Consider the following 57,671-nt stretch of genomic DNA (forward strand, 5'->3'; position numbering starts at 1 on the left):
CTGCGACCAATAAACCACCAAAAACTTGAATTGCACGGCGACCTGTCTTATCAGAAAGGAATGCACCGACGATTTCACCAATCAACATTGCAATGAATGGCAAGCTTGAATACATTCCAAACTCTTTAAGGTTGAAACCTTTGTCTTGGATTAAATAAGAAGGCACCCAACTGTTTAATCCCCACAAATACGTCATCAATGCAATATTGAAGATACAGACCAACCAAAATGAACGGTTCTGTAATAAAACTTTGGTGTTCTGAATATGACCTTTGAAATTGACGCGCTTGCTGGTGGATTGCAGTTCAATGGTTTTCTTAAGCTTTAAATCACGTAAACCAATAATGATCGCAAACAAAGCAACAAGTGTTAGAGCGGCCATCACAAAGAATGTGGTATGCCAATCATATTTTGCCAATACCGCAGCAGTGATCGGAAAACCAAGGAAAGCACCAATCGGTGTTCCCAACAAAAACATGGTCGAGGCACGTGCTTGCTGACGATCGGTATAAGTTTGTTTCACAATGGTATAAGCCAAAGCGAATAAAGGCCCTTCAGCTAAACCGAGCAAAATACGTAAGAACAACATCCCTGCATAACTGGTGGTAAAGCCCATGCACAACATAAGCACACCCCAAGAGGCGACACTCCAAAACAGCATTTTCTTTGGGTCAAAAATATCGCCAAGGAAACTGAGGAATACAGATGAAAAACCGTAAGCCAGCAAGAAACTGGTCATTAACCATCCGAGTTTGGCTTTGTTCTCTGCAATCTCCATTGCGCCTTGGAAGGTTGGATCCGCAAACAAAACCGCAATACTGATTTTGTCGAAAAATGCGAGAACAACACATACCATCAGAACGAAAGCTGGAACCCAATGCTTCCATCCACTTTTCACTTCATTACTCATACTTCATTCCTTCGATTGAGTCATGAACCGGATTTAATGTTTATGGTTTTAATTTCATGACATTAAATTCAGGGTCTGCTAATAATTTTGGGTCTAAAATGGTATTGGACTGCATCCAACGTTTAGCCAGTTTGACCAGTTTTGAATCATTGATTGCGATCATATTGATTAAGCAATTTTGATCGTCTAAATAAAGATAACTACATTGATCATCCGTACTTTTACGTACCACGATCTGCTTGGTTCTTTCAGGCTGATAAGTCCCTAAAATTTGAATATTGAAGTGATATTGATCGGACCAAAGCCAAGGAATATCAGCATATTCAGTATCCATACCTAACATCGACTTCGCTGCTGCGATCGCTTGATTCTGAGCATTTGCCCAAGACTGAATGCAATATCCAAGCATTGGATGAGTTGCAACATCGCCTGCGGCATAAATATCTTGATCGGAGGTTTGCCCAAAACAATTCACCACGATGCCATCTTTGACTTCCAAGCCTGCATTGACACCCAGTTCTTTGGCAATATCAGCACCAGCGCCAACCACCACACAATCAAATAATTCACTTACATTTGGATGATTCACCACTTCAACTTTCTGATGACCGGCTTCAATCAAATGCAAATTTTTACTATTCAAATGAATCTGAGTGCCTTGTTGTTCATGCATCTGTTTCAAGAAATCAGATACATCAGGACTGACACTACGAGCACAGAGACGATCACCATATTCAAAAATATGAACCTCTTTGCCTTGTTTCCGTGCCGTTGCTGCAATTTCAAGACCAATCCAACCACCGCCAACCACCGCTAGTTTTTGCGAATGTTGTAAGATTTCAGCTAAACGCTCACAATCTTGCACATTACGTAAAGTCACCACATTTGGGATGAACTGCCATGTATTGACTGGAATACGTGCACGACTCCCTGTTGCGATCAATAACTTGTCATAAGGTAAAATTTGACCACTTTCCAAGACCACATGTTTCTGCTGACGATCAACTTGGGTCGCCACAGCAGGCTTATGCCACTGAATGTTAAATTCTTGCATTTGCTCTGGAGAAAACAGATGCAGACTTTCATAACTGGCTTCTTTTGATAGCACCTGTTTAGAAAGTGGTGGACGCTCGTAAAACACTTGATCTTCATTGGATACCACATGAATCTCACCTGAGTATCCATTTTGACGTAGCGTGCTTACCGCCCAACCGGCTGCCTGCCCGGCACCCACGATTACGATTCTTTCCATAGCTTGATCTCCCTGCCCGATTAAGTCTTATGCAGGTTTGACTTGACGACGGGTATGATCATCAAGACCGCCTTCAATCGCCCATTCAGTGAATAGTTCTAAACAATGTTCTTCAACCCGTGGTTGCCATTCTTCAGTCAAATAATCATCATTGGTGTAATACTCAAACGCACCACCTAATGGCGAGTTGACATACCAAAAGTAAGCCGAAGAAATCGGATGACGTCCCGGACCGATAAAAGTCGACCATTCAGAACGATTCATATTTAACCCACCACCAATCACTTCATGAATATCACGTACCACAAAGGCAACGTGATTTAGACCTGCGGGTTTATTGGGTACTGAAAGTAAGAACAAATCATGATGATACCCCTTGCCTCGGCAGCGTAAAAATGCACCACGATTGCGATATGCATCAGATAAGTAAAAACCAAGCTTCTCAATATAGAACTTTTCGGTTTTTTCCAAATCTGGAGTAAAGAACACCACATGACCAATCGCAACAGGTTGACCTTTCTCATAAACAGGACTAGCAGCATTGATACGATTGACTGTTCCGTACTGATTGATCCCTTCGGTTCTTAACGCAGGTATTTCTTGGGTAAAACTTTTCTGAAAGCGAATGGTCATCCCATTAGGATCAATACATTGCACGGCTTCTGCTGTTGTCTGAAAACCATCAACCTCTTTCAATCGAACAGCTAAATCAGACAAATCTTCTTCAGGTTGATCAACGCCCCATGTCACTTCGCGTAAGGTTGATCCTGACTCGATTGCTGGAGGTAAACGTGTATCATCACAATCAAACAAATAAATCTTGCTGCCATTTTGGGTTTGATAAAGATCAGCACCTTCGATATCCGAACTACTTTGCGTTAAACCAAAGTCTGCCAAAAATTTATTCGAAGCAGCTCTGTCCTCAACGCCAAACTTTAAAATCTCAATCCCTGTAATCATGAGACAACTCCTTAATTAAAGACAAAACCGCCATTTACTGGAATATTCTGTCCCGTCACAAACGAGGACAAATCCGATAATAAATACAAGGCTGTTCCGTTTAAATCCTGCGGTAACTGCTGTCGTTGAATGGCACGACCATTGACGTATAAATCATGACGCTCTTGTGGCACATATTCGGTGGCTTCTACCAAAGTTAGTCCCGGTGAAAGCGTATTAATACAAATATTGAACTGCCCTAACTCTCTCGCCATTGAACGAGTCATTGCTAATAAAGCACCTTTACTTGCCACATAGGCCATCAGATTTGGTGCACCCCAGAGTGCTGTATCCGATGCCACATTAATGACTTTGCCAGCTTCAGAGTGTTTGAGATAAGGCACACAAGCCTTTGTCACCAACCAAGTGCCTTTGACATTGATACTCATCACCCTATCCCAAAGTTCAGCGTCATAATCCATCATGCTTTTGCCACCGACATTGGTTGCAAGTGCAGCACAATTCACCAAGCCATCTATTGCACCTAAATATTCAACGGTGTGCTGAACAGCTTGTTCAATCGAATCTTCATTCGCCAAGTCAATCGTGACAGCTTCTACGTTTAAACCCTGTGCCTGCAAAGTGGCTGCTTCTGTCTGCACAAGATCGGTTAGGATATCTGCCATGACGACTTGAGCGCCTGCTTCTGCAATTGCTTGCACAAAATCTCGCCCCAAGCCTCTTGCCGCACCAGTGACAAGGACTTTTTTACCTTGTAACAATGCGACATTAACCATGCGCTTCTTCCTGCATTTCAATACGGTTTGAGCTATTCAACGCGGCAATTTTCTTTAACTGCTTTTCTGCTTCTTTTTTCATTAAACGGCGTAAACGAGACAAACCGACATCATGTTGATAGAGGAATTCTTGTTGGCGTGCATTCGGTGCAAGGTTTTCTAAAATAATGCGATCTTGTTCCAATACATCCCAATGCAGTTTTTCTAAATGATTGCGATAAAGGAAGCGCCACACATTACGTTGCCAACCACTAACTTTACGGCAACGCCAGAAGAATACGCGAGTATTATTGGCATCAATCGGTGTTGCGTAACCCACAATCCAGAACTCACCACCCGGACCAAAATCTTTGCGATAAGGAATCGAGAGACGTAACCAGCTTGCACCCGTATTGGCATATTCAACCCAGTCGAAATTGACACCAACTTGACCTTCCTTTTCAAAAATAAAACCATGCTCAGTTGAACGGTGCTTCATTTCTGCGGTGCGATCTCCTTCAGCCATTGAGTGCGAAGTACAATGCAAATAACTGCCATGCATCGGATCCATCACATTATCAATCGCATATTGATGATTCACTTTCCAATCTGCTTGGCAAAGAAATGCACTCCAGTCTTCACTCGCAAGTTGTTCAGGAAAATCGAGTGCTTTCGGTTCTTCATTTGCATCAATACCGAACCAAAGAAAAATTGCACCATGTGCTTCAATTACTGGATAACTTTTAATACATTGAGTGCCTTTCATTGGACATTCATGAACAGCTGGTACATCTTCGACCACGCCATCATGGCGAACTTCTACACCGTGATACCAACAAGCCACACGATTTCCAAGATTCCAGCCCAAAGAAAGACGCGCACCACGATGTGGACAACGATCCTCTAAGGCATGGACTTGACCTTGGTCATCACGCCAAACCACAATATTTTCACCTAAACGAGTGATCCCCACTGGATTTGCTGCAACTTCCCAACTTGCAAGCACTGGATGCCATTGATCACGTAAACCTAAATCTAAATACTCTTCGACACTTGGCGTGGCTAATACTGCTGCGTTCATCACTATTCTTCCTTGAATCAATAACCTAAACGTTGCATTTCTTCTGAGAATGATTCAGAAGTCCAAAGTTCACCAGACTCACAACGAAAACCTTGTTGGTTTAAAGACTGAACCAAATCTGCAAGTTCGGTTACACCTGATGAAAATGCGCTGATTAAGTGCTGAACAAAGTCTTGCTCATAAACCGTTGGTTCTTTATAACGCGTTTGCCAAACCAAAAGTTCTGGCTGTCCCGGTATTTGAATATTGTTAATCCCTGCTTCTGTCGCTGGCGTGGCATGAATCCAGTTCGCGAGCTTCTCATTAAATGTTTTCATGAGATTCCATCCTTATAAATATGACTTATAGTTGAATTTGAACGTCCTGCCCTTCAACACGTACGGGATAAGTACACAAATTTCGGCATCCCGGACCACTTTTCAATTCACCTGTTTGAATATCAAAAATTGCTTCATGCAATGGGCATTCCACGGTTTGATCTTCAATAAAGCCTTCTGTTAATAAGGCGTAGGCGTGTGGGCATACATTTTCAATAGCGAAGTAATTTTCATCGATGAAAAATACCCCAATTTTTTTACCGTCGACTTCTATGGCTTTTGGCTCGTCTTCGGTGATGTCGTCTTGCTGACAAACTGAGATCCAACTCATCCTTGCATCCTCATTTGTTTTATATATAAAACATAATTTGATATAACAAACTTTTATTAAGAATACCCCTATGCTCATTTTTTTGTCAAACTATATATATTGTTATTATTCATATACTTGATATTTATTACACATTATTTTACGTTTTACTTGTGAAATTAGGTTTTATATATAAAACTATCTTCTGCATCAATTTTGCAGTTACAATAGAAACATTAAGAAAATGAAATTTGCTAATTAGCGTTTTTACAGGAAAATTAAGTCGATGAATTCAAGTGTTGAAACAGACTCTCAAGAATCTGATCTAATAAAAAATGATGACCGTTATTTAGTACCCGGCTTGGTACGTGGTCTGGCAATTTTGCAAGCTTTTAATCAGCAAACTCAAGAAATGACCATCACGGAAATTGCTGAAATTTTAGACGTAAACCGTTCTAGCGCTTTCCGTCTGATCTACACCTTAGAATCCTGTGGTTTCCTCAGAAAAGCATCACAAAAAACCTATGCTTTAGATTCAAAAGTGATGGAACTCGGTTTCAATAGCCTATCCAAACAATCTTTATTGGATCTAGCCACCCCTTTAATGAAAGAGCTGCGCGATCAAACCAAACTTGCGGTACATTTATCTATTTTGGAAGGTACACATATTGTCTTTATCAATAATGTGCAATCGAATGGAACATTTAGCAGCAATATTGGTTTAGGTACACGTTGGCCCGCTCATGCAACAGTCATCGGGCAAATGTTATTGGCAGACTTAGCAGAAACAGAGATTCGTGATCGCTATAAAAGTTTTAATCAATGGGAAACCTTTTCAGAACTGACGCCGAAAAATCTTAAAGAACTGCTTCAACGCCTCAGCTTTGTAAAAACACAACGATCGATGGTGAGTTGGGGGCATTACAATCACGATATGGCCGCCTGTGCTGTGCCCATTTTTAAACAATCCACAGGTAAAGTTACAGCCGTATTGTCTGTAAGTTGCCCGCTCGGTACGTATGAAGAGGATTATTTTAGAAATGAAATTGCAGATGCAGTCCTTGAAAGCGCAGATAAAATTTCTAAGTTTATTTATTAATACAATACAGAGTTATATCAGTTGTCATTTTTCTACAACATCAACAAAAATCTCTCAACCATCGATAAGATAGTTGAGAGATTCAATTGAAAACCTACTATAAAATCAACCGCCCAATGTTGCTCCACCATCAACAACTAAATCATGCATCGTAATATGGGATGATTGCTCACCAATGAAAAACATGACTGCATTGGCAATATCACTTACTTTCGCAATTTTCTTTAACGGTATCCCCACCTTAAACTGCGCAAGATTACCTAGAATTGTATTCTGTTCACCCTGAGCATTTTCCCATAATTGATATTGCATAGCCGTCGCTGTTGAACCTGGGGAAATAATATTAACGCGTACACCATACTGAGCGAGTTCAAGCGCCACTGTTTTGGTGAAATATGTGAGTGCAGATTTTGATGCACCGTATGCAGACATACTCATGCGGGGTACTTTTGTTGAATTAGATGAAATGATGACCACATTTCCCATCATTTTCTTTTTAAAATATGGACTTAAATGGCGAAAAAAATGAAATGGTGAAAATAGATTGACCTCAAATGTTTCTCTCCATTGTGCAAACGAAATTTCATCATGTTCACCCAAATGTAAAACCCCAGCGACATGGATAAAATAGTCTGGAGGACTCTCTAACAATAAGGTACGACAGAGTTTAGCGATTTGCTGTTCATCACGTATATCACAAACATATATCATTTCCTTAAAATGCTCAGGGACTTGATCTTTTGCTTTATCTATACCGACCACCTGTATATTTTCAGCATATAAACGCTGCATGACTTCTAGTCCAATTCCTTGGTTTACTCCAACAACCCATGCAATCTTTTTCTCAGTCATATTCACAATCAAATTCTCATTATAAATTTTTTACCTAGCATGTACTGATCAGCCCAGACACGCTATATCATGCCAAGACTGATCAGGACTCATCATCAAACAGCACTGTTTGAATTAAAAATATTTAACATCGTTTGCATTTTTGCTTCGGTTTCAAACCATTCTGCTTCAGCATCAGATCCCTTAACAATTCCTGCACCCGCATACACGCGCATTTTATTTTCACTGAGCAAACCACAACGAATAGTGACAACCCACTCTCCATTACCATCTGCATCCATCCACCCCACCAAGCCTGTGTAATAATGCCGATCATAACCTTCATGATCTAAGATAAATTGCTTAGCCACATCTGTGGGTGAACCGCATACAGCGGGTGTCGGATGTAACTCCAATGCAAGATTGAGTGCATTGGGTGCTTGTCTTTTGAGAACACCTTGAAACTCAGATGATAAATGCAACATGGTTGAGGTTTCTAAGATATCGGGAAATTCAGAAACTTTAAGCTCAACACAGTAACTCACTAGATTTTTAAGTATGTTTTCGACCACGATTCGATGCTCATTCTGATCTTTTTCCGAATGATGTAATTCTTGTTTACTACACAAATCTTTTTCTGAAATATTGGATTTAGGTCTAGATCCTGCCAAAGGGTTACTACTTACAATGCGATCCTGTTTCGATAAAAGTAATTCTGGGCTGGCACCTAAAATATAATGATTATGCTCTACGGGAATCACAAAATTATAGGCATTTGGATTTTGTTTTAATAACGCACTTAGCAAATTTTCAGGTTTTTGCTGATGATCAAATTCATACTCAACAGCTTGAGAAAGAACTACTTTTTCAACCTTTTTTGCCTCAAAAGCATTTAGAGCGAGCTGCACTGCTCCTTCAAACTTTTGACGTTGAATTAATAGTGATTTATTTATGACTTCAACTTGATCACGATCTCGCAACGGATGAAAATTCGATGTTTTTTGTGGTTTTTTTTGATAATCAGCGTAAAAATTTAGGCTACTTTTCTTTGTAATATCAAAAGGGATTGCACCGATCAGAATCGGATTACGACTACCCTGTCTTTTCATCTCATCAAAACACTTGGCAATTTCATCATTAAACAATGTGATATTTGCAGCAGGTGTATTGATTGTCTTAACAAAGTCATTCACCGTTAAATGATAATTTTTCGTAGAAAAACATGAAAATTTCTGCTGATCATTATGCTCTAAGTTTTGCTCTGCGGATGTTTTAGTTTGCATCATGTTTAAGTTGCCTCTCGCATTGATTTTTTCAAGCGGATTTAGTGTTGCTTCTTCTAAATATAGGAAATGTATAAGTGCTTAAACACATTAATACAAATGATTATCATTATCAATAATGTGTAGTGTTTTAAATGCAAGAAATTGTAATTATCTCGTTATCTGTATCGAAAAAATGAACTTTGGTTACACTGATATTCTTCAGTGAGGAAACGGGATGAATACGAAAATAAATAAAATCCCCCACAATCCCATTAAAATTAATTAATTTAAAATCAATGATTTGATTATACTTAATATAAAAAGCCTTGATCACACTCTCTTTTGCAGAAAATACCAGCAAATATAAATCAGGTTTTTGAAAGCCTATATTTGCAAGAGCTGCTTGCTCATCTTTACTCAGAAAAACATGGTAAATTTCATCATTCTGTTGAAAAAAACTTTGGCACCTTTTCGATTCTATGTCGATCCCAAACGTCTTATCAGCACAATTATGATTTTGAGCATATGCAATAGCACAACATAAACGCTGAGTACTGACATGACTAATGCTTCCAATAACAGCGTCAGGCCATATTGGTTCACCTTGGTGACCTTGATGAATAACACAATCCTGCAAATTCAGATCATGTAAGGCGCATTTCGCAGCCAGACGTCCCGTAAAAAACTCTAACTGTCGAATTAACCCTGCATTCTTTATATTAGGAGGAAAAAAGATATTAAAATGCTGATAGAGGTCATCAAGCTGAGCTAGCGTTGTTAATTGTTCAACTTGAATGTTATGTATTTCTAATCCGCAGCGCGTTATTTTTTCATGTTGAATATTGAAATGATCCAAGGATTGTATGGACTGTGTATTCCAATCTGTTGTCTCAGGAATGGCGTGCATATCAAGCGACATTTAACGTCAGTTTTTCTACTGTTTGTGAAATTTTTTTAAGCATTTTTATTCGTGTCTCGGGATTTAAAAAATAAAAATGATCTCCGTCCAACTCAACACTACCTAACCAATTGTCTGTGTGTTGCTGCCATGCATCCATCATTATTTTGTTTGGAATATCAGGATCATCTTTACCATAAAATGCTATGACAGGAACTTTCGTTTTACTCAGTCTTTCACCCAACAATTGACTACTTAGATAAAAATCATTTCGAATAATTCTGAGGAAAAAAGTCATTGCCTCAGGATTATTTAGGATTTCATCGGGGAAATTATTATATCGCTTTAATTCATTTATAATTTCTTTATCCGTCAACGCATGTTTATAACGCATATGTTGGATATAACTATGTTCTGGACGACTACTGATTGCAATCAATTTCAACTGATCAATCACTGGTTTTTCATCCAAATAATTGAGTACTTTCCAGATCAAACCACCTCCCACACTATGTCCAAATAAAATAAACGCGGTTTCGGGGTAAGCTTCTATTTCATTGGCAATTTGCATCGCCAATAGATCAGGTTCATCAAGCAACGGTTCATTTATTTTTAGCCCATGACCCGAATATTCAATAGGAATAATACGAATATTGTCAGATATCTGCTTCTTCCATGGATGATAAATACTCGCACTACTCCCTGCAGGCGGTAAACAGAACATATTATATTGATCTTTATTCATTTTAATGATCCTACAGCCCCTAAGCGTTGCAAAAGACTCAAGGGCTGAACAATAATTAAGTCAGGTCGGTTAAAGTTAGGGTTTCGGTTGGTTGCCAAATCGTTGCATCACGATGGGTAACGAAAATAACGGTAGAAGACAGACCACAGATTTCGGCAACAATTGCTTGCTCAGTCTTTTCATCTAAAGCAGAGGTCGCTTCATCTAGTATTAAAATTGGCGCATCTTTGAGTAATGCACGGGCAATCGCAACACGTTGACGCTCTCCTCCTGACAATGCTGCACCTTGTTGTCCGACTGATTGATTGATCCCTTCTGAACTACGATCAATAACCGTTCCCAATTCCACCCTCCTAGCGACAGTTTCTACTTCTTCTGGGCTGGCGTCAGGTTTTCCCAGCCTAATATTTTCCGCGAGGTTTCCCGTGAATAGAATCGGCTCTTGGGTGACATAAGCAATGTTTGCGACCAAATCCTCATCATTCATTTGATCTAAAGATATTCCACCAAAAGTAATTTTTCCTTTTTGAGGATCATCGAACCGCATCAACAATTCTAATAATGAACTTTTACCACTCCCACTTGGTCCTGTTACCCATACTCTACTCCCGAATGGAATATCAAAACTAATATGTTTAAGTGCAGGCGCATAACTGATGCTTTTTATCGAAATATCAAAACCAACAGGAGTTTGAGCTTGCAATGGCTTAGCTAACTCCAGTGGATGTGTGATCTGATTAAAGTTTCGCAAAGACGAAATCAAATCGTTGATATGCAAACCTGCCACGGCGAGTTCAGCTAAAGGGGCTGACGCACGTCCAATCAATATCAAGAGTGCCAGCACTAGCGCAGCATTATGACTACCTGTTAGTACGAGAAAGATTGCCATCCCAGCAATAGGTAAAACACTTGCAAAGGTTGCAACAAAATTTGCAAATGCTGCAGCACGATTAATACGAAATAATGTCTCTTCTTGTTCTTGCCAACGATGCTCAATTCGTTGAACCGCACCGACTGGACCTGCTGCTGTTCGCAATAACTCAATATGATCCACCAACTCTAAGGTTGCTTGCGAAGCAGCTAAATCAACACGATTACGTTTTTCGTCGGTACGCATCAGTGAACGTTGCGCAAGGAATTGTGCCAATAACGAGAGCAAAACCAAAACCAAAGCAACCAGTGCAGTTCGTAACCCCGCAAGTAATGCGATTCCAACCAATAAGAACAACGGCATAAATGGCGCATGTAAAAATGTTTGCAGTTGATGTGCAGGAACGCTCATAAATCCGGGTATTCCCTGACCTGCCATCGCCGCAACTTGAGTTCGCTGTTCATTGCTAAACCAAGAAAGTTTGGCGCGAGCTAAAGATCGACCCAATTCTTCAAATAAATCTCCAGCCAAACGAACACCAGTAAGAAAACCTGCACGAGTAACCATCACTGTCACCAAAATAGCGACAATTGCACTGATCACAACGCCTATAGGAGACCAGTGATACACCATAGCAAATGCAAGTACGGTATAAGCAATTGCTTCAATTGCTGCAACAAAAACCCATCCCATTCCAACAGCAATTAATTTATGTCTGGCAGCAGGAGGAAGCTTTGAAAAAATCTGTTCATGGTTTAATTTAGCTACAGTATTCATAGAGTTCTCCCTGCATCATTGATTGCATCAAGCACTAACCTACTGTCTACGCCAGCAGCCAAAGCTAAATCATGTGTGACAATGACAATCGTTTTATTTTGTTTTTTGGCGAGATCATTTAATTCAAGCATTAACCTCTCAGTATTGGCATCATCCAGTGCACTTGTTGGTTCATCTAATAAAATAACCGACGCTGATGATAAAAATGCACGAGCAATGCCGACGCGCTGTTTTTCACCACCTGAAAGTAAACTTGCATCTGCATCCAGATCTACTTTTAATTGAGCCTTGAACAACGCCTGTTCAAGCTGTTCATCAGTTGCATCAACTGCAGATAAGACCAAATTTTGTCTGACTGTTGTCGCTAATACATCGCCACCTTGAGGGATAAATAAAATCTTTTGATGTCGCAACGTTTCATGTAATTCAGATAAATCCGTTTCTGCAACTCGGACAACACCTTCTTCTAATACCGCTAAACCAGCAAGTGCTCTAAGAAGTGTTGTTTTTCCAACACCACTAGGTCCTGTAATGGCCGTGATTGATTGAGGTGGAAATGAATAACTCATTTGCTCAAACACTGATTGGCCATCAATAACGAAGCTTGCCTCTACAATTTCAAGAGGGGCATAGCCTTCAAGCTGTTGTATATGTCCCGATGGGAGCGTTGGTTCTTTTAAAAATAGAGCTAAACGAGTAGCCGCTGCTCGTCCAGCAGCCACATAATCCAGTCCATGCCCTAAGCGCAACGAAGGTGTCACGATCGCCAGACTAAAAAAAAGTGTTGCAGCCAATGTCATGCTGTCATATTGATAAGCCACAAGATAAGCAATTGCAAAAGTTGCAACGGCCTGTAATAAGGCGGTTGCGACAGCAGCAAGTGTTGCCACTTTGCTTACCCAAGAAACCATATTCTGAGTAAAATGTTGTGCAGACTGGGTATAGGCGGTTAAAGCACCAGACTGTTGACCATAGATTCGATTATCCCGTATACCACGCGCATAATTATCAGCAGCGGCGATAATATCGAGCATGACTTGCATCCGCGCAGCACCATCCCGTTTCGAGACATGGGGTACGACGATCAAATAATACAGGGAAGCTATAGTACCGGGTAACAACACCCAAAGTGCCATTGGACCAACCAATAACAACAGCAAAACAATTGAAGTCACAGGAATCACAACAAAAATCGCAATTTCTGAAGGTAAATGCGCCACCATATGATGTAAGGTGGCAATATCATCTGAAACTAAACGCTTTAATTTTTGATCACCTTGCTTGGCAAGTGTCGTCGCAGGTAAACGAGTAAGATGATGAACCACTTGACGGCGTAAACGAGCTGAAAATCCAGCTTCAGCATCATGTACTAGCCATGAAGAAAGTGCTGCGAATACAGCGCCAACACCCCAAAACGTAACAGAAAAGATGACCCAATAAGCAGACAAATTACCAATGAGTTGCACCATTCCCCATAATGCAGTTAGCATCGCTAAACCTGAAAGCACAGCAATTAAAGTTCCGATCAATAATTTAGGAAATGCAGGTTTCAGTGCGGGGGCTAAAGATGGCTCTGTCATCACCTGAGATAACTTTAAATCACACATATTCAGCTCGCTTTATACTGAATAAAATAACCGCATTCTGAATGAGCTTTTCGTTACCCCCATCCTTATGCTGTCCTGTTTTCATCATGAAAAATAAAGATATTAAAACGTCATTGAATAACTGTTTTTTTAGAATATTTAATTGCATAAGTTATTTCCTAGCGGTCATATCCGCACATTTTTAGATGATTGGCTGTAGCTCAAAATAAAGATTGATTCGATGAGACCGTATTCGTAGAAATGATTAAAAACCAACAGTACGTTTCGATGCACCTTGTAGATCAAAAATGACGTCGTCGATTAAGTGATCAATCTGTCGAGTGTCACGATGGTGTGCTGTGGTAATTAAATGAGCTACATTTCCAGAAGTGGCCAGATAATGCTTCTTCCATACGCGCTCTGAAGGACATGGAAAAACCACAGTGATTGAATTGGGATTTCGCCAAGCTTTGATGCCAACAGCTCGGAAGCGATCAACTGCATACTGTGCCATTTTCAAGCAATGTTGAACTCTTTGCCGTCTCTGTAAAAATGTTTGGCTTCGGATTGCAGCCCACATAAGTAAAACCGTGTGCCCATTACGCGAACCACTAATCGTTTGATCACGAGTGGAGATATAGTCAACATCTACTGCAATACGTCCTACATTTTGACGTTTTGCCACGACAATGCCGCAAGGGATAGGTGAACCAATCATTTTATGACCAGACACACAAATCGAGTCGACTCCATCAGCAAAAGAAAATGCCTGAGGATGATCAACAAAAGGTAAAATCATGCCACTGAGTGCAGCATCAGCATGAATATAATAATCTTGCCGCAAAAATCCAATTTGCTCTAATCGCGTTTGAATCATTTCAATATCATCGATAGCACCTGTCATGGTTGTTCCAATATTGGCAAAAATAATGGGGTGCTTTTCTTTTGAGTTTTGGATTTTGTTGATTAAATCATCATAATTTATTTCACCATTATCTAATGACTCGATCACACAAGATTTCATTTGCAATAATTTAGCAATTTTCAAAACTGAATAATGCGTATCTTTTGAATAGTACAATGTAGCGTCTGGGAATAATTCACGCGCCAGATAGCACCCAAACATATTACCCTCAGTCCCCCCATTGGTTACATATCCCCAGCTTTCTTCAAATGGAATTTGAAAAAACTCAGCAAAATAGCGCATAACATCCTTTTCAAAGTCAAAGGAATTTAGGGCATAGTTACTGTCATCTTTCCAATCACCACAATTATTAATAGAGAATTTGAAAAAACGAAATAATGAGGAATAATCGAAATCTGCAGACTCAGGATAGCCAATATTAAAATATTGATGCTTCAAACAATAATTCCAAAAGTTTTCGATTCGGTCTTGATCAGCAGGCGATAAAATCATTTTTTGCTCCGTTGCTATGACGATTACAAGTCGTCTAAGGAGTCGCTATCAAAGATGTAAATTTTGTATATAAAATTAGCGACTAGGATTTGCCTCGTACCACATAAATCCAATCATTTATCCCGCAATCCTTTGCCTTGCATCAACCAGTGACCACCAATTTGATAAAGTGGGTGTGCGTCCTAATTCTTCGAAACTAATATTGATTCCCTGCGCTTTGAGTTCCGAAGAAAACTGCATAATACGTAATGAGTCCAACCCATAAAGAATCAGATTTTCTTCTGGATCTAATTCATCTTCCTCAATGAGCTGCTGGACCTTTTGCTCTAACCAAGGTCGTGTAATGCCTGTTGCCACCTGCCCCACTACAGATTCGGTATCCATGACTTGACCACAACGTGAAGATACATATTGCAATGCCAAACGGTGTTCTTCTTCTGAAAAATCAGCGACTGCATCTCCGACTAAAAATGGCTGTATATCACTCATGAAAGCTTCAACAGCTGTGATCATGCAACCAATATGTGCATAAACACCACCAATAATGAGCTGATCACGATTCCAATTTTGCATTCGTTCAAGCAAGTCTGAGCGTTTAAAAGCACTGTAACGCCACTTGGTTAAGACAATATCTTGTTGATCTGGAGAAAGTTGATCAATAATTTTCTGCTGATCAATTGTAGAGGCTGGCAAACCAGGTCCCCACATTGCATTCAGTAATGCGCGATCTTCAGCTGGTTGCTCATAAGGCTGTGCGGTGTAAACAACTGGAATATTGTGCTGATGTGCCCAATTTTTTAATTGAACCAGATTATCAATCACTGTTTTAATCAACTCACTTTCAGCATCATAAAAATTCAAAAAGTAAAGTTGCATGTCATGAATTAATAAAACCGCTCTAGCAGGATCTAATTGCCAATCTGTTTTGTTATTTGGATAACTCTCTGGTTGAGGCATGAGATAGGTCGAAATTTTTGAAATAGCCATATGCTGCTCAATATTTATTTAAGATGTTATAGATGTATTTAAAATTGTGCGAAGTTGTTTTTTATCCACCTTACCTACAGCGGTAAGTGGCAAACTTTCAATGAAGTGGATCTGGTCTGGAAGCTTATATTGTGCAATACCCAGCTCCATGAGATGACGTCTAAGCATGACAGCTTTGAGCTCAGGAGCACGAGAAACGATGAATGCACAGCTCTTTTCACCAAATTTCTCATCGTTGATTGCGACCAGTGCTGCATGAACAACATCGGGATGTAAAAGCATCAGTTCTTCTACCTCTTCTGATGCAATCTTTTCACCACCGCGATTGATCTGGTCTTTAATCCGCCCTACTACACGCAAATTACCGTCAGGAGTACGTTGAACAAGATCACCTGAGTAGTAATATCCGTCTTGATCAAACACCTGCCTATTGTGCTCAGGACTTTGATAATAACCACAAAAAGTATAAGGTCCACGAGTTGCAAGCATGCCAACCTCTCCCTCTGGAACTTCCCTATACTGATCATCAACAATTTTGATTTCATCATCAGGACTGATTGGACGTCCTTGCGTGGTGAAAACTTGTTCATCTGTATCATCTAATCGGGTGTAATTAACCAAGCCCTCTGCCATTCCGAAGACTTGTTGTAATTGACAGCCCAAAACCTTAGGCACTTGACGTGCTAAAGATTCTGGAAAACTTGCACCACCAACCTGAAGCAAAGCCAAAGATTGGATTTGAGCCTGATACTGAGGTGCTTTTTCCAACCACATAATGACAGCACTAGGGACTAAAGATGCCATATTGACTTGATGTTGTTGGATCAGTGCAAAGCAATTTAACGGTTCAGGATTAGGTGCCATCACAACACATCCTCCTGCATGTAAAACACCCAATGCACCTGGTGAACTCAACATAAAATTATGAGGTGCAGGCAACGCACACAGTAACCGAGTAGCTGGGCTTAAACCACATATCTCAGCACTGGCTCTCACACTATAATCATAGTCATTATGTGTACGTGGAATCAGTTTCGGTGTTCCTGTGCTTCCACCTGATAGTTGAAAAAATACAACCTCATCCGCAGGCGTAGGCGCAATATCCACAACGCTTGTCGCTGCTGTTTCAATCCATTCAATCAAGCTACAATCAGTCGGCTGATGATTAAGCATGAGAACGATCTCAGGTGCTAGACAATGCTCATGCAGTGCATCAATAAAATGATTATTACGAAAAACTTCGTGCTGCCGTGAACCAATTAAAAGCTTGGGTTGAATTTGCCTAACAAATGCATTCAGCTCATATTGCCGATGACTATATAATGCATTTAGTGGTACAACACCAACCTTAAGCAATGCAAAAAAGACAATATAAAATTCAGCCACATTAGGAAGCTGTACCAAAGCGGTATCACCTTTACCCAAGCCAATTTCAGCCAATCGCGAAGCCAAATTGCTTGATAGCTGATCCAATTCAGCATAACTAAACTGTCGTTCACCACAAATCACCGCAGGTGAATGTGGATGCAACTTAGCACCTACCGTCAAAATTCGCGTTAAAGGTTGGTCGATCCAGTAACCTTTGTTTCGATAACGCTGCGCCCTCTCCTTGGACCAGTAAACAAATTCAATCATCTGATTTTTCATATCATTCTAAATATTCAAAAACTGGTTTAATGGTTATCAAGCTATTGATTTTGTATACATTTCAATATTTTTTAATTACTAAAATATAGTTTTAATCTATATCGCAGTAAAAGAAATACATTGAGACAAAACAAACGATCTGTTTTCTGCATGTAATTAAAAATGACTATCAAATGCAACTGGTAATCATTTTCATTTATTTGTATGATGCTAAAACAAGATTAATTTGTCAACCGAGTTATCGTTCAATGTGTGAATTAACTTCGATGCAAGCTGCCTGCTGGTTTGGGCGGTCTACTAGTACAGATTTAGGTGGGGTTTCAGCCCATCTTTATGCTGAATTTGATGGTCAAATCATCGATCTACAAAAATTAAATTTAGCCATTCAAAGGCTTTATCAAGAACACGACCTGCTACGGTTAAATTTAAGTGTCGATGGCATCCCAAACATTATGTCTGAGACTTCCCACCCGATATTAGAAGTCGAAGATTTTTCGATGCTAAGCGAAAATAAACTTGAGCAAGCGCTGTTGCAAAAACGTGAGCAATGGACACATCAAAAACTAGATTTAAGTAATGGTCAAACCGCAAGATTTTCTATCAGTGTATTGAAGAATGGGCATTTTCGTTTTCATATTGATACCGATATGATCGCAATTGATCCATCAAGTTTTCGTCGGCTGATGGAGGATCTATCGTTATTCTATGAAGATCCAGAAATATCATACGTTCCACCCCCGAACTTTTTTGAATGGCATCACCAAATACGCACAGATCCCGATCTTAAAAAATTAAACCAACGAGATCGGTTATGGTGGAAACAGCGCTTACCCAATATTACTCCTGCGCCATCACTACCTATCACTCATGAAAAATTAGAAACAGCAAAAAGTTATCGTTTAAGTACATGGTTACAGCCTGAAATCCGCAAAGCATTACAACAATTGGCACAAAAACAGCACATTACGATCTCTAATCTAATATTAGGGTTATTTGCATATGCGCTTGGCAATGCAACCCAAGATCAAGCGTTTAGATTAAACATTCCAACCTTCTGGCGTGAGCCTATTTTAAAAAATATCGAGCGGAGTATTGGTGATTTTGCTAATTTGGTAATCCTTGATGTTCACATGGAGCAAGCAGATAGTTTAGCAACACTGTGTAAGCAAATAGCAAATCAAATGCTCGATTTACTCGAACACTCGCATTATCCAGGTGTCAACATCCTACGTGATTTATCACGTTATCATGGACGTGCTGAACTTGCGCCAGTGGTATTTACAGCAGCACTCGATTTAGCAGATGGTGATTTACTTTCTGAACGTGTACATCGGGTTTTCGGTGAAATGAATTGGGTCATTTCACAGGGTCCACAAGTTGCGCTTGATGCTCAAGTTGTCAATCTCAATGGCGGTATTTTAGTCAACTGGGATATCCGTTTGGATCACTTGCCCAAAACATGGATTAGCAGTTTATTTGAATCTTTCAGTGATTTACTTAGAAAGCTTGCAACTGATCCTGAACAGCTTCATATCCCAATCACCGCATCAGAACAGCACCCAAAATCACATATAACATCGGTAAAACCACTAAATGCCTTACAACAAGCGTATTTATTAGGTCGTACACAAACACTTCCGTTAGGGGGTGTCGCTATGCAAGAGTTTCGTCAATATCATGGCAGCATGGATATTGTTTTATTAAGACAACGTTTAATCGAAATGGTACGGCGACATGAAAGCCTACGCACGTATATTGATAAAAATAAATTAACTCAATATCTAAGTGACCAAATTACAGTTAATCTAAAAGAAATAGATCTGCGGGCGTTATCGCTAGAACTCGCTTTTGATCAAATAGAATCTTATAAACATCAATATACACATGATCTCTTCGACTTAAACCAACCACCATGGAATATCACGGTCTTTTTATTAGAAAATAATCTATTAACGATTTTTGTTCGCTTTGATGCATTAATTTTAGATGGTCGATCTATTGCGACACTAATGTTAGAACTATTTGATGGTCAACAATATGATATTGAAACACAAACACTAGAACATGAAATAACTCATAACTCGTCTAAACAGCAATCTGATTTAAGATATTGGGAAGAAAAATTTTCCAAATTAACTGATATCCCACAACTTCCGTGGACGACCCCATTACAACAATTGATGACATCGCGTTACCAACGTAAAAAGCTAATCATTGCAAAAGATCAATTTAAAAAATTGTCCAAAATTGGAGCCAAACATTCACTGTTTAAAAACTCAGTCATTATGTCTGTCATTTTACAAGTGTTGTCTCATTGGAGTACTAATCGGGCATTATGTGTTGCTATTCCTACATTGCCTTTATATACGGGGCCATTTGTAAATAGCTCCACATTTATTGCTGTGGAATGGAAATATACAGCGCAATTTGTTCAACAAGCCAATCAATTACAAACAGAAATATTAGCGGGTTTACAGCATCTCTCATTTTCTGGTGTTGATCTCGCCCGACTCCTATTTGAAAAAACAGGTAAAGTCCCTGTATTACCTATCGTCATTACCAATGGTTTATCTTGGTCGGTACTGCCAGAATCACATGCTATTCAACTACAGGACGGGCTTACTCAAACACCCCAAGTTGCAATCGATATCCGTTTTAGCACAGCAAATGATGAGACTTTAGTCTTCGATATTGATTATGCCGAAGATGCGCTTTCAGCAGAGATGATTGATGACTTTTTACATATGCTTCAATCCGCTATCTACCAAATTATCGACTCAAACATTTTTACATTTGATTTGACTGAGTTAGTTACTGCGCTTCAAAGCAACAGGCAATACTTCAAGAACAATGTCGCTCAATATCAATATAGATCACTTCAGAATAGTACGGTAAAGACAACTAAACAGCGTCATCAACTATTGCAAATCTATTTAGAGGCATTGGGTCAATCTAATAATGACATAACCGATGATTCGATAAATTTCACTCATTTAGGACTTCGTCCACAGCATCTAAAGATCATTTCAAAGCGCATTCGTGAAACTTACGCGATTCAGCTTTCACCTACTCAACTTATTCATTGTCGAAACATTTCAGATGTAGAAAAACTTCTCGTATCCCATTCACCCGTATTTTGAACATTAAACTTAGTGGAATTATATAAAGTATACTCATGAAAAATATAGATATTGCTGGAATTGGTATTGGACCATTCAATTTAGGATTAGCGGCTCTACTTTCACACCACCCTGAGATAAAAAGTATATTTTTGGAGCGTAAGCCAGAGTTCCGTTGGCATGAAGGATTACTTTTACAAGGTACCACCTTACAGGTTCCTTTTTTTGCTGATCTGGTCACCATGGCTAACCCTTGCCATCCATTAGGTTATATTAATTACTTACATCAACATGATCGTTTACATCAGTTTTATTATTACGACAGTTTTTTAATTCCTCGACGTGAATATGATCATTATTGTCGTTGGGCTTCAAAACAATTACCGGCTTGTCGATTTGGAGAAAACGTCACTGATGTTGAATATGACTCAAAGCTCGATAAATTTATTATAGAAAGTGAATCAGCCTCAGGCGAAAAACAAAAATATATCAGTCAAGATTTAGCGATTGGTATTGGGACTAAGCCTCGAATTCCTCAATGGCTAGAAAAATGTAAACACCCTTTGGTAAAACATTCCGCAGAGTTTGCACAAATTCAGGAACAGCTTAAACAGTGCAAGCAAGTCACAATCATAGGTTCTGGCCAAAGTGCGGCAGAATGTGTACTTGCGCTATTTAATGCACTGACTCCAGAACAGGTCGAGGCAGGTGCATCTATTCGATGGGTGACACGCTCAGCAGGTTTTCATCCGATGGAGTATTCCAAACTTGGACAAGAGTGTTTTACACCAGCATATATGCAATATTTCCAAAGCCTACCTAGAGCAAAACGTCGTGACATAGCAGCCAGTCAAGGGCTTATCTATAAAGGGATTAGTTTCTCGACCATCGGGGAAATCTATGATGTTCTCTATGAACGCTCCGTCGGCGGGGGGAAATCTGGACTAAGCTTATATTCAAGCTGTGAAGTTGAATCAATCGAACAACTTGAATCAGGTTCTCTTCATCTAACCTGTCTACATACACAACTGAATCAACAGTGTAGTTTTGAAACTGATGCACTGGTTGCAGCGACAGGCTATGTCCATGATTGGCCTGAATGGTTTGAAAATATGAAAGGTTCTGTTTTAGCTGTTGATGAACAACAAGATTGTATTGTTCAAGAAGACTTTACAGCTTCACGCTGTGATCAAGGACAAGGGCGAATTTTCATTCAAAATGCTGAGATTTTTCAACAAGGTGTTGGCTCACCTGATCTAGGGATCGGTGCAACACGAAATTCAGTGATTATTAATCAGTTACTGGGACGTAATGCTTATCGAATTCCTAAACAGTCTTCTTTCCAGCACTATGGTTTACCAAAATAAAATATGAATATCATAAAAAACCCGCGATTGCGGGTTTTTTATTCGTTTGAAGATTACAACAAATTAAAAGTCATATGATACAGATAGCATATACGTTCTTGGTGCGCCTAAAGCCAAATTCGATAGTTTAGGCATTCCCCAATAGGCTTTATTGGTCAAGTTATTGATGTCTGCTCTAAAAGTAACAGGATGATTTGAGATTGAGGTTTTATATCGTGTACCGACATCTATCAACGTGCGACTAGGAATATGCAATGTATTATCTTGATTGATATACTGTTTTGAAACTGCCGTTGCGTTACCAGATAAAGTTAAAACACCTTGTGCAACTTCGCTATCCCATTCAACACCCAATTTCCCTTGTGTTTTAGGAACACCTAAGGCCATATTTCCTTCATTGCTTTGGATTGCTGTTTTAGTCACTTCAGGTTCGATATAAGATGCACCACCCATCAAACGTACATTTTCAATTGGCGAACCAAAGAAGCTCCACTCAACCCCTCGATTACGTTGCTCTCCCCCAGATGTGTATACATTAGTCACTAAATCAGTATAAGCACTTGGTTTTTTGATTTCAAACAGTGACAAAGTATGCGCAAAAGTACCTTGATCAAACTTCACACCAAGTTCTGTTTGCTTCGTTTTGTAAGGGGCAAATATCGTTGGATAGTTTGCCGCAGTAAGGGGAGCTGCATCACCTTTGGTTAAGCCCTCGATATAGTTTGCATAAACCGAAACTTTATCTGTCGCTTTAAATAGAATTGCGGCTCCTGGTGTCGTTGCATTCTTTTTATATTTAGTCAAAGTCGATGTCGGCACAAATAAATTACTGGTTTCCACCTCTTGATAACGTACACCTAAAGTTAACTGTAAGCGATCTTCAATAAAAGATAAGGTATCCGCCAGACCGTAACTATTTAATTGCAATTCAGAATTAGATATTAGAGGTGCATTAAAAGGAACCGCTTTCCCCCAAATTGGATCATAAAGATTGGTCGTCCATTCAGCACCTGCCACATTTCTTACCCCATAATCATCTTGATTATGTTTATAGTATGTCGCGTTGACTACCCATTGATGCCCTACTGGTCCTGTATTAAATTTCCCTTTCAACCCCACATCTGCCGACTTTTTATCGACATCAAATGCCAGTTGACCAATATTTGTTTGGAAGGTTCCAATGTTATCTAAAACAGTTGCTGACATCGCGCCATTATATTTATATTCTGTTTTACTTTGACCATAGGTGACATACCCCATCATGTTGTTGGTCAGATCATATTCACCACGTATCATCGCGCCCTTGTCTTTAATGTCAACAAACGACCAATCTGGATTGAGTAAAGTTTCTGGTTTAGGTGGTTTTGGAATAGCGATATCTTTTCCAAGGTTGATGCCTCGTGTTACGCCATCAACTCGATCTTTGGATGTATAAATATCTGTCGAAACACGCGCACGATCACCGCGCCAATCCATTCCTAATGAAAATAACTCAGTTTTCAAATCCTGTTTTTCTACTGGTCCAGAACCATCCCGATATACCGCATTTGCTCGCACACCGAATTCTTTGTCCGCGCCAAATCGTCGTCCAACATCTAAATGCCCACCAAACTGAGAGTCAGACATATATGTCGTAGTCAAACGGGTTAATGGCTCGTCCGTGGCGCGTTTGGTCGTGAGATCAACTGTCCCACCAATAGAACCTGTTGGTGGCATTCCATTTAGTAATGCAGATGGGCCTTTAAGTACATTTACTCTTTCAAACATTTCAGGTGAAGTTCGATAGTATGGGGTTATACCAAACAACCCATTCATAGACATATCACTCGGGCTCGACTCAAAGCCACGGATATAATAGTTTTCACTCCAGCCACCACTTGCTCCATTTGTGAACACAGATGGATCCGTTTTCGCAATCACACTTGTTATATCTTTTGCCTGTTTATCTGCGATATATGTATCCGTATATGCAATGGCATTAAATGGATTTTCCATAAAGGTTTTATCACCTAAAAAACCCAAAGAGCTGTTCGATGAAACCTGCCCACCTGCGTAGCTATCTTCTTGTTCGGCTTTTACAGTAATGATCGGTAACGATGCGACATTCGACTGAGCATTTTGTTGTTGGTCAATGCCCTTTGTCGAGACATTTGCCATATCAGCATGCGCATTTGATGCGCAGATCATAAAGACTGTGCCCAATGCATAGCCTAATCGTAGCGCCATTCTTGCAGAAGCAATACCATTTAATGCAAATGAATGTTTTTTAAATATTTTACGATGTTCATTTTCTAAATTACGGTTATATATAACATTATTCATTTGAAGACCTTTAATGTTGTGATTCATTGTTCTATGCACCATCTACTTGAAATACCAAGTAAAATAGTGAAAACTTATGCTTTTAAAATCTTATTCAGCTATTCTTGATGCAGCTTATTGGTAGCCTTTTTTCACGTCATCCATCACTATTTTGAGCGAAGTTGGGCTTGCAGCAGTGGTGTACCACGCATCCGCATCGACAAAAATGACGCGACCATTTTTCCAAGCCTTGGTTTGACGTAATAATGGATTCTCTACAGTTTCAGCATTAACTTTTGAACGACGTTCCATCACGGCAGTGCGATCGACGATGTAAAGAATGTCTGGATCTGCCTGTTTAATGAATTCGCTCGAAATCGGCTGTCCATGCAAACTTGTATCTTTAGCCTTACTTGCTGGTTTTACCCCGAATGCATTAAAAACAAAGCCATATCTGGACTGGATACCAAAGTTGCTAAATGCACCATTATTATGTAAAACGACCAGTGCCTTTTCAGGACGATTGGCGGTTACTGCCTGTACTTGCTTCACTTCTGCATCAAGTGCCAATGCTTTCTCACGAGCCAAATCTTCTTTATTGAATATTTGACCTAAAGTCATCAAATGATCTTTAACGAGATTGATATGATCGCTCTCACTATCATTAAAATTAATGTCGTAATGAATAGTTGGAGCGATCTTGGATAACTCCTGATAGTGATTAACATGCAGTGGTGTCATCAAAATCAAATCTGGTTTTAGTGCATATATGCGTTCCATATTCGGCTGTACAATTGCACCTAAATCTTGAATTTGCTTATCACTTTTATACTTTTCCAAAAAGTGCGGAACATAATCTTTTGGCATCCCTATGATCGGGATATTTAATTGATCCAGAAAATCAGCTTCATTCATATCAAGTACAGCAACGCGTTGCGGAAGATAATCAACGACGGTACTTCCAAGCATATGCTTCACCGTGATCGGTGCAGCTAACTTCTGTACATTTTGGGGAGTATCAGCAGCTTTTTGATCGCATCCTTGTAATGTTATAGCCGCTGTTATGATTAGGGCTAAACCCCAATACTTTCTTTTACAGTTCATCTTTATTCAAGCTCCAAATGAGTTGAAGTAATTACACATACAGCCACGCTCACTGTATGTAATTTCAAAATCAAGCTCATACAGATCCGTTAATTGTGCCTCTGTAATGACTTGTTCTGTTGGTCCACTAAAATGAAGTTTGCCGTTCTTTAATGCGACAATATGGTCTGAGTAATTGGTGGCAAAATTGATGTCGTGAATCACCAAAATCACCGTCCGGCCTTGTTCATCGCATAAACGTCGCAATGCACGCATAATTTGAACGGCATGTTTCATATCGAGATTATTTAGGGGTTCATCTAATAAAAGTACGTCTGTCTGCTGGGCAATCGTCATCGCTAAAAAAGCCATTTGCCGTTGGCCGCCACTAATTTCATCAATATAAGATTTGCGTAATGGCTCTAAAGAAAGGAATTCAATCGCATCATCAATGATTTGATGATCTTGCTCAGTTAAAGCGCCACGGCTATATGGGAATCGACCAAATGAAATCAATTCCTCGACAGTTAAACGCAGATTAAATCCTGGGGCTTGGCGTAAAGTTGCAATCTTTTTGGCGTATGCCGCAGTACTTATATTGGCAATATTTTGATTATTTAAAAAAATATCACCTTTATCAGACTCAACTAGACGCGCCATCATCATGAGCAAAGTCGATTTTCCCGCACCATTTGGACCAATCAGTGACGTCACTTGCTGTGTAGGAAACTCAACATTTACGTCAGAAAGTACAGGCTTTGCGCCATAGGATTTATGAATATTCTTGACCTGAATCATGTAACACCTCTGGCACGAACCGTCAGCGTAAGGAAATAGATGCCACATACGAGATTGACCAGAATACTGACAGTCGTTTTGTAATTGAAAACATGCTCAACCAAAATTTGAGCCGCAATAAAGATGGCTATCGTGACTGCACATCCGAGGGGTAAGGTTAATTTATGCTTATAATTGCCCGCCAATGCATAGGCGATATTTGCAACAAACACCCCCATAAATGCTGTAGGGCCAATCAGACTTGTAGATACTGCGACCAAAATCGCAATCATTGCCAAATAAAAGCTGACATAACGATGATGGTCAATTCCAAGTGATGTCGCTTGTTCACGACCTAAAACCAGAACATCCAGCACAGGCAGTGTTTTTCTGCCCAGCCATAAAACCACTGCTACGGCTAAACTAGAATAAAAGAGTGTTTCTGGTTGAGAGCGATTAAACGTGGCATAGCTAAACCCTTGGAAAACAGAAAACTCGCCAGGACTGATTTTAAGCTGAATAAATTGAGTAATCGTTCCAACAACCAACGTGAGGACTAATCCCAATAGCAGTAGCAAAAAGACATCGTTTCGACCAAATGGCAATAACCACTTATGAATCACCCACGAATAGAGCAGCATTAAAATAAGAGAAATAAAAAAGTTGCCATTTAATCCCAATAGGGTTAATCCGTGCGTCCCGAGAACAAACAGTAGTAAAACCTGCCACAATAAATAAATCGCTTCATAGCCCATAATTGAAGGGGTTAAAATACGATTACCAACTATTGTCTGGAAAACGATCGAGGAAACTGCAACACAAATACCGCCTAGAACAATTGTTGCAAGACGAACAAGTCGTTTAGGAATGACATAATCGAAATCCAATCCCGAATTTAGGAATACAAACACTAGAGCTAGACACAGCACTATCAGAAAAACGATCCATAGCTTCGCCATACGCATTATCGAAGCCCTCTCAAAATAAGGATCAGGAAGATAATGCCTCCTACACCTCCAGCCGTTAGCCCAATAGGAACTTCAAACGGGTAAATAATTGAGCGACCAATAATGTCACAGAGCAATAATAATGAAGCACCGCCTAAAGCGACGATTGGTAAGGTTTTAGCTAAATTTTCACCGTATTTCAGTGCAACTAAATTTGGAACAACGAGCCCAACAAAAGGAATTGCTCCGACAGTAATGACCGTTGTTGACACAGTAATTGCAACCAGTATTAAACCAATAGCAGCCATAACCGCATAACTCAATCCTAAACTCGAAGCCATCTCCTCACCCATTCCAATCACGGTAAAGCGATGTGCAAACAAGTAAGTCAATAAAACAATCGGGAAAATGATGTAAATGATTTCATAGTGACCTTGGACGATTCTTGAAAAATCTCCCATGAGCCACCCTTGCATACTTTGTAAAATATTGGCGCTATAAGCATAAAACTCAGCTAATGCACTCAGCACACTGCCATACATCAAACCGATCACAGGGACTAATACCGTATTCCTAAAACGGATACGGCGAAGAATTGCGATATAGATTAAGCTGGCGATAAAACTAAAAAACATCGCAAACAGCATCTTGCTAAATGTGCTCGTTACTGGAATTAGTGTTAATGACACCAAAATACCCAGTTTGGCCGCATCTAAACCGCCTGACGTCCCTGGCTCTACAAATTTATTGCGGACAATGTGCTGTAAAATGACACCACACACTGACAATCCAATGCCAGTTAGCACAATCGCAATCAAACGAGGTATACGGCTAGCTGTGAGCGTCAGCCAGCTATCTCCAGAAAAGGAAAGCAATGCAGACCATTCAATTTGCTCAGCACCGAGCAACAATGAAACGATACATAAAATGATAAATAGACAAAATAAACCCAGTTGCATTAGGGGCATGCCCCACTAATACGCGATAAAGCTGATAAAAATTGAAAATGGAGCTGTATACAAAAATGATGATTGAAAATATGTTCAATTTTTAATGTGTTTATTGACCTTTCATGATTGAATATTCTCATGAAAATTCCTTAATTTTGTCGTGACTAAATGGCAAGCTCTCCCAAGAACAATGAATTAAGATCAATATTCGTGGGTCTATAAAATCATTTTTAAGCGGTATTAACTGTCTCAAATAAAAATTATTTACTTACTAATCAATATTTTATAAAGATATTAGTAAATTATAGGTTATTGTTACAGTCATTATTAAAAATGATAATCTTGATGTAAATGAGAATCAATTATAGTATGTTTTAAGTAAAATGTAACCCCTGTTACTTCATGTAAAGCGTTGAGGTAGTGATAAATTCATTCAAAATCTGGGGATTTTACACGCATGCAAACACATAACATCATGAATTATATAATTTTTAATCTGATGCCTAAAATTTGCGAAATGAAAAATGATCAAAATAGCTTAATTTATAAAACAGGATTCACTTATGTTGGCACAACTTTCCGAAACTTCATCTCTCATGCCTGTTAGTGACTACGAAGAGCGCATCTGGATGTTACAATTACAACAACCAGAGCAAGTAGCTCGTCACTTTAATCTATGGAAGCTAAATCAAGAGTCTAATCTCCCACTCATTAGCAAAACAATTCGAGAAATTGTTGAAACTACACCTGATTTGAATGTTCGTTATAAATTTAGCGATGACGGTGATTTATATAAATATCAGTTTGATGATTGGTCAGCTTGCTTAGAACTTAAAAATAGTAAGCTTGAAGAAATATTTGACCAAGTAACACTATTGAAAGCACAAGTTTGGAATGCTGAAATCAATCCACCTTTTTCTACTTATATTTTTGATACTGAACAAGGTTTTTTTCTGCTTTTAATCCTTCACCCCATTCTCGACCAATGCTATCAAACAGCCAATTTCATCGAGGCAATAAAAGATAAATATCTACATTACTCAAGAAACAACGCTTCACTCATGCTAACTGAAATTGAAATACCAAATCATCTTGTTGAAAACAAGACAGAAACTCAGGTAGAAACTGATCAAAGCTACGTTTCTCAGGTCATTTTGGAGGAGTTTAGAAATACACTCGCCGAGCCTGAGCTGACCCTAGATGATGACTTTTTTGATTTTGGTGGTCACTCATTATTAGCAACACGGATTATTGGAAATTTACTCAACAAACATGGGATTGAAATTCGATTTAATGATTTCTTTAAATCCCCATCTGCTGCAGGTTTAGCGACCTACGCCGCCATCAAAACCGAGAGAATTAAAACCAATACATTAAAAAATATAGCAAAAGCCCCGCTTACTTTGGCTCAAGATTTTCTTTGGCAAGCATATTCAAGTTTCGATTTCAGTCCAATTTATAACCTACCATTTGCAGTAGAGTTTTTAGATGAAATAGATGAAGGCATCTTCTTTCAAGCAATTAAAGATATCGTGGAGAGACATGCAGGCTTGCGTACAACATTCCATACTCATGATGGACAGACCTATCAACAGACTGTTCCAATTTCAGAGTTGGATCAAAAAAAATGGTTTTGGACGAGTAATGAAAGCAAAAACATCACGCTTGCAGATGCAGCCTCATATAAATTTGATCTTCGCCATGAACTACCGATCAGAATACGCTTACTTCGGAATACACAAGGTCGCCAAACATTATCATTTTTAGTCCATCACATGGTCATTGATGAGTGGTCTTTAAACACGATTATGTCAGACCTCAGACATGCTTATCTTGCTCGATCAAATGACAAAACACCTATATGGAAAGCACCAGCTCAAACAATCCATGATTTTTCGTTGCTTCAACAGAAACAAGGGATCAATCAGAATCACATTGATTACTGGACAGATATGCTAAAGGGTGCAACCAAAGGGTTACAACTCACTATCCCAAGTCAAGCGTTTGATATTCCGAAAAAAACACCTCAGGTCAAATGGCTAGAACTCAAGTTTGAATCAGAAATGCATAACAAGCTTGCTAAATTTGCTAGACAGCACAACGCTTCTATTTTTACAGTTCTCTATACCACTATCGCTGATGCTTTGCATAAACAAGGACAACTCAAAGAAATCGTGATTGGTACATCTGCATCTGGGCGAACTGATCCTGAATTTTTTGATACCGTGGGCTACTTCACAACAATGGTTGCTCACCGTACTGTATTTAATCCAATAGACTCATTCCAATCATTACTTCAGAATATTAGTACCATGATTAATGATTCAATGGCATATGCGGATATCCCCATTAACCATATACAAAAAGCTTTAGGCATGCGTGCCGACGAAGGATTATTATTCGATGTGTTTATCCATATTCATTCAAATAATGCATTAAATGGTGCATTAGAAGCACCACATGGGCGGGATATTCCTTACCGTCAAATCTTGCCTGAACGCGAAGAATCTATGTTCGGCTTACATTTTGAAATCATGGAAAATGTCATTGATGGACAACATCAACTCAGTATGATTATCACCTATCAAGCGCACCGCTTTCCCACTCCACTTGTTGAAAGTATTTGCGAAAAAATGAATGCAACCTTAGCACAAATCTAAATTTCGTATAAACCGTATCATCGCAATTGTGTGCTTAAAAGAACGGATTATCCATCCAGCTTTTAAGCACATTGCAATCCTTTGCAATTCAAGTCTACTCAAACAAGCATCTATGCTATTGCAAAATGATCTAAGGATTTATTTTCTGCTGTACTCGATTCACAACATCTTGAACCGTTTTACATGAGATCAAAGTATAGAAATCAATTTGTGTATCAAGCTTTTGAGAGAGCTTCTGTGCAATAACCATCAGTTGTTTCGGCTTAATTCCAATATCCAATATCTCACTTCTATAGAAAATATCCATTTTTTCATCTTTATTTTCATCGATATATTCACGAAAAATCATCAAAACAGAATTTCCGACATCATCAAATTTAGATTGCGCTTTTGCAGAAGGCGAGTAAATTTGATCTTGAGCCGATGTCTGCAACGTTTTTCGATCAACCTTACCATTTCGGGTTAATGGGATATGATCGACGGCTAAATATTTAGATGGGATATGTGAGTCAGGCAAATAAGCTTTTAAAAAACGCTTTAATTCTAAACCATTTAACTCAGTACTATTATTACGATCTGCTAATGTGTAAATCGCCACCAACTCCTGTGTTTCAGTGGTTGGATGCGTACACCCCACCACAACACAATGATGAATATTCGGATTCTTCGATAAAGTATTTTCAACTTCAACAGCCGAAATTCTCACCCCTTTTATCTTTAAATAGCCATCTTGACGCCCAGCAAAAATAATATTTTGATCAGCTCTGAAATAGCCTTGATCACTCATACGAAATGCAATTTGTCTTTCATTCTCATTGACCTGAATTTCAACAAAATCTTGGTAATCAAGCTTTCCATCTCGTAAATATCCATTTGATAAATTTATCCCCACCATATACATCGTGCCCACCTCACCCATTTGGCAAGGCTGCATATTTTCATTTAGGATAAAATATTGATTGTTCTTTAATGCTTTTCCATAAGGAATAACCGTCTGATCCGTATCACCAATTTCATGCCATATACTCCAAATTGTGGTTTCTGTAGGGCCACCCAATGAAAATAAGCGCGCATTCGGCAATTGTTGTCTTAACTTGGATATTAATGAAGGTTTTATATAGTCACCTCCTTGTGCGATTAAACGGAGCGACTGTAGTTGCTCCGTGCGGGTCACACTGACCAACATATCCACAATCGCTGGAACACTACTCCAAATCGAGACTTTATATCGTTCCAATAGCTCGGCCCAAACCACAGCGTTTTTACTCTGTTCAAATGACGGAACAATCAACGTTGCACCAACAGCCATGGTAGCGAATACATCAAACACAGACATATCATGGTGAAAAGGTGTCATCGCTATAACAACATCATCAGAACTGAGCTTCCATTCTGCGATGGTATGGGAGAGTACATTTGCAGTTGCCAGATTGTTTAATACAACACATTTCGGCATACCAGTACTTCCAGACGTATATAAATAATACGCTGGTAAACGATTGATCTCATAACGCCATTCTGGATCACAGACGATGGTATTGAGTAACGCCTCATTGATATTTAAATTCGGTATACCTTCTACCAACGAGTCACTGACCGCAATCTCAGCACGACTATTTAAGAGTAAATAAAGAAGCCTTGATGGTGGTGAATCCATATCTATCGGTAACCAAATCATCCCCGTTAACGCACAAGCTAAAGCGGTATAAATATGTTCAGGGCTTTTTCTCAAACAGATTGCGACCACTGATCCTATTCTTAAATCCTGCTTTTTTAATGCAGAAGCAATCTTAATGACATTCTGCCCTACTTCAGCATAGCTGATCTGCTGACCATTGAATATCAATGCTGTTTTATTCGAGTTTCTACCTGATATATTTTCATAAATTTTTTTCAGGTAATTCTCTAAATCTATATTTTTACTATTAAATTTTAGTAAATCTTGATTTAAATCTTTTTGCATACAGTTCAATCCTCAACATATTTTCTATTTCATACTTTCAAATCGAACATTCAAAAATAAAGTGATAAAAATACTGGAAAATGATCATTTAAGGCATCATTGATTTTGATCCAGATAGCTCAAAATGGATTGTCAAAGTAACCATTAAAAATCTTCTCTCTTATATTTTTTTGTTCGAGGTTTGATAGCTTAGCAAAATAATACAAATGATAATCATTTTCAATTATTAATTGGTTAATCAGAGTCAATCCGACTCCGAATATTCTTTATAAAAATAAATTCTAAATATCATTAAGTTAAATTAAAAAGAAAACTCATTTAAAGACTTTGTACTATAGACATTTCAATTCCATACACACACTTGATAACAATTATCATTTACAATAATGGGGCACTTCGCTATCGTAGCGAATAAAGACTGTGATTATTCCACATCACAACACCTATCATGATCGTTTAACTTAGGCTATATCAATGACAAAAATAGCAGAGAAATCGAAACAAAAATCCAGTAATTTATTGAAAGAGAAAGACCATTTACAAGATATGGAACAGCTGGAGATGACCGTTGTGTCAATCCAAACCCCTTTTCCATCCATCGTCCGAATTCAGGGCACCATACATACAACCCAACCAGAACTTTGGAAATCTCCAAATTTGGCAGTTCGTTTACTGGTTGCTCAGCACGCAGACGGTCAACCCATCTCTCGTGTATATACGATCCGTTCTTTTGATCCGATAAATGCTCAAATTGAAATTGATTTTGTCAAACATGAAGATTTAAGCCCTGCGATGCAATGGCTTAATTCAGCCCAAGTCGGCACAAAAATTGGACTAATTGGACCAAGACCTCATTTTATTCCAAATTTTTCATCCCAAAAGCATGTTGTTATTTTTGCAGATGATACTGCTGTGCCCGCTGTTTATTCGATACTGAAACATTGGAAACATGGCATAAGTGCTGATATCTATATAGAAAGTTCTGAAAAAAATATTGCTTGTGAATTACCCAATCGCGATCAGATTCAGATCCACTTATTGCATAAAGATCATCGCTCTCTGGAAAAAGGCCTCCTGCTAAAAGCAGCATTTCAACTAGAAAACTATGAAAATCTAACGATCTGGGCGGCATGCGAACGCAATGAGGCACGAGCATTACGTCATTTTTTTGTCGACGAGAAACAGTTTGATAAAAATGACGTCCGTATTGCAGGTTATTGGAAAGATGGCGTATCTGGCTCAGAACTAGATCAGCTACGCGCTCAACATTATCAAGAACACATTCAAAGAGGAAAAACCTTAAACGAATATGATGATCTTGATATGTCACTTTGATTCAATACGTTATAACAATTTAGAGGCTAAAACTATTTAGCCTCTTGAAACGATAAAAGTACGATTAAATACACAACAAAAAAGGCTTAAATCATTAAGATCTAAGCCTATCTTTATATACATTGCATACTTGCAAAGTGGCAGAGGATCAAGGACTCGAACCTTGACGAACGGTTTTGGAGACCGTCATGCTACCATTACACCAATCCTCTAGAACATGTATGATTAAATCATATCAGACTTAACCATAAAAAAAGCAAGATACGCTTGCTCTTTAAATTTGGTGGGGGCGAAGAGACTCGAACTCTTACACCTTGCGGCGCTGGAACCTAAATCCAGTGCGTCTACCAATTTCGCCACGCCCCCGATGGATGTGTATATTAGTGATAAACCTTTCTGCTGACAAGCCCTTTTTATAAAAAAACCATGCATCTGAAAGCTAATGCTTTTTTAATATACAGATAAAAACAACAGAAATAAAAAAAGGACTTTCAATAAGTCCTTTTTTAAATTTGGCAGAGGATCAAGGACTCGAACCTTGACGAACGGTTTTGGAGACCGTCATGCTACCATTACACCAATCCTCTAGAACAGCTTGATTAGATCATAGCAGACCTAACCATAAAAAAAGCAAGACATGCTTGCTTTTTAAATTTGGTGGGGGCGAAGAGACTCGAACTCTTACACCTTGCGGCGCTGGAACCTAAATCCAGTGCGTCTACCAATTTCGCCACGCCCCCGATGGGTATGCATATTAGTGAGAAACACCAATCCTGACAAGTCTTTCTGATAAAAAAACCAGTCAAATGAACATATAATATTCAAATCAAGTATTTATACTTACAACAACCCCATCGATTTTAGACAACCCTGTGCATCAAGCACTGACTTAAAACGTTGTTCAACACGCTTTTGCATTAAACCATTTAAGAGGGGGAAAAAACATTCAAGCTCTTGCGGGAGCTGAATCTGTAGTAGTTGGCAATGCAGTACAGCCCAATCATAATAAGTATCAGCGTTTAATTTAGTGTTCGTTAACCATTCATACAAAATAATGCCCAAAGCATATAAATCACTTTGAATACTTTTCGCTTCACCATGAAAAAGCTCAGGCGCCATATAGTGCGGTGTTGCATTCATCACAGGTGTTGAATCTGATAATTTAAAACCCTGCTCATAATCAATTAGCTTGCAAGCGCTGTCATATAAACGGAAATGTACTGGCTTTAGATCACCATGAATCCAACCCATTTGATGTATGCAATCGAGTGTGTTTAGAGCATCCGATATTTTCCGTTGAATGCTCTCAATATTTTTGCTGAGCAAAACATTGGTGAAGAATTCTTCCGCATCTAACAATATCAAGCCTCTACCCTTCGCTTCAAGGTGAAGACATTGCGGAGTCTGTTCTAAGAGGATGATGTGATGCGGCAATAGAAAATGCTGAGTCTTTATTGTTTCAAGCTGATAAAAATCCAATTCACCTTGAAAAGCAGGTTCTATTACTGGATCGGTATCAGCGACATGAAATTTAAGCCAATACTTCTGATTTTCAACTTGAAACGTATATAAGCGCCGTCCAAAATCATAACTTCGCTTTTTCGTTTCTAACGACCAGTTGTTCCATTGAATAGTTGGATCAGAGATCCACGTAATAAAACTCATTCTGCTGCTTTTCTTCCTGCTTACGCAATAATGCTAAACAATGTTCAATGGTTTTACCAATCCGTGCATGTGTTTCAATCGAAGCGATTTTAGACCACGTTGCTCGCTCACCCTCTTGTTGTAAGCTTTGAAATAATTTTGGTCGTGGATTTTGTAGCATATAGCTATAGTGCCTTAAACCATATTTGGCAATGATATTTACATCACCATAATAACGCTGCCCTAAAATCCCATAACCATGATCGAGCGCACGTCGAATCGGAAAGAAACCGCCCATTGAATTGCGAATTAAATCCATGACATCCATTGCAATCGCTTTACCCTGATGACGCACCACCCGTTCAGGCCAACTCAAGACATCACGGCGGAATCGCTCATTATCACTTTGCATAAATGGCACGATATGCGGGTTCACCTGACTGGCAATGGTGTAATTAATATTATAAAGCCTTGCCATTTTTTCCTGAGGAAAATCACTGCGCATACTGCCATCCACCCATTTGGTGTTGGCTAGATACGGCGTATGCTGACCATCATAACGTTTACTGGTTAATTTCACTGGTGGAAACAACACAGGGACGGCACATGAAGCCAGCACTGCACTCCAAACTAAAACATTTGGCGCAGTTAAAGCATTTAATACTCGAGGATTTTGTGCAGTGTTATAGGGCGCAACCGCAATATTAATATGCAATCCTGAACGTTGATAGGCTTCCGCAAAAGTGACATCGCCCATGTTGCGTATCAAGAATTTTTTGAGATACATCACATCAGCAATGCCACCATGACCTTTGATCAACTCCATAAGACGTCTAAAGCGGAAGGCTTCATGGAAAAAGTGCTCTCCAGAAAGCAATGCGGGAATCTGATCAGTGGAAGAAACGCCGAGCATCCCTGTCATGATCGCACCTGCACTCGAACCTGAAATGACCTTGGGTAAAAGATCACGTTCCAACAATGCCTTGCATACCCCAGTATGAAACAAGCCCAATGTTGCACCACCTGACAGCATTAAAGCAGGTTGTCCATAAGCCTTTTGGCATTCTTCAAAAAACTTTATTTTTTCTTTCAACTGAAAAGTAATACATTCACTGGATGCCAAATAACCAAAGCATTCACTGACCTCTTCAACATAATTTTCTATAATTTTTTTAGTGCCGCAGTAGGTCTCAGCGAATAACATCGGATGACCAATATTGGCAAAATCATAGGATAAACCTTCTCTTAATACATAGATCAAATCAAGGGTTCGATGTTGTGTACGATATTTTTTTAATAAGTTATGCCGTTTAGATAAAATTTCAGCATCAAAATAAGGCGAATCATTGTCATATTTCCATGCTTCAGTACCAGCTTCTTGGTCTAGTTTTAGTGCAATGGACTTCCATTCCGCATACCCATTTGCATGGCGTAAGCGCTCTTGTAACACACCGACTCTATATGTCTGATATGTATTCTTTTTTTCTAGAAGTCTATTTGACATTCGTGTTTCCAGTTTTGATGATTTTTTTCTCATTCTGCACCTATACAATGCAAAATGCTGTCGCAACAATCAAGGATAAAATCGACTTATTACAATCTTTTCGATGAGATCTTCTTATTTCAACAACAGCAATGATAGTATTCCTATTCATTGATCACTGTGTTTGGTTTGTATTTATGGCTCTTCTTGATTTACCGGAATCTATTCTCCAATCGTTATCCAGTGTTTTGGCACAATTACAGCAAACGCTCCCTGCACCAAAACAACCGACTGATTTCTCAGCTATCGCTTTTCGATGGGAAAATCAACAACTACTCGCCATTCAACAACCCAAAAAAATGCATTTGGAAGACCTAAAAGGGATTGAACGTCAAAAAGACAAAATTATTCAAAATACCCTACAGTTCTTAAATGGCTTACCTGCCAACGATGTTTTACTCACTGGCTCACGCGGTACAGGAAAATCATCGATTGTACGCGCCCTACTCACTGAATATTCAGCTCAAGGTTTACGTCTCATCGAAATCGAACGAGATGATTTATCTGATTTACCCAAGATCCAAAAGCTAATTGAACATCGCCCTGAGAAATTTATCGTTTATTGTGACGATTTAGCCTTTAACGCTGAAGATGAAAATTATCGTAGTTTAAAAAGTGTATTAGACGGTTCACTACAGTCTGGTTCGAGCAATTTCATTATTTATGCCACCAGTAACCGCCGTCATTTATTACCTGAGTTTATGCACGAAAATACGCCTGTGCGTAAAGTTGATGTTCCGCAATATACTGAGCTACATCCACAAGAAGCCATTGAAGAAAAGATTTCCCTTTCTGATCGTTTTGGTCTGTGGCTGTCATTCTATCCGATGGATCAACAGCTTTATTTAGAAATTGTGGAACACTATATCGTTCAAGCAGGTTTGCAATATAACGATCTGGTTCGTGGCGAAAGTTTGAAATGGTGTCAGGCACGCGGTCAACGCTCTGGTCGAGCAGCCTATCAGTTCTCTAAGCACTGGATCGGTTCGCAAAATCTAGAGAAATTGTCAAACTGCGCATCAGGTTGATTATGTTTCCCCAAGCGGCAAGAACAAGCCTCTGAAACGATTTCAAAGGCTTATTTAAAATTGCTGTACTTTCGTTTCTAAAGAGATGAATGACTAAAAGCATCCACGATTTGGTTGATTGAACTTTTGATATCAGCGGCAATTTTTGCATCATATCCTTCCACCAAAAAGCGGCTAATCAAACCTTCAATCAAGGTGTAAATGATTTCAACCAATGCATCTGCATGAGGGTTTGATTCAAGACATTTTGCAATTAATGCTCGAATCCAAATCTTATGTTGTTTAGAAATCATAATGATCTCTTGATCACCCAAATGAGATTCTGCAACCGCTCTGACGAATAAGCATCCTTTAAAGTTGTCTTCTTGAAACCAAAGCAGATGCCAATCAATGAGTTGATTCAGTGCCTCTACTCCCGTGGCATTACCGATATAGGTGATTAGCCGCTGTCTAAACTTCGCGTCTCTAGACTCTAGTACAGATCTCACCAACTGATTTTTATTTTTAAAATAAGTGTACATCGTAGTCTTTGAACAGCCTGACTCATCTCGAATCAAGTCAACGCCAACACCGACAAAACTATTTTCATAAAATAATTTTTCGGCGGTATTCAAAATTTTACTTGCTGACTTTGACATAAAACTTTACCTAATTAAAAACAGTACAGATCTGTACTATTTTTAATTTTAGTCTTATTATTGACTGAATACAACGATCTTGTGAGATTAAAATGTTGTCGATATTTCATGGTAAAGAGCATCTCGCTCCTCCACCTCAATCCATTGATATTATTAGAAGTCTAATTGGCGGGACATTCAGTATTCTGATCTTAGTCCTCTTGAGCAAGTGGACCAATAATTTATTTATCATGGCACCTTTCGGCGCAAGCTGCGTGATTTTGTATGCCGTTGCCCAATCCCCTTTAGCCCAACCCCGCAATGTGATTCTGGGACACTTTGTTTCAGCTTTGATTGGCTTAGTCTTTCTTAAAATTTTAGGAACTTCAGCATTGAGTATTGCACTTTCCGTCGGTTGCGCTATTGCTGCAATGCAACTGTTACGTTGCGTTCACCCACCTGCTGGCGCAAATCCATTAGTCATCTTGCTCACCGCAAATACCATTCAATACCATTGGAGCTTCTTATTTTTTCCTGTGTTATTGGGATCGATCGCGCTGGTGCTTGTGGCTTGGTTAGTCAATAACATTAAGACCGATAAGAAATGGCCCACTTATGGACTCGCCTTGATTCACAGCAAAAAAACCAAATAAGCGATTTGATTAAAGAGACTATTTGCTCTCTTTAATCTTGGTCGCATCAGCATACAAAACTTAGGATCAATCAATAAATCCATCTTCTCTATTGCATATTTTCTAACCCCACCCTAGAATTAGGTAGATCAGTATACCTATTTAAAATCATTATGAGCACTAAATCTGCAAAACAAAGAATTTTAGCTACAGCTTCAACGCTGTTCTATCAAGACGGAATCAATAGCACAGGGATCAACAGCATCATTGATCAAGCCAATGTCGCAAAAATGTCGCTATATAACAATTTCAAAACCAAATCAGAATTGGTCAGCTGTTATATCGAAGCACGTCATCAAGAGTGGTTAGATTTATACGAGAAAAGAAAAGCAACCATCCTATCACCTATCGATGGCGTCTTGGCTGTTTTTGATGCCTATCAAGATCATGCCGAGTTTGCCTACGAAAATGGTTTCCGCGGTTGCGGTTTATTAAATGCAGCGGCAGAGTTTCCAGCCCATAGTCCAGAACGTTTAGTGGTAAAAAAACATAAAGATGAAGTTGAAAGCATCGTGGCAGATCATCTTAGTCAAATGATTGATGATCGTGAAAGAGTTAAGCAGCTCTCGCTATTACTCTCTTTTCTTTTAGAAGGTTCAATTGTCTTAGCGGGTCTGGAAAGTTCAAGTGCCAAAGTTTTTGCAGCCAGACAAATGGCTCAATCCTTATTAGAACAAGAGATTTAAAATTGAGTAACTCATCATTAAACCTGAGTTCGCATTACGGTTTTATCGCGGTTTTAGTCGCTTCAATTTTATGGGGTACGACGGGTACTGTGGCCTCTTATGCTCCCAATCTAAGTCCTTTAGCGATTGGCGCGATTGCAATGGGTGGCGGTGGACTTTTACAGGCATTACTCGCGCATAAAAATATCCTTGGTCATTTACCACAGATCCGTTCATATTTCCCTCTCCTGTTGGTTGGGATGATTTCTGTTGCCATATATCCGCTTGCCTTCTACTCATCTATGCGAATGGCAGGCATCACCATCGGTACTGTGGTTTCGATTGGCTCAGCGCCTTTGTTTACAGCGCTACTTGAAAAGTTTTTTGATAAAAAGGCACTCTCGCTAAAATGGTTTATTAGTTTTATTTTTGGTGTTGCTGGGGTATTGCTTTTATCAATCGGAGAATCGCACTCCCAAAGCTCATCGCAAAGCATTACAACCGACCAAAAAACTTTGGGAATCATTCTTGGACTTATCGCAGCACTTACCTACTCACTCTATTCATGGGCTGCCAAGAAAATGATAGATCGAGGTGTTGACTCTAGAGCATCAATGGGTCTGATTTTTGGATTCGGCGCTTTAATTTTATTGCCGACTTTATTTTTTACAGGCTCAAACTTATTTGATGAACCCGTAAATCTATATGTTGTTGGCTATATGATGCTGATTCCAATGTTTTTAGGTTATCTATTATTTGGTTATGCCTTACAAACGATTTCTGCCAGTACCGCAACAACCTTAACTTTATTTGAACCACTGGTGGCCGCACTTTTTGCTGTATTGCTAGTGGGTGAGCGACTCGCAACGATTGGTTGGATCGGTATGGTTTTTATTTTTGTATGTTTGGCTGTACTTTCTAAGAAGGATAAGTCGAATTAATTTTTTGCTTACTCGGAAAAGTACAAATTTGAGCATCGATGCAGAAAAAAGTTCCTCTGCATCGCTTTCGCTCTTCTATAGAACTTTAATATCAGTATTCTTTTGCTAATTTTTCCAATGTTGATAGCATTTTTTTCACCACACTTCTTTTATGCTGCAACATATTTTTGATATTAGCTGGATTAAAACCCGTCAATTTAGCAATACCTCGACTGGTCATATATTCACCTGTCTTTTCAAAGTGCTTTTGACTCAAGGCTGTTTTAGCATCAGAGAATCTAATCGCTAACTTATAATCACTAAATTCAGACCATGCACCCGTCTTATATTCATCCAAATCAAATTTGTTTTGATGAGGTGGTTTATCTCGAAGAATATTATTCAAGCGATTAATAACGATTTTTTCCTCACTCTTTTCTATCCGTTGATAAAGTTCAGTTTCCTCAAAAGTTCGCCCTAAAGAGATATCTTTTCTGAATTGCTCAATTATTTTTTTATCTTCAGATGTGTCATGTCCCTCACCCTGTTGGATGAGACATAGAATCTTAAATAAAGACTCTAATCTGCCACATGTAAAAACATAAGAAATTTTCAACTTTTGTACTCCGCTATGAGTCTTAGCTCATAAAAATAAATAATTTATCCGACACTTTAACACGATAGGATTGACTCCAACCCCTCACCATGCATATAAATGAATCATCTGATTTTTAAAAAAATAATAGACCACCTTCATCATTCTTTAGTCTCTCGGTATTTTTTCCCATAAGGAGAAACAAAAAATTTATGAAAGAAGTCTAATCTAGGTTTACTCGAAGCTTAGCTTCCAATAAAAGTGATCAGTTCTATTTTAGGTTGGTTTTAATTCAGTCATCGGCCATCTCGGTGTAGTCGTTACTGCGAGATCATCCTGCTGCCCAGCTTTTAAACGTTGATAGCCTGCAAACGCAATCATGGCACCGTTATCGGTACATAAGGCCGGCTCAGCATAATAAACTTGTGCCTTAATCTTTTTCAGCGACGCTTCTAATTGCTCACGTAAACGAAGATTTGCACTAACACCACCAGCAATGACTAAACGTTTTAAACCTGTTTGCTTTAAAGCCTTCACTGATTTTTTAACTAAGGTGTCGACAACCGCTTCTTGGAAAGATGCAGCAACATCCGCATCACGATTTTCTTCACCTAATTTTTTCAACTGAACAGAAACCGCCGTTTTTAGCCCACTGAATGAAAAATCCAAACCTTGGTGCAAGATTGGACGTGGAAATGCAAATGCTTGGGCGTCACCTTGCAGTGCAAGTTTTGCGATATTCGGCCCACCTGGATAGGGTAGTTTCATCATTTTCGCAACTTTATCAAAGGCTTCACCCGCCGCATCATCAATCGACTCACCGAGTAACTCATACTGACCAATACCATGTGCAGCCATCAGTTGCGTATGCCCACCTGAAACCAACAAAGCGACAAACGGAAATTCCGGTGGCGTATCTGAAAGTAATGGAGCAAGCATATGGCCTTCCATATGATGCACACCAATCGCAGGTTTATTGAAAGCAAATGCCAAAGTACGACCAAATAATGCACCTGTCATCAATGCACCCATCAAACCCGGACCGCGTGTATAAGCAACCGCATCAATTTCGTGTTTTTTCACGCCGCTTTGTTCAAGCAATTGATTAATTAAAGGAATCATTTTACGAACATGATCCCGTGACGCCAGTTCAGGTACGACACCACCATATTCTGCATGCAGTTTAATCTGACTATAGAGAACCTGCCCCCGTAAGCCGAGCTCGCTATCATAGAGTGCTAACCCAGTTTCATCACACGAAGTTTCTAAGCCCAAAACAATCATTAAACTGCCTTTACAACGATCAAAAATAGTATCAGCGCTATTATAGACTTGTGATCTGAGTTGTAAATGAGTAAAATACTGACCTTCACTTGCGATCTAGTGCAATAGTGCGTTAGATCTTATCCATCATCTTAGAGGATTTTACATGCCACAAGTTAAGTTGAAAGAAGGCGAACCAGTAGACGTAGCTATCCGCCGTTTCAAACGTTCATGCGAAAAAGCTGGTGTTTTAGCTGACGTTCGTAAACGCGAATTCTATGAGAAACCAACTCAAGAACGTAAGCGTAAAAAAGCTGCTGCAGTTAAGCGTTATCAAAAGAAATTGACTCGCGAATCTGTACGTACTACTCGCCTTTACTAATTAATTTGTGATTGACTGCTGAAAAACTATGATGACTTTGAAGAACCAAATTACTGACGTATTAAAAACTTTTATGCGTGCCAAAGATATGGCATCAGTAACGGTGATTCGTGGTCTACAGGCAGCAATTAAGCAAATCGAAGTCGATGAGCGCATTGAGCTTGACGACGCTCAGGTTCTTGCGGTCATTGAAAAGCAAATTAAACAACGTAAAGAATCGATCAAAGCCTTTTCTGGCGCTGGTCGTGATGATTTAGCTAGTAAAGAACAAGCCGAAATTGAGGTGTTATCTCAGTTTCTACCAGAAGCTATGACTGAGGAAGAACTTGATTCTCTCATTGAGCAAACGATTGCTGCTCAAGGAGCTACTAGCATGAAAGATATGGGTAAGGTGATGAATTCTCTACGTCCGATCATAGCCGGGCGTGCCGATCCTGCACAAGTTTCTTCTAAAATTAAAGCAAAATTAAGCTAATCAGCTCAGTTAGGCTTTATACCTCTCCTTTTATATATTTAATAATAAATTGGATTCATTTAAACAATGAACCCAAACACGCACCTGTTTATTTAAAATCACACTGAATATTGTATTTAGCGATCATTTGCATTTCTTTTGATGCAGTCACTTGATGAATCACATCTTGTTTCGTCATCGTGGCGTATTGCCCTGTTAGATGTGACCGATTCTTTTCGATCGCCCCATAAGAGTCCTGCACATATTGATTTACAATAGCGCAATATTTTGCCTGCTGCTCAGGCGTGAAATGTGAAAGTTGTGGATCTAGGCTACGCAAAAAACTCCGCATGTCTTGCGCATAGGTTGCTGTTATTTTCTCTACAGCACGTACATATTGCTCAACTGAAGCCGCTGAACTCACCCCTACGAAACTCATCGCAAAAATAAAACCAATAATTTTCTTCATCAATTTTTAACTTCTTTACCACTCAAGCCAGCCATCTTATCTTAATTCAATAAATTTTGGTTTATGCTCGATAAAAAATTCTTCTTTGGGTGCAGGAATATGCCCCTCTGTCACTGTACCTAAACGCAAGCGAATGATATTTGGCAAATCTGTACGATAAGAATAAATCGGGCTGGCACAATATTGACAAAATACTCGCGCTTTATTCGGAGTGTGAAAATATTCTTTGAGTTGGTCTTGGCCTGAGATCAATTCAAATTTTGTTTGATCAAGCGGACTATTCCAACCCGCGATTGCACCTTGCGCCTGCTGACAGTGCTGGCAATAACACAAGATACTATTTTCAATTTCACCATGATATTGATATTGCACAGCGCCACATAAACATTGCCCCTTAATCATAAAATCCCCCTCCTTTTCAATTGATTTCTATTTATGTTACGGCAATTATACTTACTCTTTTATTATTGATGACTTAAATCAATTGTTTAATTCCAGTATTTCACCTGCTAATCCATCGTAATCTTTAAATGCTTTATGCTTAAAACCCTGACGCGTTAGAATCTTGCGTGAGGCAAGATTTTAAAATCTTGTATGTTGAATTTTTCTAATTTAATTTCCATGTAATTACTCTCAAATTTTCAGCAAGCTAATTCCACCACATCAAATTAAGAATTAAATTTTCCTACGATAGTCATCTTGCATTTGCTTTAAACGAGATTCAATTTTCGCTGACATTGCCATATTCCCTTTTGCAAGTCGTTGCGCATGTAACATCGATTTAATCGCGTTTTCTTCATAGCCTGACCAATACTCAACCTCTGCACGATAGCATAAGACATTCACGGCTTGTAATGGTGAGCTTTTGTCTAAGTTTGCTGCTTGTTGCAATAGTTGCCATCCTCGAATATCACGTTGGTTCTTATGAATGAATCGTTGAACTAAGGTTTGTGCTTGTGCAACTTGTCCTTGTCGAATTAAGACTTCTGCAAATTTATAAGATAGTGCTCGATTCTCAGGCATCGTCCTTTGAATGGGCGCAATCGTATTCTCTGCCAGCTCAAGTTTATTTTGTCCCAAATAAATATCTGTTTGAATAAGCGGAACCAATATATGAGATTTTAATCTTGCTTTCACCAAATCAAGATTTGACTGTGCTTGAGCATAATCACCTTGCTCTAAATAAAACTTACTGAGCGCCAGTTGCGCCGCAACATCTTTCTGCGTAGCTAGAGATTGAATTTGTATTTCTGTGGCTTGATTTGAAACAACTTGGGTATACCATTTTAATATCGCGAAATCGAGGTCATAAATCTTTGACTTCACTTTAGGCAGTTGATTGGCACGTAATCTTGCCTCACTCATCCGTTCAGTGGTTAAAGGGTGAGTGAACCAGAAATCTGGCAAAAAGCTGACTCGACTGGTGGCTCGATGCATGGTTTCAAAATAATCCGCCATACTTTGCGGATTATATCCTGCAGCATACATAAATTGCATGCCGATACGATCTGCTTCACGCTCTTGATTACGACTATAGCTGAGTTGTTTATCAATTAAAGCGGCTTGCGTCCCTAGCATTACTGCTGAACCGACATCCCCATCTGCCTGCGAAGCAATTGCAGCACCGACGAGGATCCCAGCCAAAGCCAGTAAGCCTTGTCCTTTAAATGCTTCTTGTGATCGACTGTAATGTCGTTGTGTGACATGGGCGATTTCATGCGCCATCACCCCAGCGATTTCATCTAAATTTTTAGCGGACGTAATCAAACCTGTATTTATTGCAAATAAACCACCAGGTACAGCAAAGGCATTAATTTGGGGATCTTTGATCACCACCAAACCAATCGGCTGCCCCAGTTGGGTTTGACTTAGAATACCTGAGAAAACTTGTAAAAATTGATCTTCCAACCAAGCGTCTTGCACAGTAGGCATTTGTCGATGAACTTGTCGATAAACTTTTTCACCGATGAATTTTTCTTTTTGTTGATCAAGCAACCCTATTCCACCGCCAATATCAGGGACTTCAGTTGCTCCCATCACCTGTGTAGGTAAAAGGACTTGAGTATGACTCAGTTGGGTCGTGGCAAATAAGCCACATGCAAGCAGCAGCGGTCTCAAGGGGTTTCTCTATGATTCTAATGGAGAAATTTAATATAGCACTGAAAATGAGAGGAATTTGCAACAAAGTGTTATAGAAGACAGCTTTTACTGTCTTCTTTTATATTTTTAGAGGCTATTTCTTCGCGCTGTAGCGTTGGTCTACGCTAAATTTTTCTGGAAACTTTGCATGAATCTCTGCATAAAAAGCCATGATTTCAGTCATATCTTTTTCATAGTCGCCTGATGGATAAATGATTTTGCCAACACCAGTTTTTTTCTTGGCATAGTCCATATACGCCAATGCAATTGGCACACCTGCCGCAACCGCGATATGGTAAAAACCTGTTTTCCATTGTTCTTGTTTGGCGCGCGTTCCTTCTGGGGTCACCAACATCACCAGTTTCGGATGCGTTTTAAACAAGTCACTCATCAATTGAACCATACTTGGTCGTTCCTGACCTTCTTGTTTCGCGCCACGATCGATACCAATACCGCCCATCGCACGTACAAAAGGCCCAAAAGGAAGTTTCATATAGCTGTCTTTAATGGTGAGGCGAACATTTACCCCCAACGCTTTCAAAGCCAAACGGGCATATAAAGCATCCCAGTTACTGGTATGTGGTGCAGCAATCATCACACATTGGTCAATATCCAAATCCCAATGATTATCAATTTCCCACCCCATCAAGCCCAAACTTTGCTCAGCTAATTTCTCGAACACAAACACCCCAAGTCCAAATTACAAAGGGCGCAAGTGTAGCAATATTAATCAGCATTAAAACATAGATTAGAGCAATTATTCAGCAATCAACATGTAAGAATTTATTCAAATTTTGGATTGACCAAATAACGTGGCGTTCGATCTTCTAAAGCATCTATCAAGTTTTGATAAGCGAGATTGGCCATTTTATTCCGTGTTTCAATCGTTGCTGAACCAATATGAGGTGCAGTCACCACGTTTGGCAGCTCAAATAAGGGAGATGCCTGTAATGGCTCTTTGGCATAAACATCTAAGCCCGCAGCAAAGATTTTATTGTGTTGTAATGCCTCAAGCAGTGCATTCTCATCAATCACAGAGCCACGTGCGATATTGATAAATACAGCATGTTTCTGCATCAACTCAAACTGAGTCTCTCCAATCAGCGCCTGTGACTGGCTATTTAAATCAACGGCAACCACAATGAAATCAGATTGTTGTAAAAGCTGATCCAAGTCAAGATATTGTGCATTGAATGCTTGAGCGACTTCTATTTTTTCACGGCGATTATGGTACAAGATGTTCATATTGAAGCCATAAAAGCCTCGACGAGCAATTGCTGCGCCAATATGACCTAGACCAATAATCCCCAAAGTCTTACCAAATACATCTACACCAAATTGTTCAGTTGAAACCGTTCGTTTCCACTGCCCTTGTTTGGTCCAAGCATCCAATTGTGGAATTTTTCGTGCTGCACTTAGTAATAAACTAAAAGCCAAATCCGCTGTGGTCTCTGTCAATACATGCGGCGTGTTTGCGAGCCAAATTTTTCTTTGATTCAGATAATCGATATCGTAATTATCATAGCCCACTGAAACAGTAGAAATAATTTTAAGTTTTTGTGCAGGTGCTAAGTTACTTTGATTGAGTAAACGCCCAGCACCAATCATGGCATCTGCATCCACAACTTCAGCTCGGATTTGCGCATTGATATCACCCAACTTTGGGTTGAGTACCACTACCTGATAATCTTGCTGTAACCGTGCTAAAACGTCTTGATTAATTTGACTAAATACAACAACTTTCTTCATTATGAAACATCCACTCTTTTATTGCATCAATTGCCACAATCGTCTTTTTAATAAGGGTTGAGCAATCATTTCTTCCAAACTGCCTAAATGCAATATATTAGAATGCTGAATAAAATCTAGATGACCTAAACATAAAATCTTTTTATTGGTGGCGGTCGCATCCAAGAAACCTTGAATATATGAAGATAATCCACGATTTTCCTGAAAAGCTGCCAATGGAAATGGCCATTTCAACTCAGCATATTGTCCCAATCTGGCTTTCTGAATATTCTGCCACAGCTGTCTTTGAGCATCGCTCAGTTGACTGCTTTCTAGCAAAATTGCACAGCTTTCTAAAACGTACATTTGCAGCTCAAACGCTTGAACTTGTGTCGTTATAACGACCTGCTCTTTTTCAACAACAATGTCTTTGACAACAGGCTTTACGACAACTTCAGTTGCTTGAGGAACGTCTGTTTCAATTATCGGCGGCGTTGCTACTGGTGCGACTTGGATGTTTTCAGAAATTGGCGCTGTATCAAATGTAAGCACAGGAGATTGCGGGGTTTCTTCGACAACTTGATCTCGCCATAGATTCGGTGCAGTATTTTTTTGACATACAACCTCTCTAGGAATCCAAACATCTATTCCTAAAGTTGCTAATATGTTTCTCTGCTGCCCAATCATTTTACCTACTCGTTCTGCTAACGCACAGCCATTTTCAATACTGTTATTTGCCTATAGTCTAGCATAAATCACAGCCCTCTAAATGGCTTCCTTTTGCTCAATCACACCAATACCAACACGATCGCTTGATCAAAATACCTTTCTCCTTCACTTAGACAAATATTAAATAAGAATAGATGATTTTTCATTCGTCGACTTTAGACAATATTTCATCATTTTGTCGCTTTTACTTTTTATTAATGTTGATTATCAACTGCCCAAATAAAAAGGGAATGCGATTTATGCTTATTGTTTTCACCCTCACTCTCGTCCTGCTTATTTTTATCTGCGTCTTATATTTACAACATCCTCTTTTTGGCAAAAGCCCCTCTGGTGAACGACTGCAACGTATCAAAAACTCTCCTAACTACCAACAAGGTCAATTTCGCAATCTCACTGAAAAATTAGGCATGGCCTATTGCTCTCATACTTTTCTTGAACTTTATAGGACATTTATCAAAACCATCCCTCATCGTAGACCCAAAGATATTATTCCCTCGATTAAAACCAATCTCCAAACACTAGACCCTCAGCAAGATGTCATGATCTGGTTCGGACATTCTTCCGTATTTATGCAACTACACGGCAAAAAATTTTTAATTGATCCTGTCATGAGTGGCAAGGTTTCTCCTTTGCCGTGGGGAACACGCGCTTATCGAGGAACCGATATATACACCGTCGAAGAATTACCTGAGATTGATTATTTACTGATTTCACATGATCACTATGATCATTTGGATTATAAGACCATTCTTAAATTAAAGAATAAAGTAAAATATGTGATCACTGGCTTAGGTGTTGGCGAACACTTTGAATATTGGGGCTATCCCAAAAGCATGCTGATTGAAAAAGATTGGGGAGATCGCGTTGAGTTTGACGATGGCATTACCATTATCACCGAAACCACACATCATGATTCAAGACGTGCTTTCGATGGCGGAAAAAATTTGTGGATTTCCTTCATTATTCAGTCACCGAGCAAAAAGATCTTTTATACAGGCGACGGCGGTTATAACAAGCACTTTGTCGAAATCGGTCAAAAATACGGGCCTTTTGATTGGGCATTGATGGAAAATGGACAATATGATGCCGCTTGGCATGCAGTACATTGCCATCCAAACGAAGTGGCACAAGCGACTGAAGAACTAAAAGCGCGCAATATGATTCCCGTGCATCATTCCAAATTTAGTTTAGCTAAACACCCTTGGTATGAACCGATCACAAGAATTGCTGAGTATTCAAAATCGAGGAAGTATCGTCTTGCAACCCCAATGATTGGTGAATTAGTGGAACTGGATAATGATCGGCAAAGCTTTAAGCAATGGTGGGAAAATATTCGATAAGCTGTACTAGCTCAACAATCAGAGCACATCGTACATATTCCACGCGAATGCCTTTGGTAATGCTGATTTAAAAAATCTACCCAACTCTCAAAACCTCATCCCACTTGGTCAGATAACTGGGTGATTTATGATTTTGAGTCATCCCCCAAGTTCGTCCTTGTGGAGTGATCAATCGCCCGAACGTCATCACATCTCGCCCAAATCGCTTATTAATCTCATCAAAAGCAACCGAAAGATTCTGACGCGCGATCAGTTCATCCGTATCATGGAATAAATCAACCGCATGGCTGTGTCGCGGAATGATGTCTAACAAAATGACCTCTGCTTTTTTATAACGATGCCCTGCTAGATAGATTCGATCTAAACCTTGCTGTACCGCTTTTATAATTTCTAAACGATCGTCACTATAATCAGCCAAATACACCATGGTAAATGGACGATAATATTGTTGTTTGTTAAATCGATTGGTTCGGATACTGATGCCAACCGCCTTGCATAATAAGTTTTGTTTGCGAAGCCGCTCTACTGCCCGCAAGCTAAACTCAGTTAAAGCACCACTTAGGCTATTTTTATCTTCAATTGGCTGACCAAATGAACGACTGCTTAACACTTGCCGACGATCTGAAATCACATCTTCAATTTCCAAACATGCCATTCCTTGTAGTTCTTTGACTGTATTTTCCATCACTACAGAAAATTGCTTCCCAATCATTTTAGGATCTGCTTGAACTAAATCCATCACTGAACAAATATTCATTTTTTCTAAGCGCTGTCGAATCTTTCGTCCGACACCCCACACCTCTCCTACGGGTGTATAAAGAAGTAAGTCTTCAATAATACAAGGATCTTCATCAACGATATTACAAACACTATCGAAACAGGCATGCGTTTTAGCTAAGTTATTCGCAAGTTTTGCTTGTGTTTTGGAGTATCCGATACCAATACAGCATGGCAACCCCAACCAGTTTTTGACTGTCGCTAAAATCTGACGTGCATATTCACTCAAATCATAACTTTGTTGATGGGCAGTCAACTCTAAAAAGCATTCATCAATCGAATAAACTTCTTGCTCACAAGGATCAACAAAACTACCCAGTATATTCATGAAACGACGTGACATTTCTGCATACAAGGCATAATTGCTTGAAAGTACTTCGACCTGATGCTGGCGAATAATCTCTTCAATTTGAAACAATGGAACAGCCATTTTTATGCCAAGTTTTTTTGCTTCATAAGAACGAGAAACCACACAGCCATCATTGTTTGAAAGTACCACCACAGGACGTTTTTCTAACTTTGGATTAAATACACGCTCACAACTGACATAAGCATTATTTACATCGATCAAAGCAAAAATACGTTGTGATACATTCATTTACAACTACCTCATCGGCTTCAAGTTATATGTCACCACACCCCAAATCACCAATTCTTGCCCCTCATGAATATAGATATTCTGAAAATCAGGGTTTTCAGCCTTTAGCCAGACTTTTGGTGGGTTAAAATGATGATCAATCATCAAGCGTTTCACGGTAAAATCATTGTCAATCAATGCAATCACAATATCACCCGACTTCGCTGGGATACTCCGATCAACGACCAAGGGATCATCAATGTCAATTCCGACATCTAACATCGAAAGTGAATTGGCTTTCACAATAAAAGTGGAGTTTTCATTTCGAATTAAAAACTGATTTAAATCCAGTGCTTGCTCTACATGATCTTGTGCAGGCGATGGAAATCCCGCAGCAACACGTTCCGTTGCCAGTGGAATGTGGTAAATTCGATCATTGTTCGCTTGAACATTCTGAATTTTCATTGAAGAGGTCAAATCTGTATGCGTGCCGGTTTTGACATTATTCAGTAACCAATTTTTGATGAAATCCACTTGGGATTCAGGAACACGAATCACTTTGGTCGGTTCACTGAATTGCGCCTTTCGCCCAGCATTTGCTCTCGCACCGCCATGCTCAAATTCATTTTTTTTGGACATCATTCCCCCCAACCCAAGTGATTAACAACAGTAATTCAATTTAACTTGAAAAAGTTACAAATTCAAGTTGACGTGCAATTAATTTTGCATAACAATAAATTTCATAGATCAACCACTCACTTGTTGAACTTAGACAAGGATGTAAAACAAAGTGAGATTCTTATTTTAAATGAATGACTTATAATGCATTTCATCTTCACACAGCATTTAAGTTATTGATCTAATTTACGAATAAGTTTGGTCTATCAGCCGTTAGGTTTTATTCAAATATTTTTGATGTGGAGACATGAAAAATGGACAGTCGACGTGATGCAATTCTTGGCTATGCTGATGAACAACATGCTTACTTTATTCGTCTTATTGAAAACAACACTGTACTAGGCAATAGTTATGGATTGTTTTGTGAAAGCCCGAATAGTGAAGCAGCAGAAAGTATTATGACTACCCTCTTCTTAAAGAAATCTTTTTGGTTAAATGGTTCTGAATTTAATGATATTGTTAAAGGGCTCAACCCAATTACTTGATAGATATAAACATAAAATATATTTTCATTATAAAGAGCTTGCTAAGCTAAAATCAGCAAGTTCTTTTCTTGATTTTTAAACACTTATAACTTAATACACAATATAATCTAAATTAATATATACCAACACGATAAAATATTTCAATAAAACAGAACTCACTTATCTAATTTAAATAAGTGAGTTGTTTTCATAAAAACTTAAGCAACTGATTTTTAGATAAATCTCTTATCATTAACAACAGAAATTATTTTATAGGTTTTTCCATCGAATTCATCCTCAAAAATAAAATCTATATTTGGAAAAATATTCCGCCCCTCAACTTCAATATGTTCCACTCTCTTAAAGAACGGAATTTCGTGATCCTCTATGTTATTCAGCTGTGCAACAACTATAGATTCATTTTCTTCTTGATCTTTAATCATCACAGTGATCTTGTTCATGATAATTCTCCCGAATAGTACTGTCTACTATGTAAAAAATTTATATCGTTGTCGACTAAATGGTTGTAACAAGAGTTATAACTTTTATATTTTTTTTACTTCACTCGCTAAGCAATTGAAAGATCAGAGCTATTTATGGTTTTTTTAAATATTTCTTAACCATTACGTTACAAAGAACCTAAAAATATTTCAAAACAATTCAAGAAAATACTATTTAATAAAGTCACGATAGAAAATAATATCTACCCTCAACTGAAAAAAATTCGTCACAATTATAACCATTCAAAAAAAATTAATATTACCATCATTTTAATTAATCATAATTTAAAAATCCGCATCAGAAAAAATCAACCAAACAATCTTGACGCTATAAATCTGGATTAAAAGACTTACATATACTAAACCCTCTCTACGGAATAAATACAAATAAAACCAATCTAAATATAACTTTTACTCAAAATAACACGTTTTAAAAAGATTATAGAATATATGCATAGTAAGGAAACCCTAAGATGAACAAGACAATCCATGATTATCCGACTTCAGCACCCGCTCAAGAACAACAGCATCAACCTGGTAAACAAACACTGATGCACCCTATCCCAGAGGTTATCAAAACAACACATCGAGGAAGTGATAAGCTTAAAGACAAGGTCGCTTTAATTAGTGGTGGAGATAGTGGCATAGGTCGCTCTATTGCCGTTTTATTTGCAAGAGAAGGTGCAGACATTGCTATTGTTTACTTAGAGGAACAAGAGGATGCAGAGGAGACAAAGCAGTTTGTAGAAAAAGAAGGTCAACAATGTTTGTTAATTAAAGCGGATATCACTGATCCAAATGTTGCCATTGATAGTGTCGACAAAGTGATCAATGAGTTCGGTAAAATAAATATTTTAATCAATAATGCAGCGGTACAATTTCAACAAAGCGATATCGTGAATATCAGCGATGAACAACTAGAAACAACTTTTAGAACCAATATTTTTTCCATGTTTTATTTTACCAAAGCGGCACTTCCTCATTTAAATGAAGGAGATAGCATCATTAACACCACAAGTATTACCAGTTATCAAGGTCATGATGAATTAATTGATTACGCAAGCACCAAAGGCGCGATTACAACCTTTACTCGGAGCTTATCCAATAACTTAATGAAACAGAAAAAAGGAATTCGCGTAAATGGGGTTGCACCTGGTCCAATTTGGACACCATTGATCCCGAGTAGTTTTGACTCAGAAACTGTGGCAGAGTTTGGTAAAAATACGCCAATGGGAAGAATGGGACAACCCAGTGAAGTCGCCCCTGCTTTTCTATTTCTAGCTTCAGATGATGCCAGCTATATTACGGGACAAGTGATCCACGTCAATGGTGGTGAAATCGTCAATGGTTAAGTAAACAATCAACCTCGGCTCAGAGGTTTTTATAAAAATAAGAGACCGATAATGAAACAACACCTTGATACATCGCTTCTCCAGCAACATGCTTTGCTCTTTTTATTAAAATTTTTAAAAGAGCAAAATTATCGATTTACAGTAATTACGCCACTAACCCATGAACGTATTATAAAAAGAAAGGAAAGTTTGTCATCAAGGTCTACAACGCTTAGAGATATTTTCGGATGGAATCTGACTTTCGCTCCTGAAGATTTAGACCCTCAACTCTTTGTCCTCTTGGAAAAAGCAGATCTTATCCACATTGAGAACAATCAGTGTTTCAGTAAAATCCGTGTTGCATCATTGGAGGATGAATTATTTATTCATTCTGCTTTTCCAACCGTAGAAAATGATGCCGTATTTTTTGGCCCCGATACCTATCGATTTTATTATCACCTTAAGCAATATTTACTCACCCAATCTCCATCCTGCCAACGAGCTGTGGAGTTATGCTGTGGGACATCCGCTGTCGCGATTTCAATTGCCAAACGCTTTCCCTCAATTTCTGAGGTATTTACTGCTGACATTAACCCTAAGGCCTTGTTTTATAGTCAGGTAAACCAACAATTTAATGGCTTAGAAAATATTTATCCTACTCATAGCAATTTATTTTCTGATTTAGAAGGGAATTTTGATCTTATATTTGCCAATCCCCCTTATCTAATGGATATCCAAGAACGGCAGTATCGGCATGGTGGAAACAATTTAGATGGCACAGAATTGTCCTTCAACATTCTAAGAGAGGCTGTAAAAAGACTTGCCCCGAATGGTAGCATTTTTCTATATACAGGAATCTCAATCGGCCAATACGGCAATAAATTTTTGGAAGCCATTCAAAGTTGGATCATCAATTATCCAACTTTGAAATGTAGCTATGAAGAAATTGATCCTGATGTATTTGGCGAAGAGTTAGAACAACCGAACTACCAACACATCGAAAGGATTGCAGTCGTTTTAGTCAAAATAACTGCAATCTAGTGTTTATCATCATACCCAATCAACTAAACTGGAATCGCCGCTATCAGCGCTTCTCTTGACCAAATTCGGTGATGTCGCAGAAGATGTTTTAGTTTTTCTGCGACATGACGAAAATCGTCCTGTATAAGCGTTCCTTCATCAGGGCTTAACTCAAGTTGATCCAACAATGCTGATTTATCTCCTAAAAAGACCATAGGCTTTAAATGCTTATAAGCTTCAAGTAAATAATGTTTGGTCACACCATCTGCGGAAACCATATTCGAATTATCACCATCTACGATAATGACAGCATCATATGCAATCGAAGGTTCGGCTTTCTGCATCCCATCAGATGTGATTTCTTCATCTCGCATACCTTTTACTGGAGCGAGCACTGGGGTTAGTAAATGAGCAATCACCTTCTCTTTCATCGCCCAATTCTGAATCGTACGCACACTTTCAGCATTGACGTTATCATGAATTAATACCGCTATTTTTCTGCCTTTAATATCTTCGGGGATAAAAGCTTGCATAGAAAGTCGTTCAGACTTTTCGATCATGGCATGTTTGAAACTCTCGACCAAATCAGGCACTTTTATTCCTAAATTTTTGCCGACTTGTTGGGCTAAATCTATATCAATATTGGCCAAAATAGATTGCACTTCTCTTTCTCTAATGTATTGACGTTTAACCTTGCTTAATTCAAAGGTATAAGCGTCCACCACGTGTTTCTGTTCATGTGGCGCTAAACTTTGATAATACAAACGTGCTTGAGAAAAATGGTCGGAAAAAGATTCACTACGCTGACGAATTTTATGACCATCAACACGTTCCTGATAACTCTCGAAACCACCATTCTGAGTAGCGACAGGAACTTCTATCGGCCAATTATTGTCAATTGAGTTAGGTTGATAAGATGCCTGCCCTTTATGAATTTCAGATTGATGCATTGCATCTCGTTGATGATTGTGAAAAGGACATACAGGCTTATTAATCGGAATTTGATGGAAGTTCGGTCCACCTAAACGACTCAGCTGCGTATCAGTATAAGAAAACAAACGAGCTTGTAAAAGTGGATCATTGCTAAAATCTATACCAGGTACAATATGACCTGGACAGAATGCAATCTGTTCTGTTTCAGCAAAAAAATTGTCAACATTTCGATTAAGTACGAATTTTCCGAGCGGTGTTATCGGCACTAACTCTTCTGGGATAAGTTTAGTAGGGTCAAGCAAATCAAAGTCAAAGCTCATTTCATCTTCTTCTTCGATGATCTGCACGCCTAATTCCCATTCAGGATAAATGCCCTGCTCAATAGCTTCATATAAGTCCCTACGATGAAAATCAGGATCTTTGCCTGCTAATTTTTGTGCTTCATCCCAAACAAGTGCATGCACGCCTTGTTTTGGAGTCCAATGGAATTTAACAAATCTTGCTTTTTCATGTGCATCGATCAATCGGAAAGTATGCACACCAAAACCTTGGATCGAACGTAAATTACGTGGAATAGCCCGATCTGACATCGCCCACATCACCGCATGAGCAGATTCGGGTACCAATGATACAAAATCCCAAAAAGTATCATGTGCACTTCCTCCTGTTGGAACTTCTGTATGCGGTTCTGGTTTGACTGCATGAACAAAATCAGGAAATTTAATGCCATCTTGAATGAAAAAAACAGGCGCATTATTACCAACTAAATCAAAATTACCCTCTTGGGTATAAAATTTGATGGCAAAACCTCGGATATCACGAACGGTATCCGCAGAACCACGCGGGCCTTGTACGGTCGAACACCGTACAAAAATAGGTGTTTGAATCGTCGGATCAGTTAAAAATCCTGCTTTTGTAAAACGTTCATTCCCTTCATATGCCTGAAAATAGCCATGTGCGCCGACACCTCGAG

General features: G+C 39.0%; 52 protein-coding genes, 4 tRNA genes and 1 pseudogene (2 of these 57 cut by a window edge). 15 read left to right on the forward strand and 42 right to left on the reverse strand.

Annotated features, from left to right (window positions below; all coding sequences use genetic code 11):
• The 7 genes in view from MMO38_RS09760 to MMO38_RS09790 are tightly spaced (at most 40 nt apart) and all read right to left on the reverse strand, a layout consistent with a single transcriptional unit that may run on beyond the window.
• Positions 1-910 carry the 5' portion of an MFS transporter gene (locus tag MMO38_RS09760; protein WP_005196202.1) on the reverse strand. Its footprint begins 314 nt before the window's first position, so the window shows 910 of its 1,224 coding nt (coding positions 1-910); its start codon is at positions 908-910; its stop codon lies beyond the left edge, outside the window.
• 40 nt (positions 911-950) lie between these two features.
• Positions 951-2,162, reverse strand: coding sequence for an FAD-dependent oxidoreductase (locus tag MMO38_RS09765; RefSeq protein WP_241323401.1), 1,212 nt, complete (start codon positions 2,160-2,162; stop codon positions 951-953).
• A 27-nt stretch (positions 2,163-2,189) separates the two neighbouring features.
• Entirely contained in the window at positions 2,190-3,122 is a 933-nt protein-coding gene (locus tag MMO38_RS09770) for a VOC family protein (RefSeq protein WP_241323402.1), read from the reverse strand.
• A gap of 11 nt (positions 3,123-3,133) precedes the next feature.
• Positions 3,134-3,898, reverse strand: a complete 765-nt coding sequence (locus tag MMO38_RS09775) for an SDR family oxidoreductase (RefSeq protein ID WP_241323403.1) — start codon at positions 3,896-3,898, stop codon at positions 3,134-3,136.
• Entirely contained in the window at positions 3,891-4,958 is a 1,068-nt protein-coding gene (locus MMO38_RS09780; protein WP_241323404.1) for an aromatic ring-hydroxylating dioxygenase subunit alpha, read from the reverse strand. Before MMO38_RS09780 ends, MMO38_RS09775 begins: the two co-directional genes overlap by 8 nt.
• A 17-nt stretch (positions 4,959-4,975) precedes the next feature.
• Positions 4,976-5,275, reverse strand: coding sequence for a recombinase-like helix-turn-helix domain-containing protein (locus MMO38_RS09785; RefSeq protein WP_005196191.1), 300 nt, complete (start codon positions 5,273-5,275; stop codon positions 4,976-4,978).
• A 25-nt stretch (positions 5,276-5,300) separates the two neighbouring features.
• A complete protein-coding gene (locus MMO38_RS09790) occupies positions 5,301-5,606 on the reverse strand; it encodes a non-heme iron oxygenase ferredoxin subunit (protein ID WP_004671931.1) in 306 nt (101 codons plus the stop codon).
• A 265-nt stretch (positions 5,607-5,871) separates the two neighbouring features.
• Between MMO38_RS09790 and MMO38_RS09795 the strand changes: the two genes are divergently transcribed.
• Positions 5,872-6,684 carry an IclR family transcriptional regulator gene (locus tag MMO38_RS09795; protein WP_241323405.1) on the forward strand — a complete coding sequence of 271 codons (813 nt, stop codon included), beginning with the start codon at positions 5,872-5,874 and terminating at the stop codon, positions 6,682-6,684.
• A 105-nt stretch (positions 6,685-6,789) separates the two neighbouring features.
• On the opposite strand, the gene dhbA is transcribed toward MMO38_RS09795, so the two are convergent.
• The 9 genes from dhbA to basE all read right to left on the reverse strand — a co-directional run bounded on the left by dhbA (position 6,790) and on the right by basE (position 17,708).
• Complete coding sequence (gene dhbA, locus MMO38_RS09800; RefSeq protein ID WP_241323406.1) at positions 6,790-7,536, reverse strand: 2,3-dihydro-2,3-dihydroxybenzoate dehydrogenase; 747 nt, start codon at positions 7,534-7,536, stop codon at positions 6,790-6,792.
• 95 nt (positions 7,537-7,631) lie between these two features.
• Positions 7,632-8,801 (reverse strand): isochorismate synthase, encoded by a 1,170-nt coding sequence (locus MMO38_RS09805; protein WP_241323407.1) that lies wholly within the window; start codon positions 8,799-8,801, stop codon positions 7,632-7,634.
• Between the two features lie 127 nt (positions 8,802-8,928).
• Complete coding sequence (locus MMO38_RS09810; RefSeq protein ID WP_277602843.1) at positions 8,929-9,699, reverse strand: 4'-phosphopantetheinyl transferase superfamily protein; 771 nt, start codon at positions 9,697-9,699, stop codon at positions 8,929-8,931.
• Complete coding sequence (locus MMO38_RS09815; protein WP_241323408.1) at positions 9,689-10,423, reverse strand: alpha/beta fold hydrolase; 735 nt, start codon at positions 10,421-10,423, stop codon at positions 9,689-9,691. The genes MMO38_RS09810 and MMO38_RS09815 overlap by 11 nt, the downstream gene beginning before the upstream one ends.
• 55 nt (positions 10,424-10,478) lie before the next feature.
• Positions 10,479-12,071, reverse strand: coding sequence for an ABC transporter ATP-binding protein (locus MMO38_RS09820; RefSeq protein WP_241323409.1), 1,593 nt, complete (start codon positions 12,069-12,071; stop codon positions 10,479-10,481).
• Positions 12,068-13,678, reverse strand: a complete 1,611-nt coding sequence (locus MMO38_RS09825) for an ABC transporter ATP-binding protein (RefSeq protein ID WP_241323410.1) — start codon at positions 13,676-13,678, stop codon at positions 12,068-12,070. Before MMO38_RS09825 ends, MMO38_RS09820 begins: the two co-directional genes overlap by 4 nt.
• A 244-nt stretch (positions 13,679-13,922) precedes the next feature.
• The gene (locus MMO38_RS09830) at positions 13,923-15,074 is read right to left on the reverse strand and encodes a histidine decarboxylase (protein WP_241323411.1); all 1,152 of its coding nucleotides are present in this window, start codon (positions 15,072-15,074) and stop codon (positions 13,923-13,925) included.
• Between the two features lie 117 nt (positions 15,075-15,191).
• On the reverse strand, positions 15,192-16,061 hold the full coding sequence (locus tag MMO38_RS09835) for an isochorismatase (protein WP_241323412.1): 870 nt from the start codon (positions 16,059-16,061) through the stop codon (positions 15,192-15,194).
• Between the two features lie 18 nt (positions 16,062-16,079).
• Entirely contained in the window at positions 16,080-17,708 is a 1,629-nt protein-coding gene (basE, locus tag MMO38_RS09840; protein WP_241323413.1) for a (2,3-dihydroxybenzoyl)adenylate synthase BasE, read from the reverse strand.
• A gap of 173 nt (positions 17,709-17,881) precedes the next feature.
• Here basE and MMO38_RS09845 point away from each other — a divergent pair, with 173 nt between their 5' ends.
• Both MMO38_RS09845 and basC read left to right on the forward strand, forming a co-directional pair.
• The gene (locus tag MMO38_RS09845) at positions 17,882-20,848 is read left to right on the forward strand and encodes a condensation domain-containing protein (RefSeq protein ID WP_241323414.1); all 2,967 of its coding nucleotides are present in this window, start codon (positions 17,882-17,884) and stop codon (positions 20,846-20,848) included.
• A 35-nt stretch (positions 20,849-20,883) separates the two neighbouring features.
• Complete coding sequence (gene basC / locus MMO38_RS09850; RefSeq protein WP_241323415.1) at positions 20,884-22,194, forward strand: putative histamine N-monooxygenase; 1,311 nt, start codon at positions 20,884-20,886, stop codon at positions 22,192-22,194.
• Positions 22,195-22,257: 63 nt separating this feature from the next.
• On the opposite strand, the gene MMO38_RS09855 is transcribed toward basC, so the two are convergent.
• The 5 genes from MMO38_RS09855 to MMO38_RS09875 all read right to left on the reverse strand — a co-directional run bounded on the left by MMO38_RS09855 (position 22,258) and on the right by MMO38_RS09875 (position 28,261).
• A complete protein-coding gene (locus tag MMO38_RS09855; protein WP_241323416.1) occupies positions 22,258-24,543 on the reverse strand; it encodes a TonB-dependent siderophore receptor in 2,286 nt (761 codons plus the stop codon).
• Positions 24,544-24,630: 87 nt separating this feature from the next.
• On the reverse strand, positions 24,631-25,599 hold the full coding sequence (locus tag MMO38_RS09860) for a siderophore ABC transporter substrate-binding protein (protein ID WP_241323417.1): 969 nt from the start codon (positions 25,597-25,599) through the stop codon (positions 24,631-24,633).
• A gap of 6 nt (positions 25,600-25,605) precedes the next feature.
• Positions 25,606-26,376, reverse strand: a complete 771-nt coding sequence (locus MMO38_RS09865; protein WP_241323418.1) for an ATP-binding cassette domain-containing protein — start codon at positions 26,374-26,376, stop codon at positions 25,606-25,608.
• Positions 26,373-27,320 (reverse strand): iron chelate uptake ABC transporter family permease subunit, encoded by a 948-nt coding sequence (locus tag MMO38_RS09870; RefSeq protein ID WP_241323419.1) that lies wholly within the window; start codon positions 27,318-27,320, stop codon positions 26,373-26,375. Before MMO38_RS09870 ends, MMO38_RS09865 begins: the two co-directional genes overlap by 4 nt.
• Positions 27,320-28,261, reverse strand: coding sequence for an iron chelate uptake ABC transporter family permease subunit (locus MMO38_RS09875; RefSeq protein ID WP_241323420.1), 942 nt, complete (start codon positions 28,259-28,261; stop codon positions 27,320-27,322). The genes MMO38_RS09870 and MMO38_RS09875 overlap by 1 nt, the downstream gene beginning before the upstream one ends.
• Positions 28,262-28,815: 554 nt before the next feature.
• Between MMO38_RS09875 and MMO38_RS09880 the strand changes: the two genes are divergently transcribed.
• Complete coding sequence (locus tag MMO38_RS09880) at positions 28,816-30,912, forward strand: condensation domain-containing protein (RefSeq protein ID WP_241323421.1); 2,097 nt, start codon at positions 28,816-28,818, stop codon at positions 30,910-30,912.
• Positions 30,913-31,042: 130 nt separating this feature from the next.
• Here the strand turns inward: MMO38_RS09880 and MMO38_RS09885 are convergent, their stop codons facing one another.
• Positions 31,043-32,875 carry an AMP-binding protein gene (locus MMO38_RS09885; RefSeq protein ID WP_241323422.1) on the reverse strand — a complete coding sequence of 611 codons (1,833 nt, stop codon included), beginning with the start codon at positions 32,873-32,875 and terminating at the stop codon, positions 31,043-31,045.
• Between the two features lie 474 nt (positions 32,876-33,349).
• On the opposite strand from MMO38_RS09885, the gene MMO38_RS09890 reads away from it, so the two are divergent.
• Positions 33,350-34,210: a siderophore-interacting protein gene (locus MMO38_RS09890; RefSeq protein WP_241323423.1), complete on the forward strand. Its 861-nt coding sequence runs from the start codon at positions 33,350-33,352 to the stop codon at positions 34,208-34,210.
• 138 nt (positions 34,211-34,348) lie between these two features.
• Here MMO38_RS09890 and MMO38_RS09895 read toward each other — a convergent pair.
• The 6 genes from MMO38_RS09895 to MMO38_RS09920 form a co-directional block, all read right to left on the reverse strand.
• Positions 34,349-34,422 (reverse strand) — tRNA-Trp (locus MMO38_RS09895).
• 69 nt (positions 34,423-34,491) lie between these two features.
• Positions 34,492-34,576 (reverse strand) — tRNA-Leu (locus MMO38_RS09900).
• A gap of 147 nt (positions 34,577-34,723) precedes the next feature.
• Positions 34,724-34,797 (reverse strand) — tRNA-Trp (locus tag MMO38_RS09905).
• A gap of 68 nt (positions 34,798-34,865) precedes the next feature.
• Positions 34,866-34,950: transfer RNA gene (locus MMO38_RS09910), tRNA-Leu, on the reverse strand.
• A 100-nt stretch (positions 34,951-35,050) separates the two neighbouring features.
• Positions 35,051-35,875 (reverse strand): protein kinase, encoded by an 825-nt coding sequence (locus MMO38_RS09915; protein ID WP_241323424.1) that lies wholly within the window; start codon positions 35,873-35,875, stop codon positions 35,051-35,053.
• A complete protein-coding gene (locus tag MMO38_RS09920; RefSeq protein ID WP_241323425.1) occupies positions 35,850-37,358 on the reverse strand; it encodes a DUF3336 domain-containing protein in 1,509 nt (502 codons plus the stop codon). The genes MMO38_RS09915 and MMO38_RS09920 overlap by 26 nt, the downstream gene beginning before the upstream one ends.
• Before the next feature lie 176 nt (positions 37,359-37,534).
• Here MMO38_RS09920 and MMO38_RS09925 point away from each other — a divergent pair, with 176 nt between their 5' ends.
• Entirely contained in the window at positions 37,535-38,425 is an 891-nt protein-coding gene (locus tag MMO38_RS09925; RefSeq protein ID WP_241323426.1) for an ATP-binding protein, read from the forward strand.
• A 77-nt stretch (positions 38,426-38,502) separates the two neighbouring features.
• Here the strand turns inward: MMO38_RS09925 and MMO38_RS09930 are convergent, their stop codons facing one another.
• Complete coding sequence (locus MMO38_RS09930; protein WP_241323427.1) at positions 38,503-39,063, reverse strand: TetR/AcrR family transcriptional regulator; 561 nt, start codon at positions 39,061-39,063, stop codon at positions 38,503-38,505.
• A 92-nt stretch (positions 39,064-39,155) separates the two neighbouring features.
• Here MMO38_RS09930 and MMO38_RS09935 point away from each other — a divergent pair, with 92 nt between their 5' ends.
• From MMO38_RS09935 to MMO38_RS09945, 3 genes are all read left to right on the forward strand, one after another.
• Positions 39,156-39,695 carry an HPP family protein gene (locus MMO38_RS09935; RefSeq protein ID WP_241323428.1) on the forward strand — a complete coding sequence of 180 codons (540 nt, stop codon included), beginning with the start codon at positions 39,156-39,158 and terminating at the stop codon, positions 39,693-39,695.
• A 152-nt stretch (positions 39,696-39,847) separates the two neighbouring features.
• Complete coding sequence (locus MMO38_RS09940) at positions 39,848-40,420, forward strand: TetR/AcrR family transcriptional regulator (protein ID WP_241323429.1); 573 nt, start codon at positions 39,848-39,850, stop codon at positions 40,418-40,420.
• A 2-nt stretch (positions 40,421-40,422) separates the two neighbouring features.
• A complete protein-coding gene (locus MMO38_RS09945) occupies positions 40,423-41,340 on the forward strand; it encodes an EamA family transporter (RefSeq protein ID WP_241323430.1) in 918 nt (305 codons plus the stop codon).
• A 91-nt stretch (positions 41,341-41,431) separates the two neighbouring features.
• Here MMO38_RS09945 and MMO38_RS09950 read toward each other — a convergent pair whose 3' ends face one another.
• Positions 41,432-41,935: a hypothetical protein gene (locus MMO38_RS09950; RefSeq protein ID WP_005196124.1), complete on the reverse strand. Its 504-nt coding sequence runs from the start codon at positions 41,933-41,935 to the stop codon at positions 41,432-41,434.
• Between the two features lie 255 nt (positions 41,936-42,190).
• Positions 42,191-43,198: a tRNA (adenosine(37)-N6)-threonylcarbamoyltransferase complex transferase subunit TsaD gene (gene tsaD / locus MMO38_RS09955; protein ID WP_241323431.1), complete on the reverse strand. Its 1,008-nt coding sequence runs from the start codon at positions 43,196-43,198 to the stop codon at positions 42,191-42,193.
• Positions 43,199-43,343: 145 nt separating this feature from the next.
• Here tsaD and rpsU point away from each other — a divergent pair, with 145 nt between their 5' ends.
• Together rpsU and MMO38_RS09965 are read left to right on the forward strand one after the other, a co-directional pair.
• Complete coding sequence (rpsU, locus tag MMO38_RS09960; protein ID WP_004652785.1) at positions 43,344-43,559, forward strand: 30S ribosomal protein S21; 216 nt, start codon at positions 43,344-43,346, stop codon at positions 43,557-43,559.
• Positions 43,560-43,587: 28 nt separating this feature from the next.
• Positions 43,588-44,034: a GatB/YqeY domain-containing protein gene (locus MMO38_RS09965; protein ID WP_005196120.1), complete on the forward strand. Its 447-nt coding sequence runs from the start codon at positions 43,588-43,590 to the stop codon at positions 44,032-44,034.
• Positions 44,035-44,122: 88 nt separating this feature from the next.
• Here MMO38_RS09965 and MMO38_RS09970 read toward each other — a convergent pair whose 3' ends face one another.
• The 7 genes and pseudogenes from MMO38_RS09970 to MMO38_RS10000 all read right to left on the reverse strand — a co-directional run bounded on the left by MMO38_RS09970 (position 44,123) and on the right by MMO38_RS10000 (position 49,036).
• Positions 44,123-44,482 carry a hypothetical protein gene (locus MMO38_RS09970; RefSeq protein WP_241323432.1) on the reverse strand — a complete coding sequence of 120 codons (360 nt, stop codon included), beginning with the start codon at positions 44,480-44,482 and terminating at the stop codon, positions 44,123-44,125.
• A 36-nt stretch (positions 44,483-44,518) separates the two neighbouring features.
• Entirely contained in the window at positions 44,519-44,884 is a 366-nt protein-coding gene (locus MMO38_RS09975) for a GFA family protein (RefSeq protein ID WP_241323433.1), read from the reverse strand.
• A 78-nt stretch (positions 44,885-44,962) separates the two neighbouring features.
• Positions 44,963-45,064, reverse strand: a pseudogene (locus tag MMO38_RS09980) (N-acetyltransferase); the annotation flags it as partial.
• Between the two features lie 93 nt (positions 45,065-45,157).
• Positions 45,158-46,555 (reverse strand): M48 family metalloprotease, encoded by a 1,398-nt coding sequence (locus MMO38_RS09985; RefSeq protein WP_241323452.1) that lies wholly within the window; start codon positions 46,553-46,555, stop codon positions 45,158-45,160.
• Positions 46,556-46,715: 160 nt separating this feature from the next.
• Positions 46,716-47,303, reverse strand: a complete 588-nt coding sequence (locus MMO38_RS09990) for a 1-acyl-sn-glycerol-3-phosphate acyltransferase (protein ID WP_034594973.1) — start codon at positions 47,301-47,303, stop codon at positions 46,716-46,718.
• 101 nt (positions 47,304-47,404) lie between these two features.
• Positions 47,405-48,370 carry a D-glycerate dehydrogenase gene (locus MMO38_RS09995; protein WP_241323434.1) on the reverse strand — a complete coding sequence of 322 codons (966 nt, stop codon included), beginning with the start codon at positions 48,368-48,370 and terminating at the stop codon, positions 47,405-47,407.
• An 18-nt stretch (positions 48,371-48,388) separates the two neighbouring features.
• Entirely contained in the window at positions 48,389-49,036 is a 648-nt protein-coding gene (locus tag MMO38_RS10000; RefSeq protein WP_241323435.1) for a hypothetical protein, read from the reverse strand.
• Between the two features lie 281 nt (positions 49,037-49,317).
• Here MMO38_RS10000 and MMO38_RS10005 point away from each other — a divergent pair, with 281 nt between their 5' ends.
• The gene (locus tag MMO38_RS10005) at positions 49,318-50,418 is read left to right on the forward strand and encodes an MBL fold metallo-hydrolase (protein WP_241323436.1); all 1,101 of its coding nucleotides are present in this window, start codon (positions 49,318-49,320) and stop codon (positions 50,416-50,418) included.
• Between the two features lie 76 nt (positions 50,419-50,494).
• Here the strand turns inward: MMO38_RS10005 and MMO38_RS10010 are convergent, their stop codons facing one another.
• Together MMO38_RS10010 and umuD are read right to left on the reverse strand one after the other, a co-directional pair.
• Complete coding sequence (locus tag MMO38_RS10010; protein ID WP_241323437.1) at positions 50,495-51,793, reverse strand: Y-family DNA polymerase; 1,299 nt, start codon at positions 51,791-51,793, stop codon at positions 50,495-50,497.
• A gap of 6 nt (positions 51,794-51,799) precedes the next feature.
• Positions 51,800-52,411: a translesion error-prone DNA polymerase V autoproteolytic subunit gene (umuD, locus tag MMO38_RS10015; protein WP_004671968.1), complete on the reverse strand. Its 612-nt coding sequence runs from the start codon at positions 52,409-52,411 to the stop codon at positions 51,800-51,802.
• Between the two features lie 293 nt (positions 52,412-52,704).
• On the opposite strand from umuD, the gene MMO38_RS10020 reads away from it, so the two are divergent.
• Positions 52,705-52,935, forward strand: coding sequence for a hypothetical protein (locus tag MMO38_RS10020; protein ID WP_005196110.1), 231 nt, complete (start codon positions 52,705-52,707; stop codon positions 52,933-52,935).
• 212 nt (positions 52,936-53,147) lie between these two features.
• Here MMO38_RS10020 and MMO38_RS10025 read toward each other — a convergent pair whose 3' ends face one another.
• Positions 53,148-53,375 (reverse strand): hypothetical protein, encoded by a 228-nt coding sequence (locus MMO38_RS10025; RefSeq protein ID WP_005196108.1) that lies wholly within the window; start codon positions 53,373-53,375, stop codon positions 53,148-53,150.
• Between the two features lie 512 nt (positions 53,376-53,887).
• Between MMO38_RS10025 and MMO38_RS10030 the strand changes: the two genes are divergently transcribed.
• Positions 53,888-54,766, forward strand: coding sequence for an SDR family oxidoreductase (locus MMO38_RS10030; protein WP_241323438.1), 879 nt, complete (start codon positions 53,888-53,890; stop codon positions 54,764-54,766).
• Between the two features lie 51 nt (positions 54,767-54,817).
• Positions 54,818-55,786, forward strand: a complete 969-nt coding sequence (locus tag MMO38_RS10035; RefSeq protein ID WP_241323439.1) for a class I SAM-dependent methyltransferase — start codon at positions 54,818-54,820, stop codon at positions 55,784-55,786.
• Between the two features lie 23 nt (positions 55,787-55,809).
• Here MMO38_RS10035 and katE read toward each other — a convergent pair whose 3' ends face one another.
• A protein-coding gene (gene katE, locus MMO38_RS10040) for a catalase HPII (RefSeq protein WP_241323440.1) crosses the window boundary here: on the reverse strand, positions 55,810-57,671 show its 3' portion. 274 nt of this gene lie beyond the right edge of the window; 1,862 of the gene's 2,136 nt are visible here — the last part of the coding sequence; its start codon lies beyond the right edge, outside the window; the stop codon is at positions 55,810-55,812.

Source organism: Acinetobacter sp. NIPH 1852 (assembly GCF_022549455.1).
Classification (GTDB): Bacteria; Pseudomonadota; Gammaproteobacteria; order Pseudomonadales; family Moraxellaceae; genus Acinetobacter.

Excerpts from the sequence above, each read along its gene's own strand:
- MMO38_RS09765 (WP_241323401.1), bottom strand. The coding sequence starts at position 2,162 with ATGGAAAGAATCGTAATCGTGGGTGCCGGGCAGGCAGCCGGTTGGGCG.
- MMO38_RS09770 (WP_241323402.1), bottom strand. The coding sequence starts at position 3,122 with ATGATTACAGGGATTGAGATTTTAAAGTTTGGCGTTGAGGACAGAGCT.
- MMO38_RS09775 (WP_241323403.1), bottom strand. The coding sequence starts at position 3,898 with ATGGTTAATGTCGCATTGTTACAAGGTAAAAAAGTCCTTGTCACTGGT.
- MMO38_RS09780 (WP_241323404.1), bottom strand. The coding sequence starts at position 4,958 with ATGAACGCAGCAGTATTAGCCACGCCAAGTGTCGAAGAGTATTTAGAT.
- MMO38_RS09785 (WP_005196191.1), bottom strand. The coding sequence starts at position 5,275 with ATGAAAACATTTAATGAGAAGCTCGCGAACTGGATTCATGCCACGCCA.
- MMO38_RS09790 (WP_004671931.1), bottom strand. The coding sequence starts at position 5,606 with ATGAGTTGGATCTCAGTTTGTCAGCAAGACGACATCACCGAAGACGAG.
- MMO38_RS09795 (WP_241323405.1), top strand. The coding sequence starts at position 5,872 with ATGAATTCAAGTGTTGAAACAGACTCTCAAGAATCTGATCTAATAAAA.
- dhbA (WP_241323406.1), bottom strand. The coding sequence starts at position 7,536 with ATGACTGAGAAAAAGATTGCATGGGTTGTTGGAGTAAACCAAGGAATT.
- MMO38_RS09805 (WP_241323407.1), bottom strand. The coding sequence starts at position 8,801 with ATGATGCAAACTAAAACATCCGCAGAGCAAAACTTAGAGCATAATGAT.
- MMO38_RS09810 (WP_277602843.1), bottom strand. The coding sequence starts at position 9,699 with ATGTCGCTTGATATGCACGCCATTCCTGAGACAACAGATTGGAATACA.
- MMO38_RS09815 (WP_241323408.1), bottom strand. The coding sequence starts at position 10,423 with ATGAATAAAGATCAATATAATATGTTCTGTTTACCGCCTGCAGGGAGT.
- MMO38_RS09820 (WP_241323409.1), bottom strand. The coding sequence starts at position 12,071 with ATGAATACTGTAGCTAAATTAAACCATGAACAGATTTTTTCAAAGCTT.
- MMO38_RS09825 (WP_241323410.1), bottom strand. The coding sequence starts at position 13,678 with ATGTGTGATTTAAAGTTATCTCAGGTGATGACAGAGCCATCTTTAGCC.
- MMO38_RS09830 (WP_241323411.1), bottom strand. The coding sequence starts at position 15,074 with ATGATTTTATCGCCTGCTGATCAAGACCGAATCGAAAACTTTTGGAAT.
- MMO38_RS09835 (WP_241323412.1), bottom strand. The coding sequence starts at position 16,061 with ATGGCTATTTCAAAAATTTCGACCTATCTCATGCCTCAACCAGAGAGT.
- basE (WP_241323413.1), bottom strand. The coding sequence starts at position 17,708 with ATGAAAAATCAGATGATTGAATTTGTTTACTGGTCCAAGGAGAGGGCG.
- MMO38_RS09845 (WP_241323414.1), top strand. The coding sequence starts at position 17,882 with ATGCAACTGGTAATCATTTTCATTTATTTGTATGATGCTAAAACAAGA.
- basC (WP_241323415.1), top strand. The coding sequence starts at position 20,884 with ATGAAAAATATAGATATTGCTGGAATTGGTATTGGACCATTCAATTTA.
- MMO38_RS09855 (WP_241323416.1), bottom strand. The coding sequence starts at position 24,543 with ATGAATCACAACATTAAAGGTCTTCAAATGAATAATGTTATATATAAC.
- MMO38_RS09860 (WP_241323417.1), bottom strand. The coding sequence starts at position 25,599 with ATGAACTGTAAAAGAAAGTATTGGGGTTTAGCCCTAATCATAACAGCG.
- MMO38_RS09865 (WP_241323418.1), bottom strand. The coding sequence starts at position 26,376 with ATGATTCAGGTCAAGAATATTCATAAATCCTATGGCGCAAAGCCTGTA.
- MMO38_RS09870 (WP_241323419.1), bottom strand. The coding sequence starts at position 27,320 with ATGCGTATGGCGAAGCTATGGATCGTTTTTCTGATAGTGCTGTGTCTA.
- MMO38_RS09875 (WP_241323420.1), bottom strand. The coding sequence starts at position 28,261 with ATGCAACTGGGTTTATTTTGTCTATTTATCATTTTATGTATCGTTTCA.
- MMO38_RS09880 (WP_241323421.1), top strand. The coding sequence starts at position 28,816 with ATGTTGGCACAACTTTCCGAAACTTCATCTCTCATGCCTGTTAGTGAC.
- MMO38_RS09885 (WP_241323422.1), bottom strand. The coding sequence starts at position 32,875 with ATGCAAAAAGATTTAAATCAAGATTTACTAAAATTTAATAGTAAAAAT.
- MMO38_RS09890 (WP_241323423.1), top strand. The coding sequence starts at position 33,350 with ATGACAAAAATAGCAGAGAAATCGAAACAAAAATCCAGTAATTTATTG.
- MMO38_RS09915 (WP_241323424.1), bottom strand. The coding sequence starts at position 35,875 with ATGAGTTTTATTACGTGGATCTCTGATCCAACTATTCAATGGAACAAC.
- MMO38_RS09920 (WP_241323425.1), bottom strand. The coding sequence starts at position 37,358 with ATGTCAAATAGACTTCTAGAAAAAAAGAATACATATCAGACATATAGA.
- MMO38_RS09925 (WP_241323426.1), top strand. The coding sequence starts at position 37,535 with ATGGCTCTTCTTGATTTACCGGAATCTATTCTCCAATCGTTATCCAGT.
- MMO38_RS09930 (WP_241323427.1), bottom strand. The coding sequence starts at position 39,063 with ATGTCAAAGTCAGCAAGTAAAATTTTGAATACCGCCGAAAAATTATTT.
- MMO38_RS09935 (WP_241323428.1), top strand. The coding sequence starts at position 39,156 with ATGTTGTCGATATTTCATGGTAAAGAGCATCTCGCTCCTCCACCTCAA.
- MMO38_RS09940 (WP_241323429.1), top strand. The coding sequence starts at position 39,848 with ATGAGCACTAAATCTGCAAAACAAAGAATTTTAGCTACAGCTTCAACG.
- tsaD (WP_241323431.1), bottom strand. The coding sequence starts at position 43,198 with ATGATTGTTTTGGGCTTAGAAACTTCGTGTGATGAAACTGGGTTAGCA.
- rpsU (WP_004652785.1), top strand. The coding sequence starts at position 43,344 with ATGCCACAAGTTAAGTTGAAAGAAGGCGAACCAGTAGACGTAGCTATC.
- MMO38_RS09965 (WP_005196120.1), top strand. The coding sequence starts at position 43,588 with ATGATGACTTTGAAGAACCAAATTACTGACGTATTAAAAACTTTTATG.
- MMO38_RS09970 (WP_241323432.1), bottom strand. The coding sequence starts at position 44,482 with ATGAAGAAAATTATTGGTTTTATTTTTGCGATGAGTTTCGTAGGGGTG.
- MMO38_RS09975 (WP_241323433.1), bottom strand. The coding sequence starts at position 44,884 with ATGATTAAGGGGCAATGTTTATGTGGCGCTGTGCAATATCAATATCAT.
- MMO38_RS09995 (WP_241323434.1), bottom strand. The coding sequence starts at position 48,370 with ATGAAGAAAGTTGTTGTATTTAGTCAAATTAATCAAGACGTTTTAGCA.
- MMO38_RS10000 (WP_241323435.1), bottom strand. The coding sequence starts at position 49,036 with ATGATTGGGCAGCAGAGAAACATATTAGCAACTTTAGGAATAGATGTT.
- MMO38_RS10005 (WP_241323436.1), top strand. The coding sequence starts at position 49,318 with ATGCTTATTGTTTTCACCCTCACTCTCGTCCTGCTTATTTTTATCTGC.
- MMO38_RS10010 (WP_241323437.1), bottom strand. The coding sequence starts at position 51,793 with ATGAATGTATCACAACGTATTTTTGCTTTGATCGATGTAAATAATGCT.
- umuD (WP_004671968.1), bottom strand. The coding sequence starts at position 52,411 with ATGTCCAAAAAAAATGAATTTGAGCATGGCGGTGCGAGAGCAAATGCT.
- MMO38_RS10020 (WP_005196110.1), top strand. The coding sequence starts at position 52,705 with ATGGACAGTCGACGTGATGCAATTCTTGGCTATGCTGATGAACAACAT.
- MMO38_RS10025 (WP_005196108.1), bottom strand. The coding sequence starts at position 53,375 with ATGAACAAGATCACTGTGATGATTAAAGATCAAGAAGAAAATGAATCT.
- MMO38_RS10030 (WP_241323438.1), top strand. The coding sequence starts at position 53,888 with ATGAACAAGACAATCCATGATTATCCGACTTCAGCACCCGCTCAAGAA.
- MMO38_RS10035 (WP_241323439.1), top strand. The coding sequence starts at position 54,818 with ATGAAACAACACCTTGATACATCGCTTCTCCAGCAACATGCTTTGCTC.